Annotated in this window: 52 protein-coding genes (2 of these 52 cut by a window edge); 27 read left to right on the top strand and 25 right to left on the bottom strand. The window is 32.1% G+C overall.

The window, feature by feature from the left end:
• Positions 1–1,059, bottom strand: the 5' portion of a protein-coding gene (locus D3P13_RS15700) for a peptide MFS transporter (RefSeq protein WP_117883825.1). The gene continues 477 nt to the left of window position 1, outside the view; only the first 1,059 of its 1,536 coding nucleotides appear in the window; the start codon lies at positions 1,057–1,059; its stop codon lies beyond the left edge, outside the window.
• A gap of 148 nt (positions 1,060–1,207) precedes the next feature.
• Between D3P13_RS15700 and D3P13_RS15695 the strand changes: the two genes are divergently transcribed.
• The 9 genes from D3P13_RS15695 (at position 1,208) to D3P13_RS15655 (ending at position 9,518) form a co-directional block, all read left to right on the top strand.
• On the top strand, positions 1,208–2,479 hold the full coding sequence (locus D3P13_RS15695; protein WP_117883824.1) for a hydroxymethylglutaryl-CoA reductase, degradative: 1,272 nt from the start codon (positions 1,208–1,210) through the stop codon (positions 2,477–2,479).
• A 144-nt stretch (positions 2,480–2,623) separates the two neighbouring features.
• Entirely contained in the window at positions 2,624–3,232 is a 609-nt protein-coding gene (locus D3P13_RS15690) for a superoxide dismutase (RefSeq protein WP_117883823.1), read from the top strand.
• A gap of 85 nt (positions 3,233–3,317) precedes the next feature.
• Entirely contained in the window at positions 3,318–4,208 is an 891-nt protein-coding gene (locus D3P13_RS15685) for a DMT family transporter (protein ID WP_117883982.1), read from the top strand.
• A 51-nt stretch (positions 4,209–4,259) separates the two neighbouring features.
• Complete coding sequence (locus D3P13_RS15680) at positions 4,260–5,117, top strand: YicC/YloC family endoribonuclease (RefSeq protein ID WP_232829217.1); 858 nt, start codon at positions 4,260–4,262, stop codon at positions 5,115–5,117.
• 136 nt (positions 5,118–5,253) lie between these two features.
• Positions 5,254–5,865 (top strand): guanylate kinase, encoded by a 612-nt coding sequence (gene gmk / locus D3P13_RS15675; protein WP_117883821.1) that lies wholly within the window; start codon positions 5,254–5,256, stop codon positions 5,863–5,865.
• Positions 5,862–6,443: a nicotinate (nicotinamide) nucleotide adenylyltransferase gene (gene nadD, locus D3P13_RS15670; RefSeq protein ID WP_117883820.1), complete on the top strand. Its 582-nt coding sequence runs from the start codon at positions 5,862–5,864 to the stop codon at positions 6,441–6,443. The genes gmk and nadD overlap by 4 nt, the downstream gene beginning before the upstream one ends.
• Before the next feature lie 87 nt (positions 6,444–6,530).
• Positions 6,531–7,400, top strand: coding sequence for a M23 family metallopeptidase (locus D3P13_RS15665; RefSeq protein WP_117883819.1), 870 nt, complete (start codon positions 6,531–6,533; stop codon positions 7,398–7,400).
• On the top strand, positions 7,400–8,899 hold the full coding sequence (locus tag D3P13_RS15660) for a GH3 auxin-responsive promoter family protein (RefSeq protein WP_117883818.1): 1,500 nt from the start codon (positions 7,400–7,402) through the stop codon (positions 8,897–8,899). Before D3P13_RS15665 ends, D3P13_RS15660 begins: the two co-directional genes overlap by 1 nt.
• 67 nt (positions 8,900–8,966) lie before the next feature.
• The gene (locus D3P13_RS15655; RefSeq protein WP_117883817.1) at positions 8,967–9,518 is read left to right on the top strand and encodes an MOSC domain-containing protein; all 552 of its coding nucleotides are present in this window, start codon (positions 8,967–8,969) and stop codon (positions 9,516–9,518) included.
• A gap of 80 nt (positions 9,519–9,598) precedes the next feature.
• Here D3P13_RS15655 and mscL read toward each other — a convergent pair whose 3' ends face one another.
• The 3 genes from mscL to D3P13_RS15640 are packed head-to-tail and all read right to left on the bottom strand — an operon-like array spanning position 9,599 to position 11,795.
• Positions 9,599–10,000, bottom strand: coding sequence for a large conductance mechanosensitive channel protein MscL (gene mscL, locus D3P13_RS15650; RefSeq protein WP_117883816.1), 402 nt, complete (start codon positions 9,998–10,000; stop codon positions 9,599–9,601).
• 52 nt (positions 10,001–10,052) lie between these two features.
• Positions 10,053–11,156 (bottom strand): alanine racemase, encoded by a 1,104-nt coding sequence (alr, locus tag D3P13_RS15645; protein WP_117883815.1) that lies wholly within the window; start codon positions 11,154–11,156, stop codon positions 10,053–10,055.
• Complete coding sequence (locus D3P13_RS15640) at positions 11,157–11,795, bottom strand: thymidine kinase (RefSeq protein WP_117883814.1); 639 nt, start codon at positions 11,793–11,795, stop codon at positions 11,157–11,159.
• 105 nt (positions 11,796–11,900) lie between these two features.
• Between D3P13_RS15640 and D3P13_RS15635 the strand changes: the two genes are divergently transcribed.
• Together D3P13_RS15635 and D3P13_RS15630 are read left to right on the top strand one after the other, a co-directional pair.
• Positions 11,901–12,611 carry a hypothetical protein gene (locus D3P13_RS15635; RefSeq protein ID WP_117883813.1) on the top strand — a complete coding sequence of 237 codons (711 nt, stop codon included), beginning with the start codon at positions 11,901–11,903 and terminating at the stop codon, positions 12,609–12,611.
• 3 nt (positions 12,612–12,614) lie between these two features.
• The gene (locus D3P13_RS15630; protein ID WP_117883812.1) at positions 12,615–13,217 is read left to right on the top strand and encodes a DUF4254 domain-containing protein; all 603 of its coding nucleotides are present in this window, start codon (positions 12,615–12,617) and stop codon (positions 13,215–13,217) included.
• A 37-nt stretch (positions 13,218–13,254) separates the two neighbouring features.
• Here the strand turns inward: D3P13_RS15630 and D3P13_RS15625 are convergent, their stop codons facing one another.
• On the bottom strand, positions 13,255–13,722 hold the full coding sequence (locus tag D3P13_RS15625) for a hypothetical protein (RefSeq protein ID WP_117883811.1): 468 nt from the start codon (positions 13,720–13,722) through the stop codon (positions 13,255–13,257).
• Positions 13,723–13,827: 105 nt separating this feature from the next.
• The gene (locus D3P13_RS15620; RefSeq protein WP_117883810.1) at positions 13,828–14,175 is read right to left on the bottom strand and encodes an arsenate reductase family protein; all 348 of its coding nucleotides are present in this window, start codon (positions 14,173–14,175) and stop codon (positions 13,828–13,830) included.
• Between the two features lie 50 nt (positions 14,176–14,225).
• Here D3P13_RS15620 and D3P13_RS15615 point away from each other — a divergent pair, with 50 nt between their 5' ends.
• Genes D3P13_RS15615 through D3P13_RS15605 form a run of 3 tightly spaced genes read left to right on the top strand, consistent with a single transcriptional unit; the run spans position 14,226 to position 17,066 of the window.
• Positions 14,226–14,681 carry a DinB family protein gene (locus tag D3P13_RS15615; protein ID WP_117883809.1) on the top strand — a complete coding sequence of 152 codons (456 nt, stop codon included), beginning with the start codon at positions 14,226–14,228 and terminating at the stop codon, positions 14,679–14,681.
• A gap of 2 nt (positions 14,682–14,683) precedes the next feature.
• On the top strand, positions 14,684–15,931 hold the full coding sequence (locus D3P13_RS15610) for a cation:proton antiporter (protein ID WP_117883808.1): 1,248 nt from the start codon (positions 14,684–14,686) through the stop codon (positions 15,929–15,931).
• Positions 15,921–17,066, top strand: a complete 1,146-nt coding sequence (locus D3P13_RS15605; RefSeq protein ID WP_117883807.1) for a cystathionine gamma-synthase — start codon at positions 15,921–15,923, stop codon at positions 17,064–17,066. Before D3P13_RS15610 ends, D3P13_RS15605 begins: the two co-directional genes overlap by 11 nt.
• On the opposite strand, the gene D3P13_RS15600 is transcribed toward D3P13_RS15605, so the two are convergent.
• The 4 genes from D3P13_RS15600 to D3P13_RS15585 all read right to left on the bottom strand — a co-directional run bounded on the left by D3P13_RS15600 (position 17,063) and on the right by D3P13_RS15585 (position 19,192).
• Positions 17,063–17,863, bottom strand: coding sequence for a THC0290_0291 family protein (locus D3P13_RS15600; RefSeq protein ID WP_117883806.1), 801 nt, complete (start codon positions 17,861–17,863; stop codon positions 17,063–17,065). The genes D3P13_RS15605 and D3P13_RS15600 overlap by 4 nt on opposite strands.
• 106 nt (positions 17,864–17,969) lie before the next feature.
• Positions 17,970–18,290, bottom strand: coding sequence for an MGMT family protein (locus D3P13_RS15595; protein ID WP_117883805.1), 321 nt, complete (start codon positions 18,288–18,290; stop codon positions 17,970–17,972).
• A gap of 18 nt (positions 18,291–18,308) precedes the next feature.
• Positions 18,309–18,983: a tRNA (guanosine(46)-N7)-methyltransferase TrmB gene (gene trmB / locus D3P13_RS15590; RefSeq protein WP_117883804.1), complete on the bottom strand. Its 675-nt coding sequence runs from the start codon at positions 18,981–18,983 to the stop codon at positions 18,309–18,311.
• 11 nt (positions 18,984–18,994) lie between these two features.
• Positions 18,995–19,192 (bottom strand): DUF6341 family protein, encoded by a 198-nt coding sequence (locus tag D3P13_RS15585; RefSeq protein ID WP_117883803.1) that lies wholly within the window; start codon positions 19,190–19,192, stop codon positions 18,995–18,997.
• A gap of 42 nt (positions 19,193–19,234) precedes the next feature.
• Between D3P13_RS15585 and D3P13_RS15580 the strand changes: the two genes are divergently transcribed.
• Positions 19,235–20,152, top strand: coding sequence for a DUF6427 family protein (locus tag D3P13_RS15580; RefSeq protein ID WP_117883802.1), 918 nt, complete (start codon positions 19,235–19,237; stop codon positions 20,150–20,152).
• Between the two features lie 4 nt (positions 20,153–20,156).
• On the opposite strand, the gene upp is transcribed toward D3P13_RS15580, so the two are convergent.
• The gene (gene upp, locus D3P13_RS15575; RefSeq protein ID WP_117883801.1) at positions 20,157–20,810 is read right to left on the bottom strand and encodes a uracil phosphoribosyltransferase; all 654 of its coding nucleotides are present in this window, start codon (positions 20,808–20,810) and stop codon (positions 20,157–20,159) included.
• A gap of 177 nt (positions 20,811–20,987) precedes the next feature.
• Between upp and D3P13_RS15570 the strand changes: the two genes are divergently transcribed.
• Together D3P13_RS15570 and lysM are read left to right on the top strand one after the other, a co-directional pair.
• A complete protein-coding gene (locus D3P13_RS15570; RefSeq protein WP_157972938.1) occupies positions 20,988–21,233 on the top strand; it encodes an immunity 17 family protein in 246 nt (81 codons plus the stop codon).
• A gap of 105 nt (positions 21,234–21,338) precedes the next feature.
• Positions 21,339–21,824 (top strand): peptidoglycan-binding protein LysM, encoded by a 486-nt coding sequence (lysM, locus tag D3P13_RS15565; RefSeq protein ID WP_117883799.1) that lies wholly within the window; start codon positions 21,339–21,341, stop codon positions 21,822–21,824.
• A 226-nt stretch (positions 21,825–22,050) separates the two neighbouring features.
• On the opposite strand, the gene D3P13_RS15560 is transcribed toward lysM, so the two are convergent.
• The 9 genes from D3P13_RS15560 to D3P13_RS15520 all read right to left on the bottom strand — a co-directional run bounded on the left by D3P13_RS15560 (position 22,051) and on the right by D3P13_RS15520 (position 30,607).
• Positions 22,051–23,136, bottom strand: coding sequence for a porin family protein (locus D3P13_RS15560; RefSeq protein ID WP_117883798.1), 1,086 nt, complete (start codon positions 23,134–23,136; stop codon positions 22,051–22,053).
• Positions 23,137–23,157: 21 nt separating this feature from the next.
• The gene (locus tag D3P13_RS15555) at positions 23,158–23,919 is read right to left on the bottom strand and encodes a hypothetical protein (RefSeq protein WP_117883797.1); all 762 of its coding nucleotides are present in this window, start codon (positions 23,917–23,919) and stop codon (positions 23,158–23,160) included.
• Positions 23,906–24,466 (bottom strand): RNA polymerase sigma factor, encoded by a 561-nt coding sequence (locus tag D3P13_RS15550; protein WP_117883796.1) that lies wholly within the window; start codon positions 24,464–24,466, stop codon positions 23,906–23,908. Before D3P13_RS15550 ends, D3P13_RS15555 begins: the two co-directional genes overlap by 14 nt.
• A 93-nt stretch (positions 24,467–24,559) precedes the next feature.
• Complete coding sequence (locus D3P13_RS15545; RefSeq protein ID WP_198680049.1) at positions 24,560–25,423, bottom strand: DUF4846 domain-containing protein; 864 nt, start codon at positions 25,421–25,423, stop codon at positions 24,560–24,562.
• Between the two features lie 46 nt (positions 25,424–25,469).
• Positions 25,470–26,501 carry a glycosyltransferase family 9 protein gene (locus tag D3P13_RS15540; protein ID WP_117883795.1) on the bottom strand — a complete coding sequence of 344 codons (1,032 nt, stop codon included), beginning with the start codon at positions 26,499–26,501 and terminating at the stop codon, positions 25,470–25,472.
• A 109-nt stretch (positions 26,502–26,610) separates the two neighbouring features.
• A complete protein-coding gene (locus D3P13_RS15535) occupies positions 26,611–27,690 on the bottom strand; it encodes a bifunctional 3-deoxy-7-phosphoheptulonate synthase/chorismate mutase type II (RefSeq protein WP_117883794.1) in 1,080 nt (359 codons plus the stop codon).
• Between the two features lie 84 nt (positions 27,691–27,774).
• Positions 27,775–28,626, bottom strand: coding sequence for a prephenate dehydrogenase (locus D3P13_RS15530; RefSeq protein ID WP_117883793.1), 852 nt, complete (start codon positions 28,624–28,626; stop codon positions 27,775–27,777).
• The gene (locus tag D3P13_RS15525; protein ID WP_117883792.1) at positions 28,627–29,781 is read right to left on the bottom strand and encodes a pyridoxal phosphate-dependent aminotransferase; all 1,155 of its coding nucleotides are present in this window, start codon (positions 29,779–29,781) and stop codon (positions 28,627–28,629) included.
• Complete coding sequence (locus tag D3P13_RS15520) at positions 29,771–30,607, bottom strand: prephenate dehydratase (RefSeq protein WP_117883791.1); 837 nt, start codon at positions 30,605–30,607, stop codon at positions 29,771–29,773. The genes D3P13_RS15525 and D3P13_RS15520 overlap by 11 nt, the downstream gene beginning before the upstream one ends.
• Positions 30,608–31,056: 449 nt before the next feature.
• Between D3P13_RS15520 and D3P13_RS15515 the strand changes: the two genes are divergently transcribed.
• Positions 31,057–32,682 carry a sulfatase family protein gene (locus D3P13_RS15515; RefSeq protein WP_198680048.1) on the top strand — a complete coding sequence of 542 codons (1,626 nt, stop codon included), beginning with the start codon at positions 31,057–31,059 and terminating at the stop codon, positions 32,680–32,682.
• A 43-nt stretch (positions 32,683–32,725) separates the two neighbouring features.
• Positions 32,726–33,103 (top strand): hypothetical protein, encoded by a 378-nt coding sequence (locus D3P13_RS15510; RefSeq protein WP_117883789.1) that lies wholly within the window; start codon positions 32,726–32,728, stop codon positions 33,101–33,103.
• A gap of 19 nt (positions 33,104–33,122) precedes the next feature.
• Here D3P13_RS15510 and D3P13_RS15505 read toward each other — a convergent pair whose 3' ends face one another.
• A complete protein-coding gene (locus D3P13_RS15505; protein WP_117883788.1) occupies positions 33,123–34,241 on the bottom strand; it encodes a sialidase family protein in 1,119 nt (372 codons plus the stop codon).
• 343 nt (positions 34,242–34,584) lie between these two features.
• On the opposite strand from D3P13_RS15505, the gene D3P13_RS15500 reads away from it, so the two are divergent.
• From D3P13_RS15500 to D3P13_RS15465, 8 genes are all read left to right on the top strand, one after another.
• Positions 34,585–36,999, top strand: a complete 2,415-nt coding sequence (locus D3P13_RS15500) for an alpha/beta hydrolase family protein (RefSeq protein WP_117883787.1) — start codon at positions 34,585–34,587, stop codon at positions 36,997–36,999.
• A 205-nt stretch (positions 37,000–37,204) separates the two neighbouring features.
• Positions 37,205–39,994, top strand: a complete 2,790-nt coding sequence (locus tag D3P13_RS15495) for a two-component regulator propeller domain-containing protein (RefSeq protein ID WP_117883786.1) — start codon at positions 37,205–37,207, stop codon at positions 39,992–39,994.
• A gap of 277 nt (positions 39,995–40,271) precedes the next feature.
• Positions 40,272–43,280: a SusC/RagA family TonB-linked outer membrane protein gene (locus D3P13_RS15490; protein ID WP_117883785.1), complete on the top strand. Its 3,009-nt coding sequence runs from the start codon at positions 40,272–40,274 to the stop codon at positions 43,278–43,280.
• A gap of 4 nt (positions 43,281–43,284) precedes the next feature.
• Complete coding sequence (locus D3P13_RS15485) at positions 43,285–44,748, top strand: RagB/SusD family nutrient uptake outer membrane protein (protein ID WP_117883784.1); 1,464 nt, start codon at positions 43,285–43,287, stop codon at positions 44,746–44,748.
• Between the two features lie 11 nt (positions 44,749–44,759).
• Positions 44,760–46,826, top strand: a complete 2,067-nt coding sequence (locus D3P13_RS15480) for a hypothetical protein (protein WP_117883783.1) — start codon at positions 44,760–44,762, stop codon at positions 46,824–46,826.
• 12 nt (positions 46,827–46,838) lie between these two features.
• Complete coding sequence (locus tag D3P13_RS15475) at positions 46,839–48,434, top strand: glycoside hydrolase family 16 protein (RefSeq protein WP_117883782.1); 1,596 nt, start codon at positions 46,839–46,841, stop codon at positions 48,432–48,434.
• Positions 48,435–48,495: 61 nt separating this feature from the next.
• On the top strand, positions 48,496–50,775 hold the full coding sequence (gene bglX / locus D3P13_RS15470; RefSeq protein ID WP_117883781.1) for a beta-glucosidase BglX: 2,280 nt from the start codon (positions 48,496–48,498) through the stop codon (positions 50,773–50,775).
• Between the two features lie 2 nt (positions 50,776–50,777).
• Complete coding sequence (locus D3P13_RS15465; protein WP_117883780.1) at positions 50,778–51,545, top strand: glycoside hydrolase family 16 protein; 768 nt, start codon at positions 50,778–50,780, stop codon at positions 51,543–51,545.
• A 188-nt stretch (positions 51,546–51,733) separates the two neighbouring features.
• On the opposite strand, the gene D3P13_RS15460 is transcribed toward D3P13_RS15465, so the two are convergent.
• The 4 genes in view from D3P13_RS15460 to D3P13_RS15445 are tightly spaced (at most 30 nt apart) and all read right to left on the bottom strand, a layout consistent with a single transcriptional unit that may run on beyond the window.
• The gene (locus D3P13_RS15460) at positions 51,734–53,029 is read right to left on the bottom strand and encodes an alpha-L-fucosidase (RefSeq protein WP_198680047.1); all 1,296 of its coding nucleotides are present in this window, start codon (positions 53,027–53,029) and stop codon (positions 51,734–51,736) included.
• A 27-nt stretch (positions 53,030–53,056) separates the two neighbouring features.
• Positions 53,057–55,402, bottom strand: coding sequence for a GH92 family glycosyl hydrolase (locus tag D3P13_RS15455; RefSeq protein ID WP_117883779.1), 2,346 nt, complete (start codon positions 55,400–55,402; stop codon positions 53,057–53,059).
• Between the two features lie 30 nt (positions 55,403–55,432).
• Positions 55,433–56,902 carry a sulfatase family protein gene (locus tag D3P13_RS15450; protein ID WP_198680046.1) on the bottom strand — a complete coding sequence of 490 codons (1,470 nt, stop codon included), beginning with the start codon at positions 56,900–56,902 and terminating at the stop codon, positions 55,433–55,435.
• A gap of 3 nt (positions 56,903–56,905) precedes the next feature.
• Positions 56,906–57,671, bottom strand: the 3' end of a protein-coding gene (locus D3P13_RS15445; RefSeq protein WP_157972937.1) for a beta-N-acetylhexosaminidase. It continues 1,088 nt past the right edge of the window; 766 of the gene's 1,854 nt are visible here — the last part of the coding sequence; its start codon lies off the right edge, out of view — the gene reads right to left on this strand; its stop codon occupies positions 56,906–56,908.

Raw genomic sequence — 57,671 nt, 5'->3', positions numbered from 1 at the left:
TGAAATAGGTATAGACAATACAATTATTACTAATGAATTTAGTGAGTTTGTTTGAGCAGGATTCATAATACCATCCAAGTTTACATTTCTATCAGCAAACAAGGTAATTACACTACCTGACAATTCATGAAAACCCCAAAACAAAGTCATAAAAAATGTTATCAACACAGCCATAAAAAGCTTTTTACGATCTTCAGGTTTTGACTCAAAAATTATTTTTGTTAAGAAAATAACGACACCAATGCCAATTAAATAGAAAAGAATATTTACATAATTCTTATCTCCTAAAAAGGTTCCTTTTACTCCAAGAGATTGATAAGAAGCCAATAATGAAGCTATTACAGGAACAAATAAAACAGCAACAATTGGTACGAATATTTTTTGTGGTATACTTAAAATAGGCTTTTCATAAATTTCCTTACTTGGAGGCAATCCTTTATCTCCAAATACATTCTTTTTTATACCACTCCAAAAGAAAACTAAACCAGTTAACATTCCTATACCAGCTAATCCAAATCCATAATGCCAACCATATTTTACAGCTAACCATCCACAAATTAAAGGAGCTGCAAAACCTCCAATATTTATTCCCATATAAAAGATAGTAAATCCAGAATCTTTTCTTCTGTCACCATCCTTGTATAAGGAACCTACGAAGGTGGAAATATTTGGTTTAAAAAACCCATTACCAACAACTATAAATGCCAATGCTAAAAAGAAGGCAACATCATTTTCTATGGCCAATACAAAATGGCCAATTGACATTAAAATTCCGCCTAAAAAAATAGAACTTCGCATTCCTAATATTTTATCAGAAACTCTACCTCCAATTACTGTTGACGCGTAAACTAATGAACCATAAGAAGCATAAACGGCCGCTGCTGCTATATCTTTTTCGGATAATGCTTTAAATATTTCTTTCGTCATATAGAGCATTAACAATGCCCTCATTCCATAGAAACTAAAACGCTCCCACATTTCGGCAAAAAATAAATAAAATAACCCTGTAGGATGACCTAACGTTTGTTTTTCAAAGGGTTCATTGCTAATATCTGACATAATTAATTGGGTTTACTTTAAATATTGATTAAATAGACATTTTAAAAAGTGTTTCAAGTTTACGGAAATTAAGTCGAAAATTGGTGTAAAAAACTGATAATTTAAGTTTGAATAGTATCTTTACCACAGAACTAAATGCAAATTATAGATGTCTAAGACTATAACGGGGTTTTCTAAACTCGATAAAGAAGAAAAAACAACCTGGCTTATAAATAATTTTTTATCTGACTTTCCAGAGTCACATTCTGTTTTAAACCAATACCTCAATCCAAATAAAAAATTACAACAATTACATGATGAATTCATTGAGAATTCCATCTCAAATTACTATTTACCCTTCGCCGTAGCCCCCAATTTTACAATAAACAATAAGGCCTATGTTATACCTATGGTCATTGAAGAGAGCTCAGTTGTAGCAGCAGCATCATTAGTGGCAAAGTTTTGGAGTAAAAGAGGTGGGTTTAAAGCTGAAGTTTTGTCAACCACAAAAATCGGCCAAGTACATTTTATGTATGCTGGTGCGTATCTAAATTTAGAAACATATTTCAATGCTATAAAACCAACGTTGTTAAAAGCTACGGAATCCATCACAAAAAACATGCGTAAACGCGGTGGTGGAATTTTAGATATTGAACTTAGAGATAAAACATCTGATTTAGATAATTACTACCAACTCCATGTTACTTTCGAAACAAAAGATAGTATGGGAGCCAATTTTATTAATTCTTGCTTAGAAACGATTGCCAATACTTTCAGAAAAGATGATGTAGAAATAGTGATGAGTATTTTGTCAAATTATATTCCAGATTGTTTGGTCAAAGCTGAAGTAAGCTGTGACATTGACGATTTAGGTGAAAACGGGATGGAGTTTGCCAAAAAATTCTATCAGGCATTACAAATTGCCCAAGTTGAACCTTATAGAGCAGTTACACATAACAAAGGAATTATGAATGGTATTGATGCCGTTGTTATCGCTACTGGAAATGACTTTAGAGCTGTTGAAGCAGGTGTGCATGCTTATGCAGCAAAAAGTGGTAAATATAAAAGCCTAAGTCAATGTACAATCAATGATGGTGTTTTTAAATTTTGGATAGAAATTCCATTAGCATTAGGTACCGTTGGTGGGTTAACTAATTTACATCCGTTATCAAAACTATCTTTAAACTTACTGCAAAACCCTTCCGCTAAAGAATTGATGATGATTATTGCCGTTGCAGGATTGGCTCAAAATTTTGCAGCCTTAAAAGCCTTAACCACTACTGGCATTCAGAAAGGTCACATGAAAATGCACTTGAATAATATTTTAAATCAATTGGAGGCAACCAAAGATGAGAAAATGATGCTTGTAAACTCATTAAACAACCAACATATTACTTACAACTCAGTGAATAAAGCACTACAACAATTAAGAGTTCGGTAGTAATCAACATAATCTTAATCTATCGTTAAATAAAAACATTCTATACGATTCAACCGACTATTAGTCTCAAAATTTTTATATTTGAAATTCAGAATTGAAAATTCAATTCACAAAAAGAGTTTAATCATAAAAAAATATAAAATCATGGCTTTTGAATTACCAAAATTACCATACGCATATGATGCGTTAGAACCAAATATTGATGCACGTACTATGGAAATACATTACACCAAGCATCATGCAGGATATACAAACAATCTAAACAATGCAATTAAAGGCACTGACTTAGACGGAAAATCTATTGAAGATATTTTAACAAATTTAGATATGAGTAATGCAGCTGTTAGAAATAATGGCGGTGGGTTTTATAACCACAGTTTATTCTGGGAGGTTATGAATCCTGAAGGTAAAGGACGTTTATCAGGTCCATTAAAAGAAGCTATCGAATCTGCATATGGAACTGTTGATGCTTTTAAAGATGCTTTTGCAAAAGCTGCTGCAACACGGTTTGGTTCAGGATGGGCTTGGCTATGTGTTCATAAAGGTGGTAAGGTTGAAATCTGTTCAACACCAAATCAAGATAACCCATTGATGCCAGATGTAAGTTGTGGAGGTACACCTATTTTAGGTCTCGATGTTTGGGAACATGCTTATTACTTAAACTATCAAAACAGAAGACCTGATTATATCAATGCATTTTTTAATGTAATCAACTGGAATGAAGTTGAAAGACGTTACGATGCTGCTAAATAATTAGTAAATAAAAATAAATTAATTGTATTAAAAAGTAATGATTTGAGAAATTCAAATCGTTACTTTTTCTTTTTTGAATGAAGCTATGCATAATAAAACAAGAGCTTATATTGCCGCTTTTATTGTTGCTCTAATTTATGGTATAAATTATACGGTAGCAAAAGATGTTATGCCAATGTACATAAAACCATTTGGTTTTATTGTAATACGTGTATTAGGTGCTACAATACTATTTTGGATTTTAAGTTTGTTTACCACTAGCGAAAGAATAGACAAGGCTGATTTTTTGAGAATATTTTTGGCTGCACTATTTGGAGTCTGTATCAATATGCTTGCTTTTTTTAAAGGTTTAAGTATGACTAGTCCAATAAATGCATCGGCTATCATGGTTTCTACACCCATTATAGTATTACTACTTTCAGCAATTATTTTAAAAGAAAAAATAACTATTCCAAAAGTTGTTGGTATTCTAATAGGTTTAACGGGAGCAATTATTTTAATAGTTTATGGTAAAAGTGCTGTACCTGGTGATCATCCAATTTTAGGTAATCTTTTCATTTTTATAAACGCATCTTCGTACGGTTTATATCTAATAATTGTTAAAAAACTCACTGTTAAATACAATCCTTTAACTTTTATAAAATGGCTATATCTCTTTGGTCTTCTCTTAGTTATTCCTTTCGGAATTAGCGAAGTGATAGACATACAATGGAATAATATTCCAACATCAATATATTACAATATTGGTTTTGTAATTGTTTTTACCACCTTCTTTGCTTATTTGATAAACTTATTTGCGTTAACCAAGTTAAAACCCACAACATTAAGTGCCTTCGTTTATTTACAACCTGTAATAGCAACTGCTTACGCCCTTCTTACTAAAAGTGATACGCTAAGCAGCGTTAAAATTTTAGCAACCCTTTTAATTTTTGTGGGAGTTTATATGGTAACCTCAGTTAACAGAGCTAAACAATAGAAGCCTGTTAACATATTTTACGTAAATTTGCGTGAAACTTACCCATATTATATGATACAATCTATGACAGGATACGGTAAAGCCGTAACTGAACTATCTCAAAAAAAAGTTACCGTTGAAATTAAAACGTTAAATAGCAAAAACTTAGATTTAAACGTTAGAGTACCGTCAATGTACCGAGAAAAAGAACTCGAAATTAGAAGTAAACTTTCACAACAATTATTTAGAGGTAAAGTAGATTTTTCAATTTATATTGAAAGTACGGGTAGCGAAACAACCTCAACAATTAACCAAGAAGTTGTTAACAGCTATATAGACCAATTAAGAAGTATTACAGAAGTGGCTTCTGAAAGTTTATTAGAAATAGCTATGCGATTACCCGATGTATTAAAAACAAACCGTGAAGAGTTTGATGAAACAGAGTGGACAGAGATTGAAAAAACCATTGATGAAGCCATTGATGAGGTATTGGTTTATAGAGCCGATGAAGGTGCTGTCTTAGCACATGATTTTACTACACGTATAAAAAACATTCAAAAACTATCTGCCGAAGTTGTTGATTTAGATATTCAACGCTTGGCTCAAGTTCGAGAACGTATTGAAAAAGCAGTGTCTGATTTAGTGCAAAATGTAGACGAAAACAGGTTTGAACAAGAACTAATTTATTATCTAGAAAAATTAGATATTACAGAAGAAAAAGTTCGTTTAAAAAATCACTTAGATTATTTTTTACAAGCATTACTTAGTGAAGAATCTAATGGTAAAAAGCTAGGTTTTATTTGCCAAGAAATTGGTAGAGAAATAAACACAACAGGTTCTAAATCTAATTTTGCTCCAATGCAAAAAGTTGTGGTACAAATGAAGGATGAATTAGAAAAAATAAAGGAACAGTTACTAAATGTTTTATAATCAAACGCTATAAAATACATACCAATCAGTATTATTTTAACATAACAGACTGGTAGTTAACGCTAATTATTAACTCAATTAAATAATTAAACACTGCTAAGTATTTATTAGTGTTTCTAAAAAGGTAAAGAAATATATGTCTTCAAGTAAAATATCTAATCAACAAAAAGGTAAACTCATTGTGTTTTCTGCACCATCAGGATCGGGAAAAACTACAATTGTAAGACATTTGTTGGGGCTAAAAAACCTGAATTTAGAATTTTCTATTTCGGCTACTTCCCGTGAACCTCGTGGTGAAGAAATTAATGGTTCTGATTATTATTTTATTAGTACAAAAGGTTTTAAAAATCATATTAAAAATGATGACTTTTTAGAATGGGAAGAAGTCTATAGAGATAATTTTTATGGTACATTAAAAAGTGAGGTAGAACGAATTTGGGCATTAGGAAAACATGTAATTTTCGATATTGATGTTGCTGGTGGATTAAGGATAAAAAAGAAATTTCCTAAAGAAACGTTGGCCGTTTTTGTAAAACCACCAAGTGTTGACGAATTGAAAATTAGATTAAAAAAACGGAAAACGGAAAGTGAAGATCGCATTAATATGCGTATTGCAAAAGCTTCAGTTGAACTGGCTACTGCTCCACAATTTGATAAAATTATAAAAAATTACGATTTAGCAGTTGCCTTAAATGAAGCCGAAGAGTTGGTTGCTGAATTTGTGGGAGCTAAAAATGTAATTAAATGAAAATTGGCTTGTACTTTGGGACTTTTAACCCTATTCATGTAGGACATTTGGCCATTGCCAACCATATGGTTGAGTTTTCTGAATTAGACGAAATTTGGATGGTGATAACACCACATTCTCCATTTAAAAAAAAATCGACCTTATTGTCAGATAACCATCGGTATCAATTGGTAAACCTTGCTACGGAAGACTATCCAAAATTGAGACCTTCAAAGATTGAGTTTGACTTACCTCAGCCCAATTACACCATCAATACGCTTGTTTATTTGGCAGAAAAACACCCGCAACATCAGTTTAACTTGATTATGGGTGAAGATAATTTGGCTTCTTTCCATAAATGGAAAAATTATGAGGTAATTCTAGAAGGATACAATATTTACGTATACCCTAGAATTTATTCTGGTGAAAAACCTATAACTAGATTTGATAATCACCCAAAGATTCATCCTGTAGATGCTCCGATTATGGAAATATCCTCTACGTTTATTCGTAAAGCTATTGCCAATCAGAAAAATATACAACCGCTATTACCTTGTAAAGTTTGGCAGTATATTGATGAAATGAACTTTTACAAGTAATACTAGATGAATTATGAAAATATATAATTTTGCGGTTTTATAAACCATTTTAAAATCAAAAAACCGTTGTATATTTGTTACTAACTAATGGCAAAAAAAAAGGAAAATAAAGCAAAAATTAAAGAGAAACTTACGTTTAAATACCGTTTTGTGGTATTAAATGAAGATACTTTTGAAGAACGTTTTTCTTTTAAACTCAACAGGCTTAATGTTTTAATATTAAGCTCTTTATTTTCAGTTATTTTAATTGGTTCTACCATTTTTTTAATTGCCTTTACTCCGCTAAAAGAATACATTCCTGGTTATTCTTCTACAGCTTTAAAAAGAAAAGCAACTGATTTGGTTTATAAAGTGGATTCTTTACAGCAAAAACTAGCCGTAAATGATTTGTATTTACACAATATTCAACAAGTACTCACTGGTAAAGTTAAAGATATTGCTGTAAATAGAGATTCTATTGAAGAACAACTTCGTATTGAAGATGTTAATTTAGATTCCAAAATTTCACCTTTAGATTCTATATTTAGAGAAGAAGTTGAACGTGAAGATCGGTTTAGTGTTTTTGAAAAAGCTACCAAAAAAACAGATTTGGTATTCTTTGCTCCTATTTCAGGTAAAATAACGGATGTTTTTAATCCCAAAGAAAAACATTATGCAATAGATATTGCCGTAGAAAAAGATTCTCCGGTAAAAGCTGTGGCTGATGGCACCGTAATTTTTACTGGGTTTACAGCAGAAACTGGGTTTGTTATTATTTTAGAACATGCAAAGGGATTTTTATCTGTATACAAACACAATTCATCTATACATAAAGAGCAAGGTGATATTGTAAAGACCGGTGAAGCAATTGCTAATGCAGGTTCAACTGGCGAGCTTTCAACTGGCCCTCACCTACATTTTGAGCTATGGAATGATGGTTTTCCTGTAAATCCCCTAAACTTTATAGATTTTAAATAATGAATGTCAAATCTATTTTAGCGAAACCTATTGCTAAACGGATCCAAAATCGGGTCTACAAATGGGCTGCAAAACCCAAAAAGACGCAAGAAAAAGTCTTTAAAAAACTAATTGCTCAAGCAAAAAACACCGCATTTGGTAAAGATCATAACTTTGAGAATATTAATTCTTATCAAGATTTTAAAGCGAATGTTCCCATTAGAGATTATGAAGATTTAAAACCATATGTTGAACAAATTCTACAAGGTAAATCTGATGTATTATGGCGGGGTAAACCACTCTATTTTGCGAAAACTTCTGGAACTACCTCTGGTGCTAAATACATTCCTCTCACCAAAGAATCAATGCCTTTTCATATAAAAGCGGCCCGCAATGCTTTATTAATGTATATCGCTGACACTGGTAATGCTGATTTTGTTAATGGTAAAATGATATTTCTTCAAGGCAGCCCCATAATTGATGAAAAAAAAAGTATAAAAACAGGTCGACTATCAGGCATTGTTGCACATTTTGTGCCTAATTACTTACAAAAAAACAGAATGCCAAGTTGGGAAACCAACTGTATTGATGACTGGGAGACTAAGGTAGATGCCATCGTTGAAGAAACAATACAAGAAGATATGACTTTAATTAGTGGAATTCCTTCTTGGGTACAGATGTATTTTGAAAAATTAACAGCAAAATCAGGTAAAAGTATTAGCGAAATTTTCCCAAATTTTAATTTATTCGTTTATGGTGGTGTAAATTATGAGCCCTATCGGAATAAGTTTGAGAAAATGATAGGTAAAAAAGTTGATTCTATTGAACTTTTCCCTGCTTCAGAAGGTTTTTTTGCCTATCAAGACAAACAAAATGAAAAGGGAATGCTACTCCTATTGAACGGTGGCATTTTCTATGAGTTTATAAAAACAGATGATTTCTTTGATGAAAACCCGGAGAGAATTACTGTCTCTGATGTAGAACTGGGAGTAAATTATGTAATGATAATTTCAACTAACGCCGGTCTTTGGGCATACAATATTGGAGATACCGTTCAATTTACCTCGTTAAAACCATACAGAATTATAGTTTCTGGAAGAATAAAACACTTTATTTCTGCATTTGGTGAGCATGTTATTGCAAAGGAGGTTGAACATGCTTTAAAAGCGGCTACAGAAGGAACAGGCATATCAGTAAACGAATTTACCGTTGCTCCACAAACCAATCCAGATAGTGGACTACCTTATCACGAATGGTTTATTGAATTTGAAAAAGAGCCCGCTGATATGACCGATTTTATCAGTAAAATCGACCGTGAAATGCAAGAACAAAACTCGTATTATTACGATTTAATTGTCGGAAATATTCTACAGACACTTAAAGTAACCAAAATAAAAAAAGACGGTTTTCAAGATTATATGAAATCTATAGGTAAATTAGGTGGACAAAATAAAATACCAAGATTATCAAATGACCGAAAAATAGCAGATAAGTTAACAGCAAAAAGAGTACAATCTTAAAGCTCCTAAACACAAAAAAAATCACTCTTTCACTTATTTTTCATTAACACACTAATACTTAAAATCAATGAAAATTATATCTCTTAATATCGGTGAAAAAAGAACTATTCAATGGCGAAATAAAATTGTTGAAACGGGCATCTTTAAGTCACCTGTGCAAGAAGCAATTTATTTAGATACAGAGTTTGTAAAAAATGATGCTATTGTAGACAGGAAACACCATGGCGGTATTGATAAGGCGGTTTATGCCTATGGAGAAAATCATTATCATTATTTTAAAGAACTACACCCTAATTTAGATTGGCAATACGGCATTTTTGGCGAAAACATAACATTCAATCAGTTAGAAGAAACCAAAATACATGTGGGTGAAATTTATCAATTAGGTGAGGTCAAAATTCAAGTTACCAAACCTAGAGAGCCATGTTATAAGTTAGGTATTCGATTTAATGACCAATCAATTGTTAAACAGTTCTGGAATTCTACTAAATGTGGTGTCTATTTTAAAGTACTAAAAAAAGGTAATGTAACTGTTGATGATGAACTGATATTACTTGAAACAGCATATGAGAATCCTACAATTGCAGAAGTGTATCACTCAAAGAAACATAAACAATAAATCGTTTTATTTCTAAAAAACAAAAAACCCGAGTTTTTCAACTCGGGTTTTTTAGGTCAATTGATTTTGGTTTTCGAAAATTATTTTTTCAATAAATCTCTAATTTCAGCTAATAAATCTTCTTGAGAAGGTCCTGCTGGTGCAGCAGCTTCAACTGGTTTCTTAGTTTTATTGTAAGCTTTTACTATCATGAACAATACAAAACCAACAATAATTAAATTAATAATAGTATTGATCCATGCTCCCCATCGTACAGCATTTTCAGCTTTTACGACAGCACCATCCGCAGCTAATTCTGCAGGAGATAGTACGTATTTCAAACTAGCAAAGTCCATACCTCCAGCAAAATGGCCAACAACAGGCATAACAATATCATTGACAAATCCGTTTACCATAAGACCAACGGCACCAGCCAAAATAACAGCAACGGCAAAGTCTATAACATTGCCTGACATAATAAAATTCTTAAATTCTTTTAACATTTTAGTTTTATTTAATAGGTTAATAGGTCGTAAATATACAAAAATTTAACATTTACTTAACAATTCTTTTTATACGTTGTGAAATTGCTGTTATAATTTCATAAGGAATTGTATCAATAGCGGATGCTAAATCAATTATTGTCTGTTGATTATTAAAAACAATCACCTCATCTCCTTCTTTACAATTAATATCCGTAACATCAACCATTACCATATCCATACAAACATTACCAACTATGGGAGCCTTAGATCCGTTTATAGTTACATACCCTTTGCCTTTACCGAAAGATCTATGGATACCGTCAGCATGGCCTATGGGTATGGTTGCTGTTATAATTTTTTTATCAGCAGTAAAACCTCTATTATACCCGACCGATTCTCCTTTGTTAATAGTATAAATCTGAGATATGATAGATTTTAATGAAGCTACATTCCTTAATTGTTCCGTATATTTTTGGTCATTACCAAATCCATAAAGGCTGATTCCTATCCTAACCATATCAAAATGAGCATTGGGATAATTTAATATCCCTGAAGTATTAGCCATATGATATATGGGTTGATAGTTTAGTTTTGATTTAAATTTATCAATAATTTTGTTAAAACTATTAATTTGGTTCTCTGAAAATTCTCTTTCATTTAAATCTTCACTGGCTACAAGATGGGAGAATATAGATGCTATTTTTATTGATTTTGTTTTTTTTAAATAATCATCAATTGTATCAACATCTTCTATTTTAAAACCCAATCTATTTAAACCGGTATTAAATTTAAGGTGTATGGGATACTCTTTTTGATTTTCAGATTCCGTCAAGTCAATAAAAGCTTTTAATACCCTTTCACTATATAAATTAGGTTCTAAGCAATGCTCAATTAAAAGGTTAAAATGAACAATTTGCGGATGCAAAACTAAAATTGGAGTTTTAACACCAGCTTCACGTAATGCAACGCCTTCATCAACATAAGCTACCGCAAAGTAATCTACATTTAGTTTTTCTAAATGTTTCGCAATGACACATGCGTCTGATCCATATCCATAAGCCTTTACAACCGCTAAAGTTTTTGTATTAGCCTTTAATTTTGACTTTATGTATTCAAAATTATGCTGAAGTGCATTTAGATCAATTTCTAAAACCGTTTCGGCCGTTTTAGTCATTTACAATTTTGATTTAGGTGTAATTTTTTCAGCATCTTTAACCTCTACATGCTTTAATTTTTCTCGCAATATTTCTTTATAATAGGCAGCTCTACTTAAGGGTTCATACTCTTCCGTTTCACCTAGAAACACCAAATTATCATTCTTTATTTTTCTATGACTATAATGTGCTAAATTTCCAGTTTTAGTGCAAACGGCATGTACTTTAGTAACATATTCAGCAGTAGCCATCAATGCGGGCATGGGTCCAAACGGATTCCCTTTAAAATCCATATCTAACCCTGCTACTATAACTCTAACACCTCTGTTTGCCAAGTCATTACAAACAGCTACAATTTCATCATCAAAAAACTGGGCTTCATCTATACCTACTACATCGACATCATTCGCTAAAATTCTTATGTTTGCTGCTGCTGGTACTGGGGTGGAACGGAATTCATTAGCATCATGAGAAACAACATTTTCATCATCATAACGTGTATCAATTTCTGGCTTAAAGATCTCAACTTTTTGTTTCGCAAATTGAGCTCTTTTTAGTCGACGTATTAATTCTTCCGTTTTACCAGAAAACATTGAACCGCAGATTACCTCTATCCAACCAAATTGTTCTGCCTGATTTACTGTATTTTCGAGAAACATTTTGTAATTTTAAGCGTTGTAATATTAGTAATATGTTTTGTGATTATAGAATCATAACAAATCTATTAAAAATTAGTCCTACAACATAAATAAAATTATCATTTTATGCACAAAAAACTGGAAGCGGAGCTAGTGAGCCTAGCTCATAGTATTTTACAAATGAAAAATAAAGATGATGTTTTGGCTTTAAAAGAGAAGGCAAGATTAGTTTATGAAAAACTTTGTGTATTATCATTTGTAGATGATTACATTGTTACAACTCCAAATCTTAAAAAAACAAAAGAAGAACTAATTAAAGAAGTTCAGACTAAAATTGAAAATCAAAGGATTATAACTCCAGTAGTTCATAAAGTTGAAACATCTGTAAAAATAAAAGAGAAACCAGTTACTCCAAAAAGAGAGGTTGAAGAAAAAAGCATGTTTGAACCTACATTTGACAAGGTTAGAATTGACATTAGAGAATTAAAAGCTAATCAAATAAGTTCGAAAGAAGAGTTTAGAGATTCTATTTCTGCAGACAAAACATCTACACTTTTTGACGACGATGACAGACCTGCCGAGAAAAAAACATTGAATGATAAGATGTTTAATCAGACCATCCAGATAGGTTTAAATGATAGAATCGCTTTTGTAAAGAATTTATTTAATTTTAGTCAAGCCGATTTTAATAGAGTTTTATCTCAGTTAAATACCTTAAAGACTGAAAAAGAGGCCAAAGATTTTATTTATAATCAAATTAAACCAGATTATAATTGGGCTGGAAAGGAAGAGTATGAAGCGAGATTAATTAATATTATTGAAAGAAAATTTTCGTAAAAAATGCAAGCATCAAAATTTAACAATTTATTTGACAGTGTTATTAAAAAATATCACTTAAAAGATTCCGTTGATCAATCTTTTGAAAACCCCTTTAATAAAAATACTTTAGAACATTTACTGTATAGAAAATGTTGGATTGACACGGTACAATGGCATTATGAAGATATAATACGTTTACCAGATATTAATCCTGAAGAAGCATTGACTTTGAAACGAAAAATTGATGCTTCAAATCAAGATAGAACCAATATGGTTGAATATATTGATGGTTATTACTTTGATAAATTTAAAAATATTACAATTGAACCACAAGCAACCATTAACACAGAAAGTCCGGCTTGGGCAATCGATAGGTTATCGATATTAGCATTAAAAATTTATCACATGCAAGAAGAAGCGAATAGAGCCTCTGCTTCTGAAGAACATAGAGTAAATTGTCAATTAAAGTTAGATATTCTTTCGGAACAACGCGTTGATTTAACCACTGCAATTGACGAGTTACTGAATGATATATCACTAGGAAAAAAATACATGAAAGTCTACAAACAGATGAAAATGTACAATGACGATGATTTAAATCCTATGTTGTACGCAAAAAAATAGAATAATTAGTAGAGATTGAAATTAGATTAATATCTCATCAAAATCGATAGCCAAATTTAAAATTGACACTGTTAATCATATTGTTAAGGCCTAAATTGCTATTTTCCGCTGCGTTAAAATTATGTCTATAAAAAAAATTAGCATATGCATTTTCGGTAAAATCATATTGTAAACCTATTTCTGCAGAAGATCCAAGACCAGTCGAATTTAATAAGTTACCATAACGGTAAATATTACGTGTAGCATAAACGCTTGGCCCTGCAAAAACACTTAATTTTTGATTGATTTTATACTTAAAATGGACGGGTAACTCAAAGCTCATGGCGTCAAAATTATACCCAACACTAATGCCATTTTCTATAAATAATTGGTCCGTAATTTTTGTGGTTGAAATGAAATTAGCATTAAAAATACCGTCGCCAACTTTTATATCTGAATTCTTCTCTTTTTGAGCATAAGAAATACTAAGAACTAAAGAAAATAGAATTAAAATGTAAATTTTCATCTCCTAAGAAGTTATGTACCCCAAATTTCACTCCTAAGTTATTCAAAATTTCTTTAATATATTTATTTTCCCTTCCTTTTAACGTTTCTATTAGTATGTGAAAAACTAACCTAACAATGCTTTTAATGCTGCAATTGTTTTTTTTGCATTTCCAACAAAAATTTTATCGCCTACAATAATAACGGGGCGTTTTAAAAAGGTATACTCCTCTAAAATAAGTTGTTTATAGTCTTCCTCAGTCAAGCTTTGGTTTTTTAAATCCATTGCTGTATATTTTTTTGCCCGCTTATTAAATAGTGCTTCATAACTATTAGTCATAACATACATTTCTTCCAATTGACTAACAATTACTGGTGTTGTCTTAATTTCTTGAAGCATAAAATCATCAGTATTAATTTCTTTCAAAATTCTTCTGCAGGTATCACAAGTTTTTAAAAAATATATTTTTTTCATTCTATCAGATTTAAAATTTAAAACTTTAATTTCACGCTAAATTAAAAAATATGGAGAAACAATTTGATATTTTAAAGGCAAATAGATTATTAATTTTAAAATTAATTGATAATTACTCATTGGAACAACTCAATAAAATACACGCAGGGTTTAATAATAATATAGCTTGGAATATTGGTCATTTATTAGTTACACAACAGATACTCTGTTATAAATTTTCTGGATTACCAATGTATATTTCTGATAAAATTATTGAGAAATATCGTAAGGGTACGGTACCTGAAAATGATATGACAGCACAAGAATTAGAATTTATAAAATCGCAATTACTTCAGTTAGTAGATCAATTTGAAACTGATTATAAAAGCGGTATGTTTAAATCTTTTACTTCATATACCACAAGTGCTAACGTAACTCTAAATTCAATATCAGATGCCATTGAATTTAATAACTTTCATGAAGGTATTCATTATGGTTATATTTTAGCTATAAAAAACAATCTTTAAACATGGATTATTTTAGTATAGCAACCGTTCTTATAGTATTATCTGCTTTTTTTGGATATTTAAACATAAAATTTATTAAACTTCCTGATGCTATTGGGTTAATGCTAATTACCATTCTATTCACCTTGGCAATTTTAGGATTAAGTTTTTTTGATGACACTTTACTTTTAAAGGAAAAAGAATTTATTTCTCAAATAAATTTTGAAACCGTTTTATTGGATATTATGCTGAGTTTTCTGTTGTTTGCAGGTGCTTTACACACCAATTTTCAGCAATTAAAAGTACAGCGAAAACCCATTTTAATCTTTGCCACATTAGGTACTTTTATATCTACGTTTTTAACGGGAATAATAGTTTATTACTTGTTGAAAGTGTTAAGTTTTAATGTTGATTTTATTTATTGTTTGCTCTTTGGCTCTCTCATTTCTCCAACTGACCCCATTGCTGTATTAGGAATTATGAAAAAAGTTGGAGCTCCGAAACAATTAGAAACCAAAATTGTTGGAGAATCTCTTTTTAATGATGGTGTAGGTGTTGTTATCTTTTTAACTATTTATCAAATTGCTAAAGGAGGGCAAGAAATTTCAATTATTAATGTTTCTAAATTATTTTTAGTAGAAGTAGGTGGTGGTATTGGACTTGGTTTAGCTATTGGTTGGTTAACTTATAGACTATTAAAAAGCATTGATGATTACGCCATCGAAGTAATTTTGACTTTAGCTGCTGTAATGGGTGGTACACTAATCGCTCAACACTTTCATTTATCAGCTCCATTAGCGATGGTTACAGCTGGTTTATTAGTAGGAAATGATACAATTAGACAATCGTCAATGAGTGAGCTTACAGAGCAATATGTGGACAAATTTTGGGAGTTGATTGATATTTTATTAAACACCATTTTATTTGTAATGATTGGTATGGAAATGTTGGTGTTAACTTTTAAAGTCGAATATGTTTTAGCAGGATTTTTAACGATTCCTATTTTGCTATTAGCCAGATACATATCGCTATTACTACCCATTAAAATTTATGCTAAAAAACTAAATTTTGTACGTAAAACAAATTTAATCATGACATGGGGCGGTTTACGTGGTGGAATCTCAATAGCTTTAGCATTAAGTTTAACACAAACTATGGAACGTGATTTATTCTTAGTAATTACCTATGTAATTGTTGTGTTTTCAATAATAGTTCAAGGTTTAACTGTAGGGCCATTGATAAAAAAAATAACTGATAAAGATGAAATTTAATACAAAAACTATACATGGCGGTCAACAACACGACCCAGCTACAGGAGCTGTAATGCCTCCCATTTATCAAACTTCTACCTATGCACAAAATAGTCCAGGCAAACATAAAGGATATGCATATTCTAGAACAGCAAACCCTACTCGTACCGCTTTAGAGAATAATTTTGCTGCCATAGAAAATGGCACACATGGATTTGCTTTTTCGTCAGGTTTGGCAGCTATTGATTGTGTATTAAAACTATTAAACCCAGGAGATGAAATAATAACTGGTGACGATTTATACGGCGGTTCTTATAGAATGTTTACAAAGTTATTTCAAAAATATGGATTAAAATTCCATTTTGTAAATATGGAAGATGCCTCTAATATCGAAAAATTTATTAATAAAAACACTAAGCTGATTTGGATAGAAACACCAACAAATCCGTTAATGAAGATAGCTGATATAGAACAAATTTCTCAAAATGTAAAAGCAGTTGATGATACTATACTAATTGCAGTTGACAATACATTTGCCACACCATATTTACAACAGCCATTAGAGTTAGGAGCTGATATTGTAATGCATTCTGCTACTAAGTATCTTGGTGGTCATTCTGACCTTGTTATGGGTGCTTTAATGGTGAAGGAAGAGAAATTAGCTAAGGAAATTCATTTCATACAGTTTGCAGGTGGAGCTATTGCTGGACCACAAGACAGTTTTTTAGCATTACGTGGTATAAAAACCTTACATTTAAGAGTACAACGTCATAGTGAAAATGGATTAGCTATTGCAAAGTATTTAAGTACACATCCAAAAGTTAGTGAAGTTTACTATCCTGGATTAGCGAATAGTAAAAATTATAATATTGCTAAAAAACAAATGAAAAACTATGGCGGAATGGTTTCGTTTAAATTAAAAGATGAAAGCCAAGAAGCTACTTTTAAAGTACTTGAGAGCTTTAAACTATTTACTTTAGCAGAATCTCTGGGAGGTGTAGAAAGTCTAGTAAATCATCCTGAGACAATGACACATGCTTCTATTCCGATAAAAGAAAGAGAAAAAATGGGTATAACTACCAACCTCATACGATTAAGTGTTGGTATTGAAGATATTGATGATTTATTAATTGATTTAAAAAATGCTCTAGATTAATAATTTCTAGCAAATGTATCCATATCAATAACAACACCCACACTAAAATAAATTAAGGTATCATTAAATTTACTGGATTCATCTTTTTTAGAATCTAAACCATCAAATTTATCTGTAAAGAAGTATTGCCATCTAGCATCTAAAACTAAATCAAAATTGTCAAATTTATAACGAGTACCAGCACTCATAGTCATAGAAAATGCATTTTGCTTACCTACATATACTTGGTCTTGCCATTTTTCAGGTAAAACGGAAGGATTAGTAGTCCAATCTCCTAAATCAGAAGTAAGTTCTGGCGTAAACATATTATACTGAAGTCCAGCACTTACATAAGGTGCAAATCTGTCATCATCATTAAATAAAAGACCATAATCTTCTAAATTTTTAAAATAATACTCTAGAGCTGTACCAAAGTTAAGAGATTTAGTTTTACCATGCATGGCTCTCAACTCGTTAACTATCGGATTTGAAGCCCCATCGTCTACATACTGACCTTTGTGCTCTAAACTATTATTAAAATAGTAAGACACTTCTGTTTTCAGTTTAAAATGGTCAGAAAAATAACTTGCTCCATTTCTCCAGTTATAATTACTCCCGTAAAAACTTAAATAATGTACCGCAGCAATACCAAAACTAGTAGCCGTACTACTAGGTAAATGATGTCTTTCACCATAATCAGTCTGCATGGTAACGGGCCCTGTTGTTATACCAAATTCGTGACTTAACTCAAGCTGAGCAAAAGTTTTAGTCATCGAAAATAGTATGATCAATGTAAGTAATTTATAATGTAGTCTCATGTACTCTCCCTTTTGGGTCGCAATTTAGTAAAAATTATGCAATGGCATTATTTAAAAACAGTATTAAAACTTAATTTTATTAAAAATATTGTTTCTTTTTTAACATTTAATCCTTTGGATTCCAAAAAACAGCCTCAAAATTCGAGATTTTGGCGTCTATAACTTCAACTCCTTCATTTTCTAATAGTTGCTGCATTAGATTAATTCCATCAAAATGATGCTTCCCAGTTAAAATACCATTTCTATTCACAACCCGATGAGCCGGTATGGTATCATCTAGATGGCTAGCATTCATGGCCCAACCTACCATTCTGGCCGATTTGGCAGCTCCCAAATATTTAGCTATTGCTCCGTATGACGTTACTCTACCATAAGGTATCTTTCGAGCTATTTTATATACTTTTTCAAAAAAACCATCTTCTGACATAAGTTAAAAAGACTATTATTACTTATAAAGCGTCCTAAATTTTATATAAGTTATGGCTTTATTTTGTTCTAAAAACTGATTTTCATAAAAAGTTTTAATCTCTGTTGCTTCTAGAGGGCTATAACTGTTAATATAAATGTTATGATGTGCATATATAATTTCATGATTCCCTTCTTGTAACAAACCTAACGTATAACCATGTAAAAACTCACTATCCGTTTTTAGGTGCATAACACCTTCATCAGTAAGGATTTGCTGATATTTTTTAAGAAACTCAGGATTTGTCAACCTATGCTTCATCCTCTTATACTTTATCTGAGGATCTGGAAAAGTAATCCAAATTTCACTAACCTCATTAACACCAAAGCACATATCAATTAACTCAATTTGAGTACGTAAAAAGGCAACATTATCAAGTTTATCATCTAATGCTGTTTTAGCTCCACGCCAAAAACGTGAACCCTTAATATCAATGCCAATATAATTTACATTTGGATTTCGCTTTGCTAAAGCAACAGTATATTCACCCTTGCCGCAACCAAGCTCTAAAATAATTGGATTATCATTTTTAAAAAAAGTATTCCATTTAGATTTTAAATGAAATCCCTCTAAAATTTCTTTTCGAGAAGGCTGTACAACATTTACAAACGTTTCATTCTCGCGAAAGCGTTTTAATTTATTTTTACTTCCCAAAATTTACTTTATTAAAGACTATTTTCTCTTTCGTGTTTAAACATTTTACTCAACCAATAAAATGCTGCCATAAAACCTATGATAACAATAATAGTGTTTAAAATATTTGATGACCACCAACCATGTATTGATCTAAAATAATCATACGGCACAAATAAAACATTTGTGAAAAAATCGCCTAAAGCTCTAAAAATATTGTTTGCAATCATATCTTAAGTATATTTACAGGGCAAAAATATGAAATATTACCAATGATTGCCAATTTTTTTAATAAATCAACACCTGTAACCACTTTTACCATTTTTATTTTAATAACATTGGTGATTTTTGTTTCAATATTCTCTACAGCTGCCATTGATTTTAGCTTTACATTCTTTTTAAAAAAATTAGCAGTACTGTCTTTTTTAATGATTACTTTGTTATTAGTTCAATTTATTACTAAAAAAAATGGATTAATTAAAGACAATGCCTTTGATTTACTTTTAATGGTACTTTTTATTGCCATGTTTCCTAGTGTAATAAGTGAATTTAAATTATTAGGAGCACACATAGTACTATTATTAGCTTTTAGGAGAATTTATAGCTTAAGAACAGTTAAAAATCCAAAAGAAAAATTATTTGACTGTTCTTTTTATATTGGTATAGCAACAATAATATATCCTTGGTGTATTTTATTTATGGTGCTACCTTATGCTGCCATTATTAATTTTAACAAGCGTACCATTAGAAATGTACTAATACCTTTTGTAGGACTTATAACACCTTTTATTATTTATGCATCTTACTTAATGTTACTTGACAAGTTCGATACTTATGAGATGGATTTTACAACAAACTTCGTCTTTACGAATTACAATTCATTAAAATTACTAATTCCATTGACCTTATTGTTAGGATTCATAATTTGGGTGATTTTTCCAACTACTTTAAAAATAATATCAATTAATAGTGATCTTAAAAATGCTTGGTTTGTATTAACAGTTCATTTAATAGTAAGTATTTTGATAATTATACCTGCACCTGTAAAAAATGGTTCAGAATTTTTATTTCTATTCTTTCCAACCGCCGTTCTTTTTACAAATTATTTGCAAATGGTTAAGGAAAAATGGTTTAAAGATGTGTTTTTGTATTTATTTGTTGCGGCCGCTATAGTTTCAATATTTCTATAAGTTTCTAAAGTTTTTCACCATAACATAAATCACCAGCATCGCCTAAACCTGGTACAATGTATCCTCTAGAATTTAATTGATTATCAATAGTGGCTATCCATAAATGTGTATTTTCTGGAAAAACTTTTTCTACATAATTTATACCTTCAGTTGATCCAATAACAGAAACAATATGAATTTGTTTTGGTGTACCATGATCTTTAAATCCTTTTAGTACATTTTCTAAGGTTTTACCTGTTGCTAACATAGGATCTGCTAACAGTAAAATTTTATTATTTAAAGATGGTGAAGCCAAATAATTAACAATGACTTCAAAATCATCCTTACCATCTGGATGATGCCTGTACGCAGAAACAAAAGCATTTTCTGCATTGTCAAAATAATTTAACAATCCTTGATGTAAAGGAAAACCTGCTCGTAAAATAGAACATAATACTAAATCATCTTGCAATACTGAAACCTTCTTATCACCCAATGGAGTTTGTATGTTTTTTGACTCAAAATCTAAGGTTTTACTTAATTCATAAGAAAGAATTTCGCCAACACGCTCAATGTTTCTTCTAAAACGCATACTATCTTTTTGAATGTCAGTAGCTCTTAGTTCCGAAATAAACTGGCTTAAAATTGAATTTTGTTCTTCAAAATTGTGGAGTATCATAAAAATTAGGCTTTGTACAAAAATACAATTTTATAATTCACTTTTTTGTTATATTATCTCAATTCACCATATATTAAATACCTTTTGAAACATACATAAGTGGAAGTAAAATAATCAAAGACTTAAAAACGTTCTTTACCCATAAGAGATTAAAACATGGAAGTATTTACAGATTTTATGTCAGCAAACCCAGAGTATGGTTATTTACTTGGAGTCGCAGGATTTCTGCTGATAATAATAGGCTTAATACTTGATTGGGATTGGGTTGTAGAACCTGGCGGAGGCTATATTAATATTGCCTCCTTTATTCAAATGTTTGGACGTAAAACGGTTCGCATAATATATGGTTTAATTATGCTTATTGGAGTTCTTATTTGTTTGTATGGCTTTTTTACGTATAACCCGAGTTTATATCCAACGTAAATTTCAGTTCATAATTAATGGATATCCTATTTTTTAAAACAATGATAATTTTTTAAAATTGTCGTATATTAACAGCCTTAAACATAAAAAACTAAAAATTAAACTATGGGATTATTTTCATTTATTAAAAACGCTGGTGCAAAAGTATTTGGCATTGGCAAAACTACAGAAGAAGAGGCATTAGAAGATGCAGCGAAAGCAACTGAATTAGCTCGTGTAAAAGCAAGTAAATTGGTTAATGCTGTTGAAGCTTTAGGCTTTGGTGTAACCGATTTAGACATATCTGTTGATGGTGATTTAGCACTTGTTTACGGTGAAGCTGAAAATCAAGCTACTCGTGAAAAAATAGTTTTAGTTGTAGGTAACACAGAAGGTATTGCAAGTGTTGACGACAGAATGACAACTGCTATTCAAGAACCTGAAGCTCAATTTCACACTGTTGTTAGTGGGGATACGCTTGGTAAAATTGCAAAAACATATTACGGAAACGCTATGAAGTATCCTGTAATATTTGAAGCTAACAAACCTATGTTATCAGATCCTGATAAGATTTATCCAGGACAAATGTTACGTATTCCAGCTTTGGACTAAAATAACACAAGTTATGATATCAAAAAACCTCCAAATTGGAGGTTTTTTTAGTTTCAAATAATACCATATGGACTTTAAAATAATTGATAATAAATTTGAGTTATATTTCATTTAGATGAAATAGAAAATATAAGCATAGTTTTGACTATGGTTATATTTTATGTTGAAATATAAAGGTAATAGAAACGAATTTAATCGAGTATTTTAATGACTATTTGGTATGTATCTATAAATGAAAACGAAGCCCTAATGAAATATTATGTTGTTCCACTAGTGCATCTTTAAAAATTGGATTTAAGTCATACTTTAAATAGATTGTTGTATCTCCAAAACCAACATAAGTACTTAATCCGTATATAAAATTCGGGGTGTTGTAATCTCTCTTTATCTTGTCTTTAACTTTATCGCCATCTATTTCATATTTTAATTTTTGACGTGTACCTAAGTTAAAACCACCATAGCCACCAATTCCAAATTTGAACTTTTTATATGTGGAATATCTGATACTTTGCTCTGTTTTTTTAACGTTTGAAGGACCAAACTCAAAATGAACGGGAAATACCAAATTATCCATACGTAATTTTGATTTTTTTAGATCATATTGAAACTCTTGTAATTCTGTTTGACCATCGTTACTTACAAAGTATTGATTATCTTTAGGTTTTAAGCCATTAAACTGAAACGAAAGCCCGTAATTCAATCTTAAAAAGTTGGAATTTTTAAATACACGTGTTTGCCACTCCCATCCTAATTCAAAAAAGCGACTCCCTCCCACTTTATATGGAGAGTCATCTAAGGACTCATTTTCAATCAAAGCGTTATTTAAACCCACAGCTAAAATTAAAGCTGAAGTCGTTCTATTATCATATTTCACTTTTTTAGGGCTTCTATCATTAATACTTACTCCAAAAAGGGTGTTATTATTTTTATCTTTATCACCAAACCCAATTACGGCTGTTACACCTCCAGGCTTAGGATCAATTATGCTTTCAACCATTTTACTTTTACCATTATTTCGTTGTAAAAGATCTATTTTATTATCAATCAAAGCAATTTTATGCTCTATGTTTATTGCATGAATTTTCGCAGCATTCTCCTTTAAAATATTTGCTTCTTCAAGGCTAATTTCTTTACTTTTTAAAACTTTATTAATATTTTCAACCTTTCTTTTAAGAATAGCTTTCTCTTCTAAAACAACCTGACCTTTCTCATTTTTTAGGCTATCAATTTTAGAATTACTTTTCTCTTGTGCGGTTAAATTTAGGGTGCTAAATAACATTAGCAAACCTATTACATAGATACTTTTGTTCATTTTGTTAATTTTTTTTAAATATTAATTTGAATCGGCAAGGGCATTTTTTGTTTCTAATATTCCTTTTTTAAGCAAGTCGAAAAGCTTGTCTTTTAAAGGCTTCTCTAACTCTCCTTCCACCTCGTTCAGTAATGTCATTGCATCAACAGAACCGTCTTGGCGAAATATTTTATTTTGAAGTATTTCCTTTTGGGCTTGTAGTATTAAAGAATCAACCTCCATATCTGTTAAGATGTTCTCATTTTGTTCAAGTTTATCAACCTTAGCTGCTACTTCAGCAATTTTTTGTTGTATTATTTCTTCTTGACTAAACACAACTTTGTCATTTTTAACTTTCTGTTGAGGTTGAACTATGGCAATCGCATTACCTTCATTTATTATTGGTTTTTTAATTTCTTTTTCTAACCTGTCAACTTTTTCTTTTTTATAAACTTCTTTAGTATTAGTTGGCGTTACAACCTCTGTATTTGCAATTTGATTTTCTTCAACTTCTTTTGCTAATGAATTTGAATCCTTTTCTATAATTTCAAGATTTTCTTTATTAGTGTCAACCACAGTATCACTATCATTACTATCAGTTTTATCATAATTGAAATATATTGTAGAAATAATGAGTAATCCTGCAAAACTTGCCGCAACACCTAACCATATATAGCGAGTTTTCTTTTCATTTTGAGGTGGTTCTAACTTATTAGAAATTTTGTTCCATGCATTATCAGCTGGTTGAATTTCTCGTCTATTTAGCTCCTCTTTTATATGTTGTTCAAATTTATTTTGTGCCATAACCTATAATTTTCTGCTGCTTTAATTTTTCTTGAAGCATTTTTCGTGCTTTAAACAATTGCGATTTCGATGTGCTTTCTGTAATACCTAGCATTTCGGCAATTTCTTGATGTTTGTAACCCTCAACTGTATTTAATATAAATACTGCTTTATAGCCTGTTGGCAACGCATCAATTAACAACTGAATATGAGCAACGTCTAGTTCAGAAGTATACGTGTCAACATCCTTATTTCTTTCAATAATATCGTCGTCATAAACCACAAACTGTTGTTTTCTAAGGTGTGAAATAGATTCCCTTACCATAATTTTCCGTATCCAACCTTCAAAACTTCCTTGGTGTTTAAAAGAACTTAAATGCTTAAAAACTTTTACAAACCCATCAACCATAACATCTTCTGCAAAATGCAAATCATTAATATACTGTCTACAAACACTTAACATTTTTGGTGCATGTTTTTCGTACAACGCCTGCTGTGCTTGCCTGTTTTCAGCAGCAGCCTTTTTAATCAATTGCTTTTCGTTATTATAAAATGGTATAATTTTCAATTGTTTTGTTTTCTATTTATATAGACGCAGTGAAATTAAAAATAGTTGCCTGAAGTAAAATAAATTATCAAAATAATTCAATAAGAGCGGTGTTTAATTGAATCTTCTTAAATTATTTTTAGTGAAATTCCACTCTGGAGTATATAAGTATTGCAAATTTTCAGCATCATACCAAGGTGAAATGTTCGTATTCTTAAAGTTCTTTAAAACATGTATTTCTTGTGCAGGCATATAACTCTGAGCCAATAAAAACAGCTTTTTACCCTCTTTGTTTTTAGCAACATCTACTACAATTACAGCATGACCCGGACTACCTCCTTGAATAAAAACATCGCCTATTTGTATTTCATCGACATTAATTTTTTTCATCTCTTTCTCTAATGACAAGGTTCCTGCATAACTAAAAACCATAGTTAAGTATTTATCGAAACTCGTTCTTGAGTCACTCTTTGCACCTCCATTATACCAACTTACTTTATTCCCTTTTACAGAAATACGTTGTCCGTTTCGCCATTTATTATACTTCGCGTTAAAACCATTGGTGAAATTAAAATGAATGCTATCATATTTCTTTTGCTGAAAGAGATAATCGGCTCGTAAACGCATTGTGGCATCTGCACATTGCTGCAAATCACGCTTACCAACGCTGACATCAAAAATAGCAGCATGCACGTCTTGACGGTTCTTTAAATTACCATTATAAAGCTGAACTTGCTTGCCATGTTCTTTTAAAGGATGGTTTTGTAAAAAATAACCGAAAGATTTTTTTTGAAGCGAATCCCTTTTATAGCCTTTCGGCGGATGAATTCTAGTTTTTAAGGTATTTCCGTCAGAATTTATTAGACGCTGCTGTACCGTTGGAACAATAGCGATACTCAAGGAATTTTTTGATACACCTTCCTTTTTACAGGAAAAAAGTATAATTAACAAAACAATACTTGTAACTTTTTTGATCATGAGATTAGACTATCAACTATTATTCCATACAAGTTTACAAAGCCAATTAAATGATCTCCTCAATTTTATCGACTACCATTTGTGGATCAATATTACGCATTACGTCTTCATAACCTTCAAAGACTTTATTACCATAAATGGAACATGGTAACTTAGGATATTTCTCTAAATCTGGTAAAATTTGACGGTTATGGGGTTGATTAAAAGGGGCAAACCCCGCAAACGGATGTGTTACACCCCAAATAGTTAAAGTTTTAACCCCTTGCATAGCTGATAAGTGCCCGTTAGCAGAATCCATACTAAGCATACCATCTAAATTTGAAATCAGCGACAATTCTTCTTTAAAATTTAACTTTCCGGCTACAGTAAGAGTATTTATAAAACGCTTTTCTAAATCGTTTAAGGCCTTTATTTCTTTATCACCACCTCCAAATAGTATTATTTTATAATTGTTAGACGCCGATAGTTTATCAATTACCTTTTCTATTAAATCTAGTGGATACATTTTTCCTTGATGTTGTGCAAAAGGAGCAATACCAATCCATTTTTTATGATCTAAGCCCACTAAATCATTTATTTTTTCTGATAATATTGACTTTTCCGGAAAAACAGGGTTTATTAAATCAAATTCATATCCTAACTTTCTAAATACATCTGCGTAACGTTGCTGCGAAGTTTTTAGCTGTTTAAATATCTTATTTTCAACACGTACTAATGCTTTTTTTTCTGCTCTACCCTTATCAATTACTGCCTTTTTTATTCCAAAAAGAAAAAATTGTAAAATTTTTGATCGTAACACATTATGTAAATCGGCTATTGCATTGAACTTCAATGGTTTCAATTCTTTGCTCAACTTATACAAACCCATAAGACCCTTATGTGTTCCTTTTACATCTGCCGCGTAAAAGTGCACATTAGGAATATCATCAAACAAAGGTTTGAGAAAAGCCCTAGATATCATGGTGATTTTTACTTCAGGATGCCTTTTTACTAACGCCCTTAAAACAGGAACAACCATAGCTACATCACCCATTGCAGAGAGACGAATAACTAATATATGTGATAATTTAGAGTCCATAAATTTCGAATAAAAATACTAAAAATAACCCCTCCAATATAAAAAAATCCCACATAGTTTTGAAAACCATGTAGGACGTAATCTTTAATTATATTTCAAAAATTGAATACTAACTATTTACAATTTTCTCTTGATGTTCGATAGACTCTTGATGGATAGATTTGAATATTTTTTCTATAAAATCTTCACTAAGCCCGTTTTGTTTACCTTCATTAACCATTCCCTGCATAACTTCTGACCATCGACTACGTTGTAAAATAGCAACATTACTTTCTTTTTTCACTTTACCAATGTTTTCAACAACATCCATTCTATCGGCTAATAAATCAATTAATTGTTTGTCTAACACATTGATTTGAGCTCTCAAATTATTTAATTTATCTAAAGAATCTTTTTCTTCGACTCTCCCTTTACGAACTTTAAGCTCTTCAGTAATTTCATTTAATCTAGCTGGTGTAATTTGTTGTTTAGCATCACTCCAAGCATTATCAGGGTCAAAATGCGTTTCTATCATTAAGCCTTCAAATTTTAAATCTAAAGAAGTCTGACATACATCAAATATACCTTCACGCTCACCACAAATGTGAGAAGGATCATTAATTATTGGTAATGTTGGAAATCTTTGTTTTAATGCAATAGGAATTTGCCATTGTGGAGTATTTCTATATTTCGTCTTTTTAAAAGAAGAAAAACCTCTATGAATAGCTCCTAAATTTTTAATTCCCATAGTATGTAAACGCTCAATAGCACCAATCCACAATTCTAAATCAGGATTTATAGGATTTTTTACCAACACTATTTTATCAGTACCTGCCAATGCATCTGCAATTTCTTGTACAGCAAAAGGATTTACAGTTGTTCTTGCACCAATCCAAATGATATCAATATCAAATTCTAAAGCTAACTTAGCATGCTCTGCATTAGCCACCTCAACGGTAGTTAACATTCCTGTTTCTTCCTTTACTTTGGCCATCCATGGTAATGCTTTTACACCATTGCCTTCAAAATTTCCAGGACGTGTTCTTGGTTTCCAAATACCTGCTCTAAAAACAGTAGCATCCGTTTCTTTTAGTTGATGAGCTATTTTTAAAACTTGCTCTTCCGTTTCTGCACTACATGGGCCGGCAATTACTAAAGGATGGTTTAACTCCATCTTCTTTAACCATGTTGAAAAGTCTACTGATTCCATAATTTCTTCTGTTTGCGATTAAATACTACTGCGTATTATATTTATTATTAATTGTTTTTTACGTATTGATTTCTAGATGCTTAATTACTTAACAATACCATCTAGTATGTTTTTAATTCTGTTTGTGTTCTCCATAATATTAAAAACCTCCTCATTTGAGCCCTCTTCAATCTTATTTTTAAAGGTTTCTAGGTTTTTAATATACTCGGTTAATGATTTTAAAACGTTCTCTTTGTTTTGCAAGAAAATAGGTGTCCACATTGCGGGTGAACTTTTTGCCAAACGAACCGTTGATCTAAATCCACTCCCTGCCATATTAAAAATATTCTTTTCATTTGGCTCAATTTCTAGTACCGTTTTACCCAACATAAATGAACTTATATGCGATAAATGCGAAACATAAGCAATGTGTTTATCATGCTCGTCAGCTTTCATAAAAGTGGTTCGCATTTCTAATTTATCAAAAATTTGTAATGCTTTTTCTAATATTTTTTTATCGGATAACTTTTTTTCACAAATTATATTAATCTTATTGGTAAACAAACCACTAAATGCTGCTTCTGGACCTGAAAACTCAGTACCAGCAATAGGGTGGGCTGCGACATAATTCTTTCTATTGGGATGTTCTTTGACCTGATTACAAACTTGTCCTTTCACTGACCCAACATCAAAAACTAATGTGTTTTCATTAATTTGGTCTAAAACTGATTTTGTAACTGGCGGTATAGCATCGGCAGGAACAGCAACAATTACAACATCTGCTTCAGCTAGAGTTGAATCCGTACCAATTTCATCTATTATACCCAATTCCAACGCTTTACTAGTGTGATTTACATTTCTATCAATTCCAATAATATGATAATTACCATATTTCTTGAGGTCAATTGCCATTGAACCTCCTATTAACCCTAAACCGATAACAACTACTTTTTCCATTTAATTAGCTCTCAATATTCGACTTAATACTTCGCTTAAAACTTCTTCTGTAACACATAATGAAAGTCTTATATAGCCTTCTCCATTAGTTCCAAAAATAGTACCTGGAGCTAAAAACACATCATAGGTATATAATAAATCATCTGCTGTTTGCACTGCTGTTAATCCAATTGGTAATTTTGCCCAAACAAACAAACCAGAGGCATCCTTGTCATATGTACAACCTAACGCATCGGCAATCTTCCAAGCTATATTTCTACGTTTTTCATAAATAATATTTAGGTTATTAAACCAACTATTATCCGATTGTAAGGCTGCAATTGCTCCCTGTTGAATGCCATAAAACATTCCTGAATCCATATTACTTTTTACCTGTAAAACCGTATTCATATGCTCAGCAGAACCCAATAACATACCTACACGCCAACCTGCCATATTAAAAGTTTTACTGAGTGAATTTAGCTCTAACGCCACCTCTTTTGCTCCATCTATATTTAGAATACTAAGCGGATTATCATTTAAGATAAAACTATATGGATTGTCATTTATTAAAATAATATCATACTTTTTCGCAAAGGCAATCAGGTTTTTAAACAACTCTTTTGTTGGCTTTTTACCTGTTGGCATATGAGGATAATTTACCCACATTAACTTAACTTTAGACAAATCAGATTTTTCTAAGGTTTCTAAATCAGGTAACCAATTGTTTTCATCCACCAAATCGTAATACACAGGTTTAGCTTCTAATAAATTAGTAACTGAAGTATATGTTGGATAACCAGGATTTGGAATTAAAACTTCATCACCTACATTTAAAAATGCCATCGAAATGTGCATTATGCCTTCTTTGGAACCCATTAAAGGCAAAATTTCATTCTCTGGGTTTATATCAACATCGTAATATTTATTATAGAAATTAGAAATGGCAGCTCTAAACTCTGGTAAACCTTGATAACTTTGGTAACCGTGAATATTATTTTGTTCCAACGCATTCTGCATTGCTCTACTTACAGTAATTGGTGGATCCAGATCAGGACTCCCAATACCAATATTAATTATAGGTTTGCCAGCTGCCTTAAGCTGACGAACTTCCCTTAATTTACGAGAAAAATAGTACTCCTTTACGCTATTTAATCTGTTGGCTTTAGCTGTCATGCTTACGTTTACTTTGTTGGTATTCTCCTATTACTTTTAAATCACTCACTTTATTTTTAACTTCTATAATTGCCTTCTGAAATTGTTCATAATCATCAAAAACAACATCTGCAAAAAAAGAATAATTCCAAGGGTTATCAATAATTGGTAACGATTGTATTTTGGACAGGTTCATATTAAAGTTTGCAAAAATACGCAATACCTCAGACAAACTTCCTGTATGATGGTGTGTTACAAAGCGTAACGATGCTTTATTAACTTCGTTTGTTGTATGAATATTACCATTGCTTTTCTTTAATATAAAAAAGCGGGTATAGTTTAGCTTCCTTGTCTGTATTTCACTTTCAATGATATTCAAATTATATATTTCAGCAGCCATATTACTCGCAATAGCAGCAATACCCATCAACTTTTTATCTTGTATTTGTTTTGCAACCTCAGCCGTATCACTTTCTTCAACCAATTTAATATTTGGATAATCTCTAAAGTATTTTCTACATTGTAATATAGCCATAGGGTGCGACCATACTTCTTTTATGTCTGATAATGACTGCCCTTCTAATGCCATTAAATTATGATGAATAGGTAAATGTACTTCACCATGTATTCTTAAATCGAATTCATCAATCAAAGCATAATTTGATAAAATAGAACCTGCTAACGTATTTTCAATGGCCATAACCGCTCCGTCTACTTTATTTGAATTCATTAGTTGAGGCATTACATCAAAAGATAAGCACTCTGTTAAATTAACATCTTCACCAAAATATTGATGAGCCACGATGTGGTGAAATGAGCCTAAAATACCTTGAATAGCAATATTCATGTTTAAAAATTTACAATTGAATTGGTTAAAACTTAATCTATCCTTAAAAAGTTTAAATCAATTCATAAAAAAAGCCTCGAATTAACGAGGCTTATATATGATTGTGTTTATAAATTATTGTTCTAAAACACCAACAAAGCCTCGCTCCATCTTATAAAAATAAAAGAAGTAGAAATAAGCTTGCCAAGTGTTAAATAAATTCATTTTCTCTGTTTGAAAAGACAAATCTATTATTAAAAATTTAATAAACAAATTATTTTTAGTGATATATACTCTTTTTTATTGAATTTTCAATAATACCTAACTTTCATTTTTAATAAAAGACTAAAAGATGCCCTCAGCCTAAATTTTAGTAAAAGTTATTTTCTCGTTTATTATAAAAAAGCAACTTTAGCAAAAAAAGAATTAATAAGTTTAACTTTACACAATAAGCAATAATCTTTTTTAAAATGACCATCAACCCAATCAGCACATTCAAGTTTGCAGTATTAACCAGCATTTTGTTATTTATGACATCATGTAAAACTGAACAAAAAAACGACAAAACACCAACGGAAGAAAATAAAAAACCCAATATTGTTTTTATTATGTCAGACGATCATGCTTATCAAGCCATAAGTGCCTATTCTGATAAGTTAATAAAAACTCCAAATATTGATAGGCTTGCCAATGAAGGTATGCTTTTTAACAATGCTAGCGTTACCAACTCTATTTGTGCACCTTCAAGGGCAGTTATATTAACAGGAAAACACAGCCATTTAAATGGAAAGATTGATAATTTGAGTGCCTTTGATACCACCAATGTCACTTTTCCACAATTGTTGCAAAATGCGGGTTACCAAACGGCCATGTTTGGTAAATTACATTTTGGTAACAATCCGAAAGGTTTTGATGAATTTAAAATCTTACCAGGACAAGGAAATTATTATAACCCAAAGTTTATAACTCAAAAAGGTGATACCACGATAAATGGTTATGTAACCGACATTACCACGGACTTAGCTCTTGATTGGTTAAAAAACAGAAGAGATACTGAAAAACCTTTTTTATTAATGTATTTGCACAAAGCACCACATAGAGCTTGGTACCCAACTGAAAAATATTATAAAGAATATACCAAAAAGACATTTCCATTACCAGAAACTTTATTCGATAATTATGAAGGTAGAGTGGCTGCAAAAACTGCTGAAATGAATATTTTAAAGCATATGCATTTGGCATATGATAACAAAATTGATCAGGAAGTTCTAAAAAAATTAAACATTTTTGATCGAATGGGAAGGTCTGAAACAAAACGTATGACTCCTGAACAACGTAGTAGTTGGGATAGTGTTTACAATCCTATTATTGCCGATTTCGAAAAGCGATACCCTACGATGGACGATAAACAACTAATGGAATGGAAATACCAACGTTATTTACAAGATTATTTAGGCACTATTGCTTCAGTTGATGATAATGTGGGTAGAATGTTAGATTATTTAGATGAAGAAAAATTATCAGATAATACAGTTATTATTTATACATCAGACCAAGGTTTCTATCTTGGTGAACATGGTTGGTTTGATAAACGTTTTATGTATGATGAGTCTTTTAAAACACCTTTATTGATAAAATGGCCCAACAAAATTACAGCGGGCACCACAGAAGATGAAATGGTGCAAAACCTTGATTTTGCTCAAACCTTTCTTGAAATAGCTGGTGTTAAAGCACCTGATGATATGCAAGGTGAAAGCCTAGTGCCTCTTTTAAAAGGTCAAAAAGAAAAATGGGACAGAGATGCTGTGTATTATCATTATTATGAATACCCTGCAGAACACGCTGTAAAACGCCATTATGGTATTGCTACTAAAGAATTTAAAATCATACATTTTTATCATGATATAGATACATGGGAATTTTATGACCGTAAAAAAGACCCACAAGAAATGAATAACCTTATCAATGATAAAAACTATGCTGATGAAATTGCTGAAATGAAACAAAAGTTAAAAGAAACTCGAGAAAAATATAAAGATTCTGAAACGTTGGATAATCAATATATTGAATTGTATAAGGATTTGAAAAGACATTAGTTTATAATAGTAAAACTTACTGGAGCTAGGAATAAAGTTAATAATGATTAAAAAAGTTTACTCTTTTATATATTATTATGTATATAGATCAATAAGAAAAAATGATAAATCAACTGCAGCGATGGTTTTTGCGACAATAGAAGGTTTCAATATTTTGGTCATTTTTAGTTTTATTAAAAAAATATTGGATTATAATGTGTACGAAAAGTTAGGAAAACTATTGTTTGTTTTTATATTTATTCTTTTATTAATTTTAAATTTAGCAATCATTTATTATAAGAGTTGGTATAAGGACATTATAAATAAATATGAAGATTTCTCAGATGAAGAGCATAAAATGAACTGGAAAATCACTTTAAGCTATATGTTAGCCTCTTTTCTATTAGTTCTTATTATCCCCCCTGTTCTCGCGAGTTTGTAAATGGTGGTTTTTTTAGACCTTACCTCTTCTCCAACCTATCCTTACCATCAGTTAACCATTCCAATGAAAAGCTTACAAAAGGATTTTCAGTATAATTATCCTTTTCAAAAAACAAACCAATATCGCCATTTTTAAGAATGGTTAAAGAAGAATATGCAGAACTTCCACTATACACAGTTTTCCCTTTTGACCAGGTTTTACCTTCGTCATAACTAATTTTTACAGTGAGATTTTCTCTTTGGTCTTTACTATTGGCGTTAGAAAAAAGCAATCTATTCTTTTTATAACCATCTTCAATGGAAGTATATCTTATTATACTGGCATTACAAGCAGGGTCAATCAACTCGGGTTGTGGTTTGGTTTTCCACGTTTTACCATTGTCTTTAGAAGTATGGATATAACGCATTCCCGCTTTACTGACGCGAGCATTAATCATTAATGTTCCGTCAAACAATTCAATTATTTTAGATTCATCTGCTGGTTTTAAGGGACTATCTATAAAAAACCATGACTTACCATGATCGTTACTGCCGAAAACATGCATGCCGCTTTCTAAGTTAACCATGCAATGCAGTAATCGTCCGTCTTTAGTTTGTATACCTCTCCCTGAGGTTATAAATTTAAAATCGTTATGCCATTCTGGTTTTGCAATTTGGGAGGTAATATCTTCAGGTTTACTCCATGTTAGCCCATTATCAGAGCTTTTGGCAACATGTAAATAATAAACATTTAACTCCTTGTCCAAATCCATATAATTATAGAACATAAAAATTTCATTGGTTTTAATATCCACAATCATAGAAGGATCTGAGGCTGATTGTCCATATGGAAAATCGACTACACGTTCAATAGCTGACCAAGTTTTGCCGTTGTCTGAGCTACGCCTAATAACGATATTAATTTCCTTACTCCATTTTAAATCACCACAAGAAGGTACACGCTCGTCAATAGCGGCAATTAGGTCTCCGTTTGGAGCAGTAACTAAGGAAGGTATACGGTAACAACTAACACTATCAGCCATAGCATTATTAAATAAATCTTCATATTCAATTATACCTTCTGCTACTTTAGTATCTTTATTTTGACCAAAAGCGATTGTACTTGTTATCGTTATTAAAATTAGAATTATTTTTTTCATTATTTTTTTGATTAACCGTAAAGTAACATAAAGTAACAAGGGACGTCATTCTGTCCCGAAGCCTCGGGAGTTTCAGAATCTCATAATGCTGTAAATCAAACTCATAAGATGAGACCCTGAAATAAATTCAGGGTGACGTGGAAACCATATGACAAAAAACGGATATACAATTAATTTTAAATTAATCCAATATAACAGCTTTTTTTCAATTTCATTTATTTTTTCAAAGTAGATTTTTTTAATTAGTAGTACAACCACGCTATTATGTATTAAAAAATCAATTATTTCTTCTTAAATTGCTAAACATTGATTATTTTTTGTCTAACTCACATTTCTTCCCATCATGAAAACTGTATTTTATGCATTTCTTTTATTATTTATAGTAAAATTAGATGCTCAAGTAAATGTTACCTATCAGAAACCTTCAAAAGAAATATTAGATTTAGTTGATGTGCCTTTAGCTCCATCAGTTATAATGGATGCTAATAAATCGATTATGGTTTTTTTATACAGAGATGCTTTTAAAACCATTGCTGAACTTTCTGAAGATGAACTGCGTTTAGGAGGATTACGTATAAATCCTAAAACTAATATTGGTAGTAGAACTAACTACTATAACAATATTAAAATGAAAAGCTTAAGTAATAAAAATGCAGAATTAATACAGGTTTCGGGTTTGCCTGAAAATCCAAGAATTGCCAATTTTACTTGGAGCCCTAATCAAATGAAGATTGCCTTTACACAAACAACACCTGAAGGGGTTGAATTGTGGGTTATAGACATCGCTTCTGCAACTGCTAGAAAATTAACAGATGCAAAAATCAATGCCAACATGCGAGATGTTATCAATTGGTTTGAAGACAGTGAATCTATTTTGGTAAAAATGCTTTCTGAAGATAGAAAAGAACTGATTAATACGAGTGAAGCAATCCCCACGGGTCCAACAGTTTCTGTTAATGATGGTAAAAAAGCTCAAAACAGAACCTATCAAGATTTATTGAAGAACCCTAATGATGAACATAATTTTGAACAATTGGCACTGTCAGAATTGTATAAAATTTCTTTAAATGGAGATACACTGAAATGGTTAGAAACTGATATGTATGGATCTATTACTTTTTCTCCTGATGGTAAATATGTAATGGTAAATACTATTCAAAAACCATTTTCATACCTCGTTACTTATGGACGTTTTCCTTCTATAACTAAAATTTATGCTAAAAATGGTATGGAAATAGCTCAAGTCTTAGAGTCTCCATTATTGGAAGACTTGCCACAAGGTTTTATGGCTGTTAAAAAAGGTAGAAGAAACATGAGCTGGCGTTCTGACAAACCTTCAACTCTGATTTATGCGGAAGCATTAGACGAAGGCGATCCTGAAAACAAAGTCGATTTTAGAGATGAAGTTTTTCAACTAGAAGCTCCGTTTAAAGGAGCGGGTAAAAGTATTTTAAAAACTATAAATCGTTATTCTGGTATTCAATGGGCTAATGACAATGTTGCTATTGCCTTTGATTATTGGTGGAATACTAGAAACACCAAGACCTACATTTTTAGTCCCTCCGATGCTTCTCAACAATCGGAAATTATTGAGGACAGAAATTACCAAGATGTTTATTCAAACCCGGGGCGTTTTGTTACCAAAAGAAATGAAATGGGAAAATCTATAGTAGCTGTAGATAAAAATAATAATTCGTATTTAATTGGTGACGGGTATTCTGACAAAGGTCAATTTCCGTTCGTAGATAAACTAAATTTAAAAACAAAGAAAAAAGAACGGGTCTACCAATCTGCATATACTGATAAGTTAGAAGATATTTATGATTTTGATGTAGATAAAAATGAATTACTGGTTCGAATAGAATCACCAAGTGAATACCCTAATTATTATTTTAGAAAATTGCGAAATGAAAAATTAATGCAATTGACTGCTTTTGAGAATCCCTTTAAGGCTATTCAAAATGTTCATAAGGAAGTTATTAATTACAAACGTGAAGATGGATTAGATCTTTCTGGCACATTATATCTTCCAGTTGGTTATGATATGGAGAAAAAAGAAAAAATGCCAATGATTTTATGGGCGTACCCAAGAGAGTATAAAGATAAAAGTAGTGCTTCTCAAAATACAAGTAATTCTAATGAGTTTATTTCTCCATATTGGGGATCTCCAATCTATTGGGTAAATAAAGGTTACGTAGTGCTAGATGACGCGGCATTTCCTATTGTAGGTGAAGGTGATAACCAACCAAATGATACCTTTAGAACGCAATTGGTAGGTAATGCCAAAGCCGCTATTGATGCCGTAGATAGTTTGGGCTATATAGATAGAAATCGTGTTGCTGTGGGCGGACATAGTTATGGTGCATTTATGGTGGCCAATTTATTATCACATTGTAATTTATTTGCAGCAGGTATAGCTAGAAGCGGTGCTTACAATAGAACATTAACACCTTTTGGGTTTCAAAGTGAAGAACGTAACTACTGGGAAGCTCCAGAGGTTTATTACACAATGTCGCCCTTTATGCATGCTGATAAAATGAAAACTCCATTATTGATGACACATGGTATTGCTGACAACAATTCTGGAACTTACCCACTACAAAGTGAACGTTATTTTAACGCCCTAAAAGGATTAGGAGCAACGGTAAGGTTAGTTATGCTTCCAAAAGAAAGTCATGGTTATAGAGCAAAAGAAAGTATCTTACATTTGCTTTGGGAACAAGACCAATGGTTAGAAAAATATGTAAAAAATAAATAATTATCTGGCCAATAAGATATCCCTCTTTAAAAAGAGGAGGGAATAAAGTTTGACCATAAAATGATAATTATTATATAAGTACATTTTGAAAATCCTCATTTGAAATTCAGAAAAATTAAAATCTTAAAAAACAACTTGAGTAAAGAGACCTTAAAGATTCCATAGTTGTGAATTAGAACAAGGTTAATATTTAATATTCGATTCTATGATTAGACCGATAGTAATTATACTCTTTTTATTTTTTACCCAAGAGCTTTTCTCACAAGAAATATCGCCTCTAAAATCTTTTTTGCCCAATAATTATTTAGCAGATAATCAAAACTGGTCTATTTCTCAAGATGAATCAGGGATAATTTATATTGCAAATAGTGCTGGTTTATTGGTATATAATGGTGCCTCATGGAAGTTATATAATACTCCCAATGCTTCGGCTATGCGTTCAGTAAAAGTAATAGATAACCGAATATATGTAGGTTCTTATATGGAGTTTGGTTATTATGAAAAAAATGAATTTGGAGAACTTGAATTTACAAAACTAAGTGATGCAATTCAAAATGATATTTTGGAAGATGAGGTGTTTTGGCAGATTGAGCATTATAAAGATTGGATATTGTTTAGAACAAAAAAGCGAATTTATTTTTACAATCTAAAAAGCAAAAAGTATAAATTTCATACAGTTAATACAACACTAAACAGCTTATCTGTTTTTGATAATCAAGTCTATTTTCATGTATCCAAAGAAGGTGTTTATACATTACAAGAAGGCGTAGAAAAATTAGTTATTGTTGATACATTGGTTAAGAATAATACGGTAATTAATCTATTCAATTATTCAAATGCGTTAATATTGGTAACCAATAATGGTATTTTTAGAATGGTTAAAAATGCTATTGAACCGATTAATATAACGCTGAATACTGTTTTTAAAAACACAACAATCTACACTGCCATTCAATTAAATGATGGTAGTATAGCTCTTGGAACTGTTTCTAATGGTTTAATGATTGTAGACTCTGAAGGCAACATTAAAGATCATATAAAACAAGAAAATGGATTAACCAATAACACAGTACTTTCGCTTTTTCAGGACAAAAACAATACGGTTTGGTTAGGTACAGATTACGGAATTAATTATGTAAACATTGATGCTTCCTTAAAAATTTTTTATGACCGTAAAGGTCAAATTGGTACCGTATATGATGCTATTAAACATAACGAATACATTTATTTAGGAAGTAATCAGGGGTTGTTCTATAAACGCTATAAAAGTGCAGATGAATTCAAAATTATACCTAATACATCTGGGCAAGTTTGGACATTGTTTGAATATGATGGTATCCTGTTTTGTGGTCACAATTCAGGAACTTTTATAATAAAAGAAAAGAAAGCAATAAAAATTGCAGATATACTTGGAAGTTGGCTTTTTAGAGAGGTGCCAAATCATCCAGAATTATTATTTCAGGGCAATTACGATGGAATTCATGTCCTAAAACGAGTTGATGATAATTGGGTATTTCAACATAAAATTAAAGGGTTTGATTTTTCGAGCCAATTCTTCGAATTTTCAAATGATAAGATTATATTGAATCATGAATATAAGGGGGTGTTTGAACTTAAGTTCAACTCAGATTTTACTGAGTTCACCAACGTTAAAAAGATAGAACATTTTCTGTCCTATCAAAGTTCAGGTCTAAACAAATATAAAGGTCAAATTTATTACGCGAGTAAAGAAGGGTTTTTCAAGTACAACACTGAGACCTTGAAATTTAATAGAAATGATTCTGTTTCAAATTATATTGGTGATGATTTCGTTTCTGGCAGAATGAGTATTACAGACGATGGTATTTGGATGTTCGGTAAAGATGAATTGATAAACTTAAAACAAGGTCAACTCAGTAATCATTTGGAGTTAAGAAAAGTGCCATTTCCAACTACGCTTTTCTCATCAATGAAAGGGTTTCAAAAATTAACTAAAATTGAAGATAATAACTATTTAATAGGATCATCCAATGGCTTTACCCTAATGGATGTTAATCATGAAAACCGTAAGGAATTTAAAATCGAAATCAACGGCATCATTAATTATAGTAGGCAAAATAACTTTTTAAAAAAGCTTTCCATTTCCGACAATCAAGAGTTTAAATATAATTCTAATGGTTTTGAGATTAGTTATGCTGCAATCTATTATAATGCTATGTCTCCAGTTCTTTATCAAACCCGCTTGCTGGGTCAGGGAACTCATTGGTCAGATTGGTCAACGAATTATAAAACCACCTATCAAAATTTACCTAACGGAAATTACACTTTTGAAGTAAGAGCTAAAGTTGGCGAAATCCAATCAAATAATGTCGCCCAATTCATGTTTACAATCAATAAGCCGTGGTATCAATCAGTACTAGCCTATATTACATATTTAACTTTATTATTGCTTATCGGATATGTTGTCCATATTAATTATAAAAAATATTATAAAAAGCAAAGACAGCATTTATTAGAACGTAATAAACGTGTTTTGGCATTAAAAGAATTAAAAGCCAAAGAACAATTTATGAATATTGAAAAAGAGCAATTGCAAAAAGATATTGACCATAAAAATAGAGAGCTAGCAATTTCAACAATGAGTATTATAAAAAAGAATGAAATATTAAATAGCATAAAAAAGGAGTTAATCATTGATAACTCTGATAATACTAACAAAAAAGTGATAAAAATTATTGATAGTAATATTAATAACAATAAAGATTGGGAGTTCTTAGAAAAGGCTTTTAATAACGCCGATAAAGATTTCCTAAAGAAGATTAAAAATATCCATCCCAATTTAACACCAAATGACCTTAGGTTTTGTGCCTATTTAAGACTTAATTTATCATCAAAAGAAATAGCTCCATTACTTAATATTTCAGTAAGAAGTGTTGAGATAAAAAGATATCGATTACGTAAAAAAATGAATCTTCCACATGAAAAAGGTCTTATAAACTACATTTTAGAGATTTAAAAGCTACAACATTTAATAAATTCACCTCAACATTACCTCAACATTCAGCTGTATTTATGATTTTAAGACCATTTTTGTAAATTTTTATTTACATCTAATGGTCACCCCTCAAATACATCCTACATCACCAATCAACACTATAAAGTGTCTTAAATTACCCCCATTCTTTGCTATATTGATATGCATCCATCTATAATACCGTATATTTTTTGTTGAGGTGCTTTTTCTACATTGTATTATGTTATGACGTAATTTTAAAATATCAAATAATATATATATGAAATCAAATTTATCATTAATCATTTTTATATGTTTCTCTGTCGCCGTCTTTGGACAGGATTTGGAAATAAAAGGATCAGTATTTGAGGCATCTACCAATTCACCGTTACCTGGTGTAAATGTAATTGTAAAGAATACTAACACCGGAGTTACAACCGATTTCGATGGAAATTTTACTATTACTAACAGAAAGGTTGGTGAAATCTTAGTTTTCTCATTTATTGGATTTGTCGAACAAGAAGTAACTATAACTGGAACCAACTTTTTAACAATTCATCTTCAAGAAGATGCACAGTCATTAGATGAGGTTGTCGTGGTGGGTTATGGAACACAGCGTAAAAAAGAAGTTACAGGGGCGGTTTCGGTCGTTAGTGCTGCAACTATAGAGAATTTAAAACCTACACGAGTAGAACAAGCGTTACAAGGTCAAGTGCCTGGTGTTAATATTACAACACAATCTGGTTCCCCTGGTAGTGGTGCTAATATTAGTATTAGGGGTATTTCTACCAATGGAGATAGCAGACCTCTTATATTAGTTGATGGAAACGTAATTGAAGACCTCAGTACTATAAACCCTGGAGATATACAGAGCATCAATGTATTAAAGGATGCTACAGCAGGTATATATGGGGTTAGAGCTGCAAATGGTGTTATTTTGATAACCACAAAAACTGGTAGAAGGAGTATGTCACCAAAATTGGAATTCTCTTCTTATCTAGGTTTTCAAGAAACGACTAGAAAGATCCCTGTTTTAAATGCTACTGAATATGCAATAATTAATAACGAAGCTTTTGCTGCTGGTGGAATGACACCTAGGTTTACAGATATTTCAACGTTAGGATCAGGTACTAATTGGCAGGATGAAGTTTTTGAAACTGCTCCAATTTCTAATTACAGTATAAGTTTAAATGGAGGTGGTGAAAATTCATCTTATAGTTATGGAGCCAATTATTTAACTCAGGATGGTATTGTAGGAGGCGATAAGTCAAACTTCAATCGTTTTTCTACCCGTTTTAATTATAATTTAGATTTTTTAAAGAATTTTAAATTTAATTTTTCTACCATTTACACAGATGCTAATAAAAATAAATTGTCTGAAAATGCATTAGGTTCAATTTTATTTAATGCCTTAAACATGGACCCCACGTTAACTGTATATGATGCGAATGGTGAATATACTTTAGCAGAAGGTCTTGGAAACGAAGTTATAAACCCTCTTGCACAAATTGAAAACACATACGATAGAGACGAAACTGATAAAATCAGTTTTGTCGCTGGGCTAAATTATAATTTCTTTAAAAATTTCACTGTAGAAACCCGTTATCAATTCAATCACGCTTTAGTAAATACTGAAATTTTTTCTCCTGAGGCATTTTATGGTTCTGGTAAAGTATTTAATAAAGATAGAAGTGAATTCCAAAAGATAAGAAATACGTTTACTGACTATACTTGGGATAGCTTCATTACTTATGAAAACACAATCGCTGAAAACCATAACGTAAAGGCATTGTTGGGCATGTCTGTTTTTAAAACCACAGGAACTTTCTCTAATTTTAAAGGTTTTGATATCCCTGATAATTCTTTCGAAAACGCTAGCCTTGAAAATGTCACAGATAAAGAAGATCTTTTATTTGAAAAGCCCAAAAAGTTTGATCAGAGGTTATTGTCCTATTTTACAAGAGTTCAGTACGACTATAAAGGTCGAATCTTATTTTCTGGTGTTCTAAGACGTGATGGTTCAACGAGGTTTGCACCCAATAATAGATTTGGTTATTTTCCATCTGCATCTATAGGTGGTATACTAATTGACAATGGTAATACTGTAAATTTCTTAAAACTTAGAGCTAGTTACGGTATAATCGGTAACGATAGAATTGGCGACTTTAGATATGTTTCATTATTAGATGGAGAAGGAGTTTATGTGTTTAATGAAACAAGAGCATTCGGGGCTGCCGCCAGTGCATTATCAAACCCTGAAATTAAATGGGAAAAACAAAAAACATTAGATATTGGTGTTGATGCCAAATTTGCAAACAATAAAATTGATATTACGTTAGATTATTTTAAAAGAGAAACAGAAGATTTACTATTAGTACCCTCTGTTTCTGGAATATTAGGAGTTTATGCTCCTGGTGCTTCTGCTCCAACAATTAATGCTGGAACAGTAGAAAATAAGGGAATTGAATTTTCTATAGCCTATAAAGATAAGCTTTCAGAAAACTTTGATTTTAACATAAGCTACAACTTTACAACACTTAAAAATGAAGTTTTAGCCGTTAGTAGTAACACAGACTTTTTAACTGGCGGACAATTTGGCGTAGGTCAAGAGCCCCCTTCAAGAATGGAAGTTGGTTTTCCTATAGGTTATTTTTATGGACTTCAAACCAATGGTGTTTTTCAAAATCAAGCAGAGGTTGATGCACATGCCACTCAAGCAAATGCATCTCCGGGCGATTTAAAATATCTAGATATAAATGGTGATGGAGCTATAGATTCAGATGACAGAACGAATTTAGGAGATCCGATACCAGATGTTACTATGGGATTAAATATTGGGTTCAATTACAAGAATTTTGACTTTGGTGCGTACGCATACGCTTCGGTGGGTAATGATATTGTTCGTAATTATGAAAGACAGCAGAACCAAACCAACAGAGGAATCCAATTTTTAAATAGATGGACTGGTGAGGGTAGTACGAATACTTTTCATAGGGTAACAAATGGTGCAAACTCTAATAGTCTATTCTCAGATTTTTATGTAGAAGATGGCTCATATATTAGAATTCAAAATGTACAATTGGGTTATACCTTCGGAGAGAAATTTAAAGAAGCCACTGGCATAGACAACGTTAGAATTTATGCTTCAGTAAATAACTTATACACATTTACAGAGTATCGTGGTTTTGACCCTTCTTCATCATCAGGAGACCCAATTGGAGGTGGTATTGACTTTGGATTTTATCCTGTTCCTAGAACTTATTTGTTTGGTATAAATATTAAATTTTAAGATTATGAAAATCAAAAAAGAAATAATAAACTATATAAGCATTATTGTATTGATGCTTGTGTCACTTTCGTGTAGTGATAGTTTTGTTGATGTTAAACCAGAAAGTGAAAATTCTGAGAACTTTTTTAATTCAAGTGAAGATTATGAGCGTGCATTACTTGCCGCTTATGACCCCTTGCAATCAACATATCTAAATGTAATGTTAGGAGAAATAGCTTCTGATAATACACTTGCGGGTGGTGAAAGTGCAACTGATGTACCAGGTATTCAAGAAATAGATGATATGATCCATACACCAGTGAATGCCCAACTTAGAGATATTTGGGGTTGGATGTACGGAGGAGTCAATAGAGCAAATTTTATAATGGAATTTCAAGATAATCTTGATTTTTCCGGTAAAACTGAAGTTCTAGCACAAACTCGATTTTTAAGAGCCTATTATTATTTTGAATTGGTAAAATGGTTTGGTGATGTGCCCTTAGCAGTTGATAAAAGAATATTATTTGGAGAAGAAACGAGTCTTGATAGAACACCAAAAGCTCAAGTTTATATCCAGATAGAATCAGATTTACAATTTGCAGCTGATAATTTACCTGTTACACAAACACAGGCTGGTAGAGTTACTAAAGGAGCTGCTCAAGCCCTTTTGGGTAAAGTATATTTGTTTCAAGATAAATTTTCTGAAGCTGCTACAATTTTAGAACAAGTAATTGCTGGACCATATGATTTAGTTGGTGATTATAGTACGCTATTCGAAAATGATAACGAAAATAATATTGAATCCGTTTTCGAAATTCAATACACAGATGAAGAAGGTGCTGGGTTTGGCTGTTTACAGTGTAGTGAAGGTAATGTAGCTGTTGGCTTCAACGGGATACGTAATTATGATGGTCCTATATTTGAGTCGGGCTTTAGCTTTAACGTTCCTACGCAAGAAGTTTTTGACGAATTTGAAGATGGTGATGGAAGATTAGAAACGGCCATTTTAGATATAAATGCTTGGTCAGATTCCAATGGAGCAACTTTTGTTACTGGGTTTGAACATACAGGATATTATAATAGAAAATATATTTCTCGTCAAGGTGATGCCAATACTGGAGATCAAAATCTGACCAACCCAAATAATTATAGAGCAATTCGTTTTGCTGACGTGCTCCTTATGTCGGCCGAAGCCTATGCTCGCGGTGGATTAGGAGATGGTACGGCTAGAGAATATTTAAATAGAGTGAGAACACGTGCAGGTTTAGCTGATGTAACCATTAGCGGAACCAATTTAATAGATGCTATTTATCATGAACGTAGAGTGGAATTGGTTGGTGAAGGACATCACTTCTTTGACTTGGTTAGAACGGGCAGAGCTTTACAAGAAATTGATGGATTTGTTGCTGGTAAGCATGAAATTTTTCCAATACCATCTATAGAAATTGAATTGGCCGGTAATATCTGGTCTCAAAACCCAGGATATTAATACTAGAACTTATGCAAAAAATAAAATATACAATCGGTTTATTAATTTTCTTTGTTTCTTTTACGGGATGTGAAGAAGAAGATAACTTCAACTATTTAGACGAAGTAACTGCTCCAACTAATGTTTCAGCAGTATATGATATTACCCAAGATAATACGGGCACAGTAACTATTACACCTAATGGTGATGGGGCCACTACATATAATATCTATTTAGGAGACAGTACAACTCAACCTATACTTGTTAAACAAGGAAGTAGTACAACCCACATTTACCCCGAAGGTTCTTTTACTATAAAAATAGAAGCTATAGGTATTACTGGTTTAAAAACGGAAGCTTCTCAAGATTTAGTTGTTTCATTTAAAGCTCCTGAAAATCTAGAAGTACTCATTGAAAATGATCCAGCTATTTCTAAACAGTTAAATGTTACAGCCACAGCAGATTTCGCTACTATGTTTGATGTTTATTTTGGTGAAGAAGGTAATGACGATCCCGTGACAGCTAATATTGGTGAAATGGCTTCTTTCGTTTATCAAGAGCCAGGTACTTATACAATTAAAGTTGTTGCAAAGGGTGCTGCTATCGAAACTACTGAGATTACACAAGAATTTGTAGTTACTGCGATTTTACAACCATTAGTTGCGGCACCTACCCCAACTAAATCACCAGAAGATGTTATTTCTATATATAGTGATGCTTATGATAATCCAGATCCTATTAATTATTATCCAGATTGGGGACAATCAACATCATTTACTCAAATTAATGTTGATGGTGATAATATGATTCAATATGGTGGATTAACCTATCAAGGTATTGATTTTTCTTCAGTTCCTTTGGACGCTTCTGCTATGGAGTACCTTCACATAGATGTTTGGACTGCCGATAGTGATTTTATCGCAAAATTATCTCCAATCAGTACTGGACCAAATGAAACAGCTTATGATCTGAACTTGATTGCAGATCAATGGACTTCATTTGATATTCCATTATCATTCTTTACAGATCAGAATCCCCTTGTAGATTTAAGTGAAATTATTCAATTTAAATTTGATGGTATACCCTCTGGAGGTGGTACAATTTTTGTAGACAACCTTTACTTTTATAAACAACCAGTTGTAGCAACTGCACCAGATGTGGTAGCTCCAGATCCAACCTATAATGCCAGTGATGTTACCTCTATCTTTAGCGATTCTTACACTAGCATTGGTATTAGTGAATTAAACCCCGATTGGGGCCAAACTACGACCATAGCCACTGTTAATGTGGGTGGAAATGATATTTGGTTATATGAATCTTTGAATTATACAGGTATCGTTACTGACTATGGAAATCCAACCAATCTATCAGGCCGTGATTTTGTTCATTTTGATTATTTTACACCAGATGCTGAAAAATTAGGATTGAAATTAGTAAATACTGTCGCTGGTACCGAAGATATAGAATTTGTTGAAACTATTGTAAAAGGTACTTGGGTAAGTGTAACCATTCCTCTTGAAAATTATGCATTTGACAGATCAGCCGTAACACAACTTCTATTTGATACTGACGGAGGAAGTGCAAAAGTATATATTGATAATTTGTATTTTTATTCTGAACCAGATAGTACACAACCAACCGTAGAAGCTTCAACACCCAACATTGGTTCTAGTGATGTTATTTCTGTATTCAGTGATTCATATACGAGTGTTGGTATAAGTGAGTTAAACCCAGATTGGGGTCAATCAACGACACTAACAGATGTTAATATCGGTGGAAATATTATTTGGAAATATGAATCATTGAATTACACAGGTATTGTGACAGATTATGGTAATCCAACAGATTTATCTTCAATGTCTTATGTACATTTTGATTATTTCACTCCAGACGCTACTACACTTGGATTAAAATTAGTAAATACGGTAATTAGTGCAGAAGATATAAAATTTGTTACTGTTAAAACAGGAACTTGGGTAAGCGTAACTATTCCTCTTGAAAATTTTGCAGTTGATAGATCTGCAATTACACAATTGCTTTTTGATACTAGTGGTGCAAGTGCAACTGTATTTATTGATAACTTATATTTTCATAATTAAAAAAATAAAAAAATGAAGACATTTAAATATTTTATAACAGGTCTTTTAGGCTTATTATTAGTAACTAGTTGTCAAGATGACACCGCTGATGTAGGTGATATTACTGCTCCTTCAAATGTTGTGATAACCACAGAGGTTGTTGGTATAGATGCCAATAATCCAAACGGAGATGGTAGCGGAACAGTTAATTTCAAAGTGAATGCTGACAATGCTTTAGCTTACCATTTTGTCTATAATGGAGAAACAACTCTCGCTCCACAAGGAGAAATGACTTATGATTTTGCCATTACAGGTCTACAAACGTATACCGTAACCGTAATTGCATATGGAACTGGTGGAAATTCAACGAGTAAAACGGTACAATTAGAAGTACTTGCTTTATACGAAGCTCCAGCTGATTTATTAGATATGTTGGTTGGTAATACTTCCAAAACTTGGAGAATAAAATCTGAAAGTGCACATTTTGGTTTGGGACCTGTTGGAGGTGGTGTATTTGCTGAATGGTTTTCGGCAGGAGCTGAAACTAAAGCTGGCACTGGTATGTATGACGATAGGTATGTTTTTAATGCAGATGGAACTTTTACACACATTACTAACGGGACTGTTTTTGGACGAGAAAATCTTATAAATGAAATAGGAGGACCTGGAGATGGAACTGCTGATGGTGCTGATATCTTGAATTACTCCTATGGTGATTATACAGAAGGATGGTCATTAAATGCACCAGGAGGTATAGAAACACTCAGCTTAACCGGTCTAGGTTTTATGGGCTATTACACCGGAGGAAATCATAAATACGAAATATTTGCTCGATCAGCTAGTGAAATGACTTTAAGAACTACTGATGGTAATGGAGAATTTGATTGGTGGTTTGTTTTAACATCTGATGATGGGTCAGAACCAACAGCATTTGTGTCTGAATTTAATAATTTATCATGGTCAGATGAATTTGATACAGATGGATCTCCTGATTCTGCTAAATGGGGGTATGATATTGGTGCTGGTGGCTGGGGTAATAATGAAGTACAAACCTATACCAACGAATCTGCAAATGCAATTGTTGAGGGTGGTTTTCTTAAAATTAACGCCATAAAAGATGGAGTTATGTATACCTCTGCAAGATTAAAATCACAAGGTCTGTATGATTTCACTTATGGTCGCGTAGATGTAAGAGCTAAATTACCTGCTTCTGCCGGTACTTGGCCTGCTATTTGGATGTTGGGTGCAAATTTTGAAACCATAGGTTGGCCCGCAAGTGGAGAAATTGACATAATGGAGCAAACAGGTGGGGATAAAAATTCCATACTTGGCACATTTCACTGGTTAGATTCTGGAACAAATACCAATGCCTCTTATGGTGAAACTGCTACTGAAAATACTTCTACCACAGATTTTCATATCTATTCATTGGAATGGACTACCGATAAAGTGATTGTTTTAATTGACAATGTTCCTTATACTACATTAGCCAATAATGCCGATTTACCGTTCAATGCAGACTTCTTTTTAATTCTCAATATTGCTATGGGTGGTACTTTAGGTGGTGATATAGATGCTGCGTTTACACAAGATACAATGGAAATAGATTATGTTAGAGTTTATCAATAAATATTTAAGTTAGTTATAAAGGTCGTATGAAAGAAACATTCGGCCTTTTTTAAATTTTATTATGAAAAAAACAATTATCACACTCGCATTTTGTGTTGTACTATTTAGTTGCAACGAAAACAAAACGGAATTTAGCTCGAATGAAAATCTAATCGATCAAAAGATTGATTCATTATTGAAGATAATGACCTTAGAAGAAAAAGTAGGTCAAATGAATCAATATAATGGATTTTGGGACGTAACTGGTCCAAAACCTGATGGCGGTGACGCGGCAAAAAAATATGAACACCTTAAAAAAGGCTGGGTAGGTTCTATGTTAAATGTAACCGGTGTAAAAAATGTTAGAGCTGTTCAGAAAATTGCCGTTGAAGAATCTAGGTTAGGCATTCCTTTAATAATTGGGTTTGACGTTATTCACGGTTATAAAACATTAAGCCCTATTCCACTAGCTGAAGCAGCTAGTTGGGATTTAGAGGCTATACAAAAATCAGCGGAAATGGCTGCTGAAGAAGCTTCTGCAGCAGGTATAAATTGGACCTTTGCACCAATGATTGATATTTCTAGAGATGCACGCTGGGGGCGTGTGATGGAAGGTGCAGGTGAAGATCCTTTCTTAGGAAGTAAAATTGCTGAAGCTAGAGTAAATGGCTTTCAAGGAAAAGATTTAAACGCACATAATACCATTGCTGCCTGTGCAAAGCACTTTGCTGGCTATGGATTTTCTGAATCTGGTAGAGACTATAATACGGTTGACGTTGGCACATCAACACTATTTAACACTATTTTTCCACCCTTTAAAGCTGCATCTGAAGCGGGTGTTAGCACATTTATGAATTCATTTAATGAATTAAATGGAATTCCAGCAACAGGTAACACCTATTTACAACGCGATATTTTAAAAGAACAATGGAAATTTGATGGTTTTGTAGTTTCAGATTGGGGTTCAATTATAGAAATGAAAGCTCATGGATTTGCTAAAGATAAAAAGCATGCTACTGAATTGGCCGCTAATGCGGGTTCTGATATGGACATGGAATCTTATGCATATGTTGAAGAGTTAGCTAATTTAGTAAAAGAAGGTAAAGTTAAAGAAGAATTTATTGATGATTCAGTCAGGCGAATCTTAAAAGTGAAATATGAATTAGGATTATTTGATGATCCCTATAAATATTGTGATGAAGCAAGAGAGAAGGATGTTTTAGGAAGTGAGAAAATGCATAATGCTTCATTAGATATGGCTAAGAAATCAATTGTACTATTGAAAAATGAAGGTAACCTCCTTCCTTTGAGTAAAAAAGGGCAAAAAATAGCTCTTATTGGACCATTAGCTGCAGATAAAACGAGTCCACTTGGTAGTTGGCGTTTGGCTGCAGATGATAATACAGCCGTATCCGTATTGGAAGGTCTCGAAAAATATGATGGAAACAACTTAACCTATGCCAAAGGAACTGATTTGACTCTAGAACAGCCTGAATTTATAAAAGAATTAAAAATTAACACAGCCGATAAAAGTGAATTTGGTAAAGCAATTACTGTTGCCAAAAATGCAGATGTTGTAATCATGGTATTAGGAGAACACGGTTTTCAAAGTGGTGAAGCTAGAAGTAGAGCTGTATTAGATTTACCAGGACTGCAACAGGAATTACTAGAGGCTATTTTTAAGGTAAATAAAAATATTGTACTCGTATTAAATAATGGTAGACCGTTAACAATTAACTGGGCTGATAAAAACATTCCGGCCATAGTTGAAGCATGGCATTTAGGAACCCAATCTGGTAATGCTATCGCACAAGTTCTTTATGGTGATTATAATCCAAGTGGAAAACTACCCATGAGTTTTCCTAGAAGTGTAGGGCAAATACCAATTTATTATAATTATAAGAATACCGGAAGACCTGTGTTAACTGATCCAGGAATAGTGTTTTGGTCACATTATTCAGACGTAGAAAACACACCATTATATCCGTTTGGTCACGGTTTAAGTTATACTTCATTTGTATATGAAAATCTTAATATAACAGATACTTTTAAGACCAACGGAACTATTTCAGTTTCGGTTAAACTAACAAATACAGGAAAGACAAAAGGTAAAGAAGTAGTTCAACTATATATTCAGGATAAATTTGCTAGTATAACTAGACCTGTTAAAGAATTAAAAGGGTTTCAAATGGTTGAATTAAATCCTAACGAAACCAAAGAACTCAAATTTTCATTAACTAAAAAAGAGTTAGGTTTTTATAACAATACTGGTGATTTTATAATAGAGTCAGGTGATTTTAATGTTTATATAGGCGGAAGTTCAAATACTGTAATTGATGCTCAGTTTAATTTAAACAACTAAGGATGCATAAATTGAACATTCAAATATTGCTGCTTATTGTTGTTATCTGTTTCTTTTCTTGTTCACAAAAAAAGGAACTTATTTGGGAAGAAAATTTTGAAGGAATTTCACTTAATGAAGAATTTTGGAATTTTGAATTAGGAAATAGTTGTCCACAATTATGTGGCTGGGGAAACAATGAATTACAATTATATACCGAAAACAATCACCTTATAAAAGATGGTTACTTAATTATAACAGCAAAAAAAGAAGATTCAATTTACACTTCAACAAGGATAACAACTAAGGAAAAAGTTGAAATTCAATATGGTAAAATTGAAATAAGAGCTAAACTTCCAGTCGGTAAAGGACTCTGGCCAGCATTTTGGATGTTAGGTTCAAATATTGACAAAGCCAAATGGCCATTATGTGGTGAGATTGATATCTTAGAATATGTAGGTAAAGAGCCAAGTAAAATTTTCAACACACTACACACTAAAAACAGTCATGGAAATACAATAAATACTAAAAAAACGCATATTGAAGGAATTGAAAAAGGTTTTCATGTTTACGCAATTGAATGGACTAAAGACTATATTAATTTTTTTGTGGATAATCAGTTGCACTATAGCTTCTCTCCAGAAAATAAAACGGAAGACATTTGGCCCTTTGACCAACCCTTTTATATGCTAATTAATTTAGCCATTGGTGGTGGTTTCGGTGGTCCGGAGGTAGATGACGCCATCTTCCCGCAAGAGTTTGTTATTGACTATATTAAAGTGTATAAATAAACTTGATAAACAAACAAAAGGTAGCATCACAGTTTTATTTTAAAAGGAAGACCAGTGCTCGGAAAATATGTAAAGAATAAATAATTACCACAACATAAAAAAAACCACCTTGATTAAGGTGGTTTTTTTATCTTTTGAAAACTTAAGCTTACCGATTTTATACGTTTTTAAAAAATAATGGTTAGAAATTACTTTATTATAAGTTTAACAATACCATCAATGTCATCTTCAACTTTACCTTGAACATAAAGAAACGTTCCTTCTTTCAGTTGCTTAAACTTCACTTTGGTTTTACCATCAAAAGTAGTTGCTGAACGAATTTTTTCGTTTAAATCTGGAATAAAAATATACGGTTCTGAAGTTGGGTTCAGTATATGAACATATAAAGTCTTATCTTTTTTAGTTATAGTTCCCCAATCTTGTGATTTAATAACACCTCCTCTTGTACCATAAATACTTTCTCCATATTTAGAAGTCCATTCACCCATTTCCTTTAATGAATTAACAAATTCAGGTTGAATTTCGCCATTTGGCATTGGACCAACATTCAATAATAAATTACCATTTTTACCCGCTGCATTTACTAAAAAATGAATGAGTTGTTTTGTGGTTTTAAATTTTTTATCATTAATATCAAAACCCCAAGTTTTTGCCATTGTAGCACAAGATTCTAGTGGTAGTTGACTTACTTCAACACCATGACTAAATCCACCTTTGTTTTCTCCTGGCAAGTCTCTTTCAAAAGTTTGAATATCTTCTCCTGGAATTGGTTGGATATGATGATTATTGGCTATTAGTGTATTAGGACTTAATTCATGAATTAACGAATAAATTTCATCATAATGCCAATTGTCTTTTTTTCTATTCCAATGTCCATCAAACCAAATGCAACCAATTTCTCCATAATTGGTCAATAATTCTGTTAATTGGGCTTTCATAAATTTGATATAACTATCCCAATCTACATCTTCTATTTTTTTACCAAAACCGTAGTCTTCTCTACCCCAATCTAATAATGAATAATAGAAGTTTAACTGTATGCCTTCTTTTTTACATTCTTCTGCCAATTCTTTTAAGGGATCTCTACCAAACCGAGTAGCATCTATAATGTCATAATCTGTTGCTTTAGAATCAAACATACTGAAACCATCATGATGACGAGAGGTGATCGTAATGTACTTCATGCCTGCTGACTTCGCAATCTGAACCCATTCCTTTGCATTAAAATCTTGCGGGTTAAAAACTTTTGTTAATAACTCATACTTGTCTTTTTTAATTTTTTGTTGATACATTACCCATTCTCCATCTCCTAATACACTATAAACACCCCAATGGATAAACATACCGAATTTCATGTCCTGAAACTCTTTTCGAGCTTTTAAATTTTCGGCGGTGGGAACATACTCAGGCATTGGATAGGAATATTGCTGTGCACTCACAGTAAATACAACGATACTAAATAAGGTTAAAAAAATTTGTTTCATAATATATATTTTAGTTTTTGAGTTCTATTATTTATTTGTATTCATTAAGGGTTCTGGGCCCATTTCTAATTCTAAAACACCGCCTTGGGTAATCTCTTGGTGCGAAATCCAATAACGTTGTAATGGTTTGTCATTTAGCTTTATGGATTGTATGTAAATATTGTCTTTTGAATTATTATTTGCAATAATTGTAAACGTTTTCCCTTTATAATAATTAGCATCTAAATTTATTTCAATTTTATTAAACACAGGACTTGAAATCTGGTATTTATTATCGCCTGGAGCAATAGGATGGATACCTATTGACGTCAATACATACCAAGCGGATAGTTGCCCTACATCTTCATTACCACATAATCCATAAGCATCTGTTCCATAGGCATCATTACAAATTTGTCTTGTAATTTTTTGCGTTAAATAGGGTACACCCGCTTCATTCAACATAAAAGGAACATGATGTACGGGTTCATTTGGGTGGTTGTAATAATTGTTCCAGAGAAAATCTTCTGGTGTTTTTTCAAAGAAAGAAATCAATTCATTTTTAAAAGCTTCTTCACCGCCCATTAATTTTTTCAAACCATCAATATCATGCGGTACAAACCATCCTTGTTGAAACGGATTACTTTCAATACAACCCTGACCGTGGACAGTTTTTCCTTTCCATTCTAACCATTTTCCAGTACTGTCTTTGGCTCTAAACCAATTCACTTCATCATTCCAAATATTCTTATAATTTTTACTTTTTTTGAAATATTCATCAGCAATAGCGTCTTTACCTAAAGATTTTGCCATAGTTGCCAATGCCCAATCTGAATACGCATATTCTAAGGTCTTAGAGATGTGATTATGTGAATACCCCAATTCACCATTACCTGTATGATCAACTGTGTTTTTAGAAAATTCGAATGCTTTTTCTATATCATAATTTCTAATTCCCTTTTCATAAGCGTCTACAATTACTGAAACTGCTGGGTTACCTAACATACAACCTGAATACGAATTCAACATTTCCCATCTTGGCAGATAGTTATTACCACTCAATTCTGCCATTTGTAATAGAGAATTAATCTCATCGTTTACTAATGTCGGATTTATAATAGTTTGCAAAGGAAATTGAGAACGAAATACATCCCAGCCACTAAAAATAGTTCGGTAGGTAAAATCTTTCGTTTGATGTACTTTTTTGTCGGCACCTATATAATTACCATTAACATCTGAAAATGTACGAGGATCAATCATGGTATGATACAAAGACGTATAAAAAATAGTTTTCTCATCAGCTGTACCTCCAGAAACGACTACATCTTTTATGGCATTATTCCAAAGGTTACGAGCTTCCTCTTTTGTTTTATCAAAATCCCAATGCTTAATATCATGTTCCAAATTTTCTTTCGCACCCTCTACACTCACAAAAGAGACACCACTTTTCACCAACACTTCTTCACCTTCAGTCGTACTAAAATTAGTGAAAAAGCCAATATGCTTACCTTGTAATTCACGCTTACCTCTTATAATTTCAGCGTCTTTTATTGCTAATTGGTAATCGTCTTTTCGGATAAAACGCATTTTTCTTGGAACATCAGGTGTTGCTGCATTCCAAAAACCATAGTCTTTTAAAGGTTTACTAAATTGACAATAGAAATACACCATATAATCGGCATTACCAGCACCAGCACCCCAACCACCGCCTTCTGGTGGACATTTCATCCATCCTGAAATGGTATTCTCATTTTCTACTTTTATATATTGCTCCGTAGAAGTACCCCCGACTCTACGCGAAAGGTCAATCTGAACTCTTGAACTATCTTGTTTAGGGTATGTAAATCGAATAATTCCAGCTCTTGGTGCTGCAGTAAGCTCTGCTTTTACCTTATAATCATCTAATGTTACCGCATAATAGCCTGCTTTAGTTACTTCAGTATCATGGGTAAACCGAGAACGATAACCACTTTCAGGATCATCAGATACACCTCTATTAGTTTGGAGTTTTCCTGTCGTTGGTGTTACTAAAAAATTACCTAAATCGCCAAACCAGCCTACACCGCTCATATGCGTGAAACTGAAACCTTCAATCGTAGGATGTTCATAAGAATAACCTGAGCCATTATCGCCATCAGAAACCGTATCTGGGCTCAATTGTACCAATCCAAAAGGAGTAGCTGCTCCTGGAAATGTTTTGCCAAAACCGTGTGCGTCCTTAGTTTTTTTACCATAAGTTATGGCTCCAATGATGGGATTAATATAATCTACAGGCTGTTTTTCTGTTGCAACTGACTTTTCACTTGATGTTGAGGAAGAACAAGAAATAGTCACTAAAGAACTTAGTGCAATACCAATGATTAGTACTATTATTTTTGTTGTGCTTACACTCATATCTACTTATTCTAAACTTCTTTAATAAAACTATTTATCCGTTTTAAAAATATCAATCACCACGTCATTTTGTTGCATTTCACCTGATGTACTTCTTCCGTTTTTTACAATTTTTTCTAACTTCGCTGTCATTTTCTTTACCAACTTTGGATGTTTTTTAAAGACATTGGTAGTCTCTTCTTTATCCTTTTTCATGTTATACAATTGTATTTCCGGAAGGTTTTGTTTTCGTGCTTTAGGATCTCTTGGATCTGTCCATCCCCCAGAGCCTGGTGTCAATTCTAATTTCCATTTTTTATTTCGGATAGAAAATTTACCATTTATGGAATGATGTACAACTAAGTTATAATCGGTTTTTGCCTTCTTATTTTTGAGCATTGGTAAAATACTATAAGAATCGACGCCCTTGTCTTTTGCAACCTTCAATCCAATAACTTCAGCACAAGTAGCCATTAAGTTGGTTTGACAAATTAACTTATCATTTATAGAATTTGACTCAATTTTTCCTGGCCATCTTACTACGAATGGTATTCTATGGCCACCTTCCCAAATATCAGATTTAGAACCACGAAAATCAGCACTTGGATAATGTCCAAATTCCTTTTCTAATTTTTTACCCTTTGCTACAGGATACGAACAACCATTATCACTTGTAAAAAAAACGATGGTATTATCTTCAATACCATTTTCTTCTAAAGCTTTTAAAACACGACCAACGGCATCATCCGTTTCCATAACAAAATCGACATAATCGCCCATTCCGCTTTTACCCTTCCATGCCTCAGATGGCACCACTGGACTGTGTGGAGAGTTCAATGCTAAATACATAAAAAATGGGGTTTCACTTTTGGAAGCTTTAGAAATATAATTTGTAGCATTATCGGTTAAAAACTGTAACATTTTAACTGGTGGCATATGATCTATAACCTTATCATCTTTGATTACCGTACTCATAGAGGCAGAATGATGAAAACCGACGTAAGAATCAAACCCACGAGAAACAGGGCCGTTTGGTACATTTGCTCCAACAGGAGCATCTACTAATTTTTTCCCTTCATATAAATTGTAAGGTTCTCCATCGTCATCTAAAAAACTAAAACCTAAATGCCATTTTCCTATGGCCGCGGTTGTGTAACCTTCTTTTCTTAGCATAGCAGGTACGGTCTCACGATTTTCGTCAATTAAAGGTTCAAATTCATCACCTCCCCTTAAAACGCCTTCTTGCAATCGTGATCTCCATGCATAACGCCCCGTTAAAATGGCATATCTTGAGGGTGTGCATACGGCAGATGCAGAGTGTGCATCTGTAAAAGACATCGACTCTTTTGCAAATGCATCTATTTTAGGAGTTAGAATTTTTCCTTTTACAGGATTTAAAAACTGTACATCTCCATAGCCCAAATCATCACAAATAATATACACAATATTTGGCTTTTCTTGTGCTGACACAGAAGACAGCACCAGCATAAATAAAACCGTTAATTTAAATTTTCGCATCATTTTTTATTTTAATCTTAGTTCAGTAATCTCTCCTAATAAATCCCCTTTTTTATTAAACAAACCCGCTTTTAAAAGTGTTCTTGGTGTTGTTTTAAAATCACGTTCATATTTCGTAGCATTTATCGTTGGGTCTTTACCATCTGTAGTATAATAAATAGCATAACCAACAGTTTCCGTTTGTAAATACACAATAGCCTCGTTATGTAATTGATCAATAGCATATGACGGGTAAACACTATATATACTTTTAGCCACATTTACATTTGCTCTTTCTAATCTTTTAAAATGCCACTTTTCTAATGCCGATTGAAAACGCGACCAATCTTTAACTTTTGGTTGACTCCATGAAACTTCTGCACTTGCCAAAGCACGCGGATATAGCATATACTCACAATGTTCTTCGGTTGGTGTAAACTCTCCCCATAAGCACGTTTCATTTCCTAAAACCCTTTTGGCTTCTTCTGCAGTTAATTCTGATGGAATGGGTTCATGATTATACACTTTTGATAACGGTAATACCACATTTGGACCTTCAGGCTCCATAAATGAGGGACCTTGCACTTGACTTATATAGGAATAGATATAAGATGTCATAATGGTTGGATAACCTTCTCTTGGTGCTTGTAATTGTGGTGAATGACGACCTCTACGCCACGCCATAATTGTAGCACCTTTGGCACCTTTTCCACTCAAAATCTCATCCCAACCAATCATTATTTTCTTTTGAGCTGTAACTATTTTATTAACTTTCTGAATAAAATGACTTTGT

Source organism: Aureibaculum luteum (assembly GCF_003449015.1).
In the GTDB taxonomy this organism is placed as follows: Bacteria; Bacteroidota; Bacteroidia; order Flavobacteriales; family Flavobacteriaceae; genus Aureibaculum; species Aureibaculum luteum.
Note: the sequence above shows the minus strand (reverse complement) of the source record. Positions and strands in the feature narration are given on the sequence as shown.

Coding starts and splice junctions, on each gene's coding strand:
- D3P13_RS15695 (WP_117883824.1), top strand. CDS start 1,208: ATGTCTAAGACTATAACGGGGTTTTCTAAACTCGATAAAGAAGAAAAA.
- D3P13_RS15690 (WP_117883823.1), top strand. CDS start 2,624: ATGGCTTTTGAATTACCAAAATTACCATACGCATATGATGCGTTAGAA.
- D3P13_RS15685 (WP_117883982.1), top strand. CDS start 3,318: ATGCATAATAAAACAAGAGCTTATATTGCCGCTTTTATTGTTGCTCTA.
- D3P13_RS15680 (WP_232829217.1), top strand. CDS start 4,260: ATGATACAATCTATGACAGGATACGGTAAAGCCGTAACTGAACTATCT.
- gmk (WP_117883821.1), top strand. CDS start 5,254: ATGTCTTCAAGTAAAATATCTAATCAACAAAAAGGTAAACTCATTGTG.
- nadD (WP_117883820.1), top strand. CDS start 5,862: ATGAAAATTGGCTTGTACTTTGGGACTTTTAACCCTATTCATGTAGGA.
- D3P13_RS15665 (WP_117883819.1), top strand. CDS start 6,531: ATGGCAAAAAAAAAGGAAAATAAAGCAAAAATTAAAGAGAAACTTACG.
- D3P13_RS15660 (WP_117883818.1), top strand. CDS start 7,400: ATGAATGTCAAATCTATTTTAGCGAAACCTATTGCTAAACGGATCCAA.
- D3P13_RS15655 (WP_117883817.1), top strand. CDS start 8,967: ATGAAAATTATATCTCTTAATATCGGTGAAAAAAGAACTATTCAATGG.
- mscL (WP_117883816.1), bottom strand. CDS start 10,000: ATGTTAAAAGAATTTAAGAATTTTATTATGTCAGGCAATGTTATAGAC.
- alr (WP_117883815.1), bottom strand. CDS start 11,156: ATGACTAAAACGGCCGAAACGGTTTTAGAAATTGATCTAAATGCACTT.
- D3P13_RS15640 (WP_117883814.1), bottom strand. CDS start 11,795: ATGTTTCTCGAAAATACAGTAAATCAGGCAGAACAATTTGGTTGGATA.
- D3P13_RS15635 (WP_117883813.1), top strand. CDS start 11,901: ATGCACAAAAAACTGGAAGCGGAGCTAGTGAGCCTAGCTCATAGTATT.
- D3P13_RS15630 (WP_117883812.1), top strand. CDS start 12,615: ATGCAAGCATCAAAATTTAACAATTTATTTGACAGTGTTATTAAAAAA.
- D3P13_RS15625 (WP_117883811.1), bottom strand. CDS start 13,722: ATGAAAATTTACATTTTAATTCTATTTTCTTTAGTTCTTAGTATTTCT.
- D3P13_RS15620 (WP_117883810.1), bottom strand. CDS start 14,175: ATGAAAAAAATATATTTTTTAAAAACTTGTGATACCTGCAGAAGAATT.
- D3P13_RS15615 (WP_117883809.1), top strand. CDS start 14,226: ATGGAGAAACAATTTGATATTTTAAAGGCAAATAGATTATTAATTTTA.
- D3P13_RS15610 (WP_117883808.1), top strand. CDS start 14,684: ATGGATTATTTTAGTATAGCAACCGTTCTTATAGTATTATCTGCTTTT.
- D3P13_RS15605 (WP_117883807.1), top strand. CDS start 15,921: ATGAAATTTAATACAAAAACTATACATGGCGGTCAACAACACGACCCA.
- D3P13_RS15600 (WP_117883806.1), bottom strand. CDS start 17,863: ATGAGACTACATTATAAATTACTTACATTGATCATACTATTTTCGATG.
- D3P13_RS15595 (WP_117883805.1), bottom strand. CDS start 18,290: ATGTCAGAAGATGGTTTTTTTGAAAAAGTATATAAAATAGCTCGAAAG.
- D3P13_RS15585 (WP_117883803.1), bottom strand. CDS start 19,192: ATGATTGCAAACAATATTTTTAGAGCTTTAGGCGATTTTTTCACAAAT.
- D3P13_RS15580 (WP_117883802.1), top strand. CDS start 19,235: ATGATTGCCAATTTTTTTAATAAATCAACACCTGTAACCACTTTTACC.
- upp (WP_117883801.1), bottom strand. CDS start 20,810: ATGATACTCCACAATTTTGAAGAACAAAATTCAATTTTAAGCCAGTTT.
- D3P13_RS15570 (WP_157972938.1), top strand. CDS start 20,988: ATGTCAGCAAACCCAGAGTATGGTTATTTACTTGGAGTCGCAGGATTT.
- lysM (WP_117883799.1), top strand. CDS start 21,339: ATGGGATTATTTTCATTTATTAAAAACGCTGGTGCAAAAGTATTTGGC.
- D3P13_RS15560 (WP_117883798.1), bottom strand. CDS start 23,136: ATGAACAAAAGTATCTATGTAATAGGTTTGCTAATGTTATTTAGCACC.
- D3P13_RS15555 (WP_117883797.1), bottom strand. CDS start 23,919: ATGGCACAAAATAAATTTGAACAACATATAAAAGAGGAGCTAAATAGA.
- D3P13_RS15545 (WP_198680049.1), bottom strand. CDS start 25,423: ATGATCAAAAAAGTTACAAGTATTGTTTTGTTAATTATACTTTTTTCC.
- D3P13_RS15540 (WP_117883795.1), bottom strand. CDS start 26,501: ATGGACTCTAAATTATCACATATATTAGTTATTCGTCTCTCTGCAATG.
- D3P13_RS15535 (WP_117883794.1), bottom strand. CDS start 27,690: ATGGAATCAGTAGACTTTTCAACATGGTTAAAGAAGATGGAGTTAAAC.
- D3P13_RS15530 (WP_117883793.1), bottom strand. CDS start 28,626: ATGGAAAAAGTAGTTGTTATCGGTTTAGGGTTAATAGGAGGTTCAATG.
- D3P13_RS15525 (WP_117883792.1), bottom strand. CDS start 29,781: ATGACAGCTAAAGCCAACAGATTAAATAGCGTAAAGGAGTACTATTTT.
- D3P13_RS15520 (WP_117883791.1), bottom strand. CDS start 30,607: ATGAATATTGCTATTCAAGGTATTTTAGGCTCATTTCACCACATCGTG.
- D3P13_RS15515 (WP_198680048.1), top strand. CDS start 31,057: ATGACCATCAACCCAATCAGCACATTCAAGTTTGCAGTATTAACCAGC.
- D3P13_RS15510 (WP_117883789.1), top strand. CDS start 32,726: ATGATTAAAAAAGTTTACTCTTTTATATATTATTATGTATATAGATCA.
- D3P13_RS15505 (WP_117883788.1), bottom strand. CDS start 34,241: ATGAAAAAAATAATTCTAATTTTAATAACGATAACAAGTACAATCGCT.
- D3P13_RS15500 (WP_117883787.1), top strand. CDS start 34,585: ATGAAAACTGTATTTTATGCATTTCTTTTATTATTTATAGTAAAATTA.
- D3P13_RS15495 (WP_117883786.1), top strand. CDS start 37,205: ATGATTAGACCGATAGTAATTATACTCTTTTTATTTTTTACCCAAGAG.
- D3P13_RS15490 (WP_117883785.1), top strand. CDS start 40,272: ATGAAATCAAATTTATCATTAATCATTTTTATATGTTTCTCTGTCGCC.
- D3P13_RS15485 (WP_117883784.1), top strand. CDS start 43,285: ATGAAAATCAAAAAAGAAATAATAAACTATATAAGCATTATTGTATTG.
- D3P13_RS15480 (WP_117883783.1), top strand. CDS start 44,760: ATGCAAAAAATAAAATATACAATCGGTTTATTAATTTTCTTTGTTTCT.
- D3P13_RS15475 (WP_117883782.1), top strand. CDS start 46,839: ATGAAGACATTTAAATATTTTATAACAGGTCTTTTAGGCTTATTATTA.
- bglX (WP_117883781.1), top strand. CDS start 48,496: ATGAAAAAAACAATTATCACACTCGCATTTTGTGTTGTACTATTTAGT.
- D3P13_RS15465 (WP_117883780.1), top strand. CDS start 50,778: ATGCATAAATTGAACATTCAAATATTGCTGCTTATTGTTGTTATCTGT.
- D3P13_RS15460 (WP_198680047.1), bottom strand. CDS start 53,029: ATGAAACAAATTTTTTTAACCTTATTTAGTATCGTTGTATTTACTGTG.
- D3P13_RS15455 (WP_117883779.1), bottom strand. CDS start 55,402: ATGAGTGTAAGCACAACAAAAATAATAGTACTAATCATTGGTATTGCA.
- D3P13_RS15450 (WP_198680046.1), bottom strand. CDS start 56,902: ATGATGCGAAAATTTAAATTAACGGTTTTATTTATGCTGGTGCTGTCT.